General features: G+C 71.4%; 50 protein-coding genes, 9 tRNA genes, 1 pseudogene and 1 riboswitch (2 of these 61 cut by a window edge). Of the genes and pseudogenes, 34 read left to right on the forward strand and 26 right to left on the reverse strand.

Annotation, left to right across the window (positions count from 1 at the left end; all coding sequences use genetic code 11):
• From C4J65_RS17390 to C4J65_RS17400, 3 genes are all read left to right on the forward strand, one after another.
• Window positions 1-750, forward strand: partial view of a hypothetical protein gene (locus C4J65_RS17390; protein WP_115743231.1) — the 3' portion only. It extends 1,194 nt beyond the left edge of the window; only the last 750 of its 1,944 coding nucleotides appear in the window; its start codon lies off the left edge, out of view; the stop codon is at window positions 748-750.
• 164 nt (window positions 751-914) lie between these two features.
• On the forward strand, window positions 915-2,372 hold the full coding sequence (locus C4J65_RS17395) for a N,N-dimethylformamidase beta subunit family domain-containing protein (RefSeq protein WP_115743232.1): 1,458 nt from the start codon (window positions 915-917) through the stop codon (window positions 2,370-2,372).
• A 109-nt stretch (window positions 2,373-2,481) separates the two neighbouring features.
• Window positions 2,482-3,381, forward strand: a complete 900-nt coding sequence (locus C4J65_RS17400) for a phosphoribosylaminoimidazolesuccinocarboxamide synthase (protein WP_115743233.1) — start codon at window positions 2,482-2,484, stop codon at window positions 3,379-3,381.
• A gap of 54 nt (window positions 3,382-3,435) precedes the next feature.
• Here the strand turns inward: C4J65_RS17400 and C4J65_RS17405 are convergent.
• The 8 genes from C4J65_RS17405 to C4J65_RS17440 form a co-directional block, all read right to left on the reverse strand.
• Window positions 3,436-3,511, reverse strand: a tRNA-Gly gene (locus C4J65_RS17405).
• A 37-nt stretch (window positions 3,512-3,548) separates the two neighbouring features.
• Window positions 3,549-4,163, reverse strand: coding sequence for a response regulator transcription factor (locus C4J65_RS17410; protein ID WP_162833221.1), 615 nt, complete (start codon window positions 4,161-4,163; stop codon window positions 3,549-3,551).
• Window positions 4,160-5,407 carry a histidine kinase gene (locus C4J65_RS17415; RefSeq protein WP_115743234.1) on the reverse strand — a complete coding sequence of 416 codons (1,248 nt, stop codon included), beginning with the start codon at window positions 5,405-5,407 and terminating at the stop codon, window positions 4,160-4,162. Before C4J65_RS17415 ends, C4J65_RS17410 begins: the two co-directional genes overlap by 4 nt.
• A gap of 47 nt (window positions 5,408-5,454) precedes the next feature.
• Window positions 5,455-6,270, reverse strand: a complete 816-nt coding sequence (locus C4J65_RS17420) for an ABC transporter permease (protein ID WP_115743235.1) — start codon at window positions 6,268-6,270, stop codon at window positions 5,455-5,457.
• The gene (locus tag C4J65_RS17425; protein WP_115743236.1) at window positions 6,267-7,247 is read right to left on the reverse strand and encodes an ABC transporter ATP-binding protein; all 981 of its coding nucleotides are present in this window, start codon (window positions 7,245-7,247) and stop codon (window positions 6,267-6,269) included. The genes C4J65_RS17420 and C4J65_RS17425 overlap by 4 nt, the downstream gene beginning before the upstream one ends.
• A 156-nt stretch (window positions 7,248-7,403) precedes the next feature.
• Window positions 7,404-7,476, reverse strand: a tRNA-Gly gene (locus C4J65_RS17430).
• Window positions 7,477-7,556: 80 nt separating this feature from the next.
• Window positions 7,557-7,628: transfer RNA gene (locus tag C4J65_RS17435), tRNA-Gly, on the reverse strand.
• 152 nt (window positions 7,629-7,780) lie between these two features.
• A complete protein-coding gene (locus tag C4J65_RS17440; protein WP_115743237.1) occupies window positions 7,781-8,098 on the reverse strand; it encodes an Lsr2 family protein in 318 nt (105 codons plus the stop codon).
• Window positions 8,099-8,448: 350 nt separating this feature from the next.
• Here C4J65_RS17440 and purS point away from each other — a divergent pair, with 350 nt between their 5' ends.
• The 10 genes from purS (at window position 8,449) to purM (ending at window position 18,097) form a co-directional block, all read left to right on the forward strand.
• A complete protein-coding gene (gene purS / locus C4J65_RS17445) occupies window positions 8,449-8,721 on the forward strand; it encodes a phosphoribosylformylglycinamidine synthase subunit PurS (protein ID WP_003974895.1) in 273 nt (90 codons plus the stop codon).
• Window positions 8,718-9,398 carry a phosphoribosylformylglycinamidine synthase subunit PurQ gene (purQ, locus tag C4J65_RS17450; RefSeq protein ID WP_115743238.1) on the forward strand — a complete coding sequence of 227 codons (681 nt, stop codon included), beginning with the start codon at window positions 8,718-8,720 and terminating at the stop codon, window positions 9,396-9,398. The genes purS and purQ overlap by 4 nt, the downstream gene beginning before the upstream one ends.
• Entirely contained in the window at window positions 9,395-11,653 is a 2,259-nt protein-coding gene (gene purL / locus C4J65_RS17455) for a phosphoribosylformylglycinamidine synthase subunit PurL (RefSeq protein WP_115743239.1), read from the forward strand. Before purQ ends, purL begins: the two co-directional genes overlap by 4 nt.
• Before the next feature lie 220 nt (window positions 11,654-11,873).
• A complete protein-coding gene (locus C4J65_RS17460; RefSeq protein ID WP_115743240.1) occupies window positions 11,874-12,356 on the forward strand; it encodes a helix-turn-helix domain-containing protein in 483 nt (160 codons plus the stop codon).
• 62 nt (window positions 12,357-12,418) lie between these two features.
• Entirely contained in the window at window positions 12,419-13,270 is an 852-nt protein-coding gene (locus tag C4J65_RS17465) for a M23 family metallopeptidase (RefSeq protein ID WP_115743241.1), read from the forward strand.
• Window positions 13,271-13,341: 71 nt separating this feature from the next.
• The gene (locus tag C4J65_RS17470; protein WP_115743242.1) at window positions 13,342-13,650 is read left to right on the forward strand and encodes a hypothetical protein; all 309 of its coding nucleotides are present in this window, start codon (window positions 13,342-13,344) and stop codon (window positions 13,648-13,650) included.
• A gap of 35 nt (window positions 13,651-13,685) precedes the next feature.
• Entirely contained in the window at window positions 13,686-14,483 is a 798-nt protein-coding gene (locus tag C4J65_RS17475) for a maleylpyruvate isomerase family mycothiol-dependent enzyme (protein ID WP_115743243.1), read from the forward strand.
• A gap of 71 nt (window positions 14,484-14,554) precedes the next feature.
• Window positions 14,555-15,376 carry an META domain-containing protein gene (locus C4J65_RS17480; protein WP_115743244.1) on the forward strand — a complete coding sequence of 274 codons (822 nt, stop codon included), beginning with the start codon at window positions 14,555-14,557 and terminating at the stop codon, window positions 15,374-15,376.
• Between the two features lie 62 nt (window positions 15,377-15,438).
• Complete coding sequence (gene purF, locus C4J65_RS17485; protein ID WP_115743245.1) at window positions 15,439-16,965, forward strand: amidophosphoribosyltransferase; 1,527 nt, start codon at window positions 15,439-15,441, stop codon at window positions 16,963-16,965.
• A gap of 64 nt (window positions 16,966-17,029) precedes the next feature.
• Window positions 17,030-18,097: a phosphoribosylformylglycinamidine cyclo-ligase gene (purM, locus tag C4J65_RS17490; protein ID WP_115743246.1), complete on the forward strand. Its 1,068-nt coding sequence runs from the start codon at window positions 17,030-17,032 to the stop codon at window positions 18,095-18,097.
• Window positions 18,098-18,175: 78 nt separating this feature from the next.
• Here the strand turns inward: purM and C4J65_RS17495 are convergent, their stop codons facing one another.
• Window positions 18,176-18,430, reverse strand: coding sequence for a DUF3073 domain-containing protein (locus C4J65_RS17495; protein WP_115743247.1), 255 nt, complete (start codon window positions 18,428-18,430; stop codon window positions 18,176-18,178).
• Between the two features lie 321 nt (window positions 18,431-18,751).
• Complete coding sequence (locus tag C4J65_RS17500; RefSeq protein ID WP_115743248.1) at window positions 18,752-19,846, reverse strand: Glu/Leu/Phe/Val dehydrogenase dimerization domain-containing protein; 1,095 nt, start codon at window positions 19,844-19,846, stop codon at window positions 18,752-18,754.
• A gap of 239 nt (window positions 19,847-20,085) precedes the next feature.
• On the opposite strand from C4J65_RS17500, the gene C4J65_RS17505 reads away from it, so the two are divergent.
• The gene (locus tag C4J65_RS17505; RefSeq protein WP_115743249.1) at window positions 20,086-20,934 is read left to right on the forward strand and encodes a hypothetical protein; all 849 of its coding nucleotides are present in this window, start codon (window positions 20,086-20,088) and stop codon (window positions 20,932-20,934) included.
• Between the two features lie 533 nt (window positions 20,935-21,467).
• Window positions 21,468-21,674: a developmental transcriptional regulator BldC gene (gene bldC / locus C4J65_RS17510; RefSeq protein ID WP_003949541.1), complete on the forward strand. Its 207-nt coding sequence runs from the start codon at window positions 21,468-21,470 to the stop codon at window positions 21,672-21,674.
• 440 nt (window positions 21,675-22,114) lie between these two features.
• Here the strand turns inward: bldC and C4J65_RS36685 are convergent, their stop codons facing one another.
• The 7 genes from C4J65_RS36685 to C4J65_RS17550 form a co-directional block, all read right to left on the reverse strand.
• Window positions 22,115-22,309 carry a DUF6274 family protein gene (locus C4J65_RS36685; RefSeq protein ID WP_102930089.1) on the reverse strand — a complete coding sequence of 65 codons (195 nt, stop codon included), beginning with the start codon at window positions 22,307-22,309 and terminating at the stop codon, window positions 22,115-22,117.
• Window positions 22,310-22,571: 262 nt separating this feature from the next.
• Window positions 22,572-22,646 (reverse strand) — tRNA-Asp (locus C4J65_RS17520).
• 104 nt (window positions 22,647-22,750) lie between these two features.
• Window positions 22,751-26,710, reverse strand: coding sequence for an ATP-dependent RNA helicase HrpA (gene hrpA, locus C4J65_RS17525; RefSeq protein WP_115743250.1), 3,960 nt, complete (start codon window positions 26,708-26,710; stop codon window positions 22,751-22,753).
• Window positions 26,711-26,828: 118 nt separating this feature from the next.
• A tRNA-Phe gene (locus C4J65_RS17530) sits at window positions 26,829-26,902 on the reverse strand.
• Window positions 26,903-26,926: 24 nt separating this feature from the next.
• A tRNA-Asp gene (locus C4J65_RS17535) sits at window positions 26,927-27,001 on the reverse strand.
• A gap of 34 nt (window positions 27,002-27,035) precedes the next feature.
• Window positions 27,036-27,108 (reverse strand) — tRNA-Glu (locus C4J65_RS17540).
• Entirely contained in the window at window positions 27,086-28,873 is a 1,788-nt protein-coding gene (locus C4J65_RS17550) for a metallophosphoesterase (RefSeq protein ID WP_240330448.1), read from the reverse strand. The genes C4J65_RS17540 and C4J65_RS17550 overlap by 23 nt, the downstream gene beginning before the upstream one ends.
• Before the next feature lie 71 nt (window positions 28,874-28,944).
• Between C4J65_RS17550 and C4J65_RS17555 the strand changes: the two genes are divergently transcribed.
• From C4J65_RS17555 to C4J65_RS17575, 5 genes are all read left to right on the forward strand, one after another.
• A complete protein-coding gene (locus C4J65_RS17555) occupies window positions 28,945-29,295 on the forward strand; it encodes a metallopeptidase family protein (protein ID WP_011029427.1) in 351 nt (116 codons plus the stop codon).
• 137 nt (window positions 29,296-29,432) lie between these two features.
• Window positions 29,433-29,990 (forward strand): hypothetical protein, encoded by a 558-nt coding sequence (locus tag C4J65_RS17560; protein WP_115743251.1) that lies wholly within the window; start codon window positions 29,433-29,435, stop codon window positions 29,988-29,990.
• A gap of 259 nt (window positions 29,991-30,249) precedes the next feature.
• Window positions 30,250-32,442, forward strand: a complete 2,193-nt coding sequence (locus tag C4J65_RS17565) for a DEAD/DEAH box helicase (RefSeq protein WP_162833222.1) — start codon at window positions 30,250-30,252, stop codon at window positions 32,440-32,442.
• Window positions 32,443-32,571: 129 nt separating this feature from the next.
• A complete protein-coding gene (locus tag C4J65_RS17570) occupies window positions 32,572-34,107 on the forward strand; it encodes an amino acid permease (RefSeq protein ID WP_115743253.1) in 1,536 nt (511 codons plus the stop codon).
• 119 nt (window positions 34,108-34,226) lie between these two features.
• Window positions 34,227-34,299: transfer RNA gene (locus C4J65_RS17575), tRNA-Lys, on the forward strand.
• A gap of 154 nt (window positions 34,300-34,453) precedes the next feature.
• On the opposite strand, the gene C4J65_RS17580 is transcribed toward C4J65_RS17575, so the two are convergent.
• From C4J65_RS17580 to C4J65_RS17590, 3 genes are all read right to left on the reverse strand, one after another.
• A complete protein-coding gene (locus tag C4J65_RS17580; protein ID WP_162833223.1) occupies window positions 34,454-34,621 on the reverse strand; it encodes a hypothetical protein in 168 nt (55 codons plus the stop codon).
• Between the two features lie 317 nt (window positions 34,622-34,938).
• Window positions 34,939-35,595: a hypothetical protein gene (locus C4J65_RS17585; protein WP_240330449.1), complete on the reverse strand. Its 657-nt coding sequence runs from the start codon at window positions 35,593-35,595 to the stop codon at window positions 34,939-34,941.
• Window positions 35,596-35,697: 102 nt separating this feature from the next.
• Window positions 35,698-35,994: a hypothetical protein gene (locus tag C4J65_RS17590; protein ID WP_115743256.1), complete on the reverse strand. Its 297-nt coding sequence runs from the start codon at window positions 35,992-35,994 to the stop codon at window positions 35,698-35,700.
• A 928-nt stretch (window positions 35,995-36,922) separates the two neighbouring features.
• On the opposite strand from C4J65_RS17590, the gene C4J65_RS17595 reads away from it, so the two are divergent.
• From C4J65_RS17595 to C4J65_RS17620, 4 genes and pseudogenes are all read left to right on the forward strand, one after another.
• On the forward strand, window positions 36,923-37,342 hold the full coding sequence (locus tag C4J65_RS17595; RefSeq protein ID WP_115743257.1) for a hypothetical protein: 420 nt from the start codon (window positions 36,923-36,925) through the stop codon (window positions 37,340-37,342).
• Complete coding sequence (locus C4J65_RS17600) at window positions 37,339-39,186, forward strand: PQQ-binding-like beta-propeller repeat protein (RefSeq protein ID WP_115743258.1); 1,848 nt, start codon at window positions 37,339-37,341, stop codon at window positions 39,184-39,186. The genes C4J65_RS17595 and C4J65_RS17600 overlap by 4 nt, the downstream gene beginning before the upstream one ends.
• Window positions 39,187-39,447: 261 nt before the next feature.
• Window positions 39,448-39,876: pseudogene (locus C4J65_RS17610) on the forward strand (TetR-like C-terminal domain-containing protein); the annotation flags it as partial.
• 468 nt (window positions 39,877-40,344) lie between these two features.
• On the forward strand, window positions 40,345-40,728 hold the full coding sequence (locus C4J65_RS17620) for a hypothetical protein (protein WP_115743259.1): 384 nt from the start codon (window positions 40,345-40,347) through the stop codon (window positions 40,726-40,728).
• On the opposite strand, the gene C4J65_RS37055 is transcribed toward C4J65_RS17620, so the two are convergent.
• The gene (locus C4J65_RS37055; protein ID WP_115743260.1) at window positions 40,709-41,668 is read right to left on the reverse strand and encodes a MerR family transcriptional regulator; all 960 of its coding nucleotides are present in this window, start codon (window positions 41,666-41,668) and stop codon (window positions 40,709-40,711) included. The two genes, C4J65_RS17620 and C4J65_RS37055, sit on opposite strands and share 20 nt — an antisense overlap.
• A 46-nt stretch (window positions 41,669-41,714) precedes the next feature.
• A complete protein-coding gene (locus C4J65_RS17630; protein ID WP_115743261.1) occupies window positions 41,715-41,969 on the reverse strand; it encodes a GntR family transcriptional regulator in 255 nt (84 codons plus the stop codon).
• A gap of 202 nt (window positions 41,970-42,171) precedes the next feature.
• Between C4J65_RS17630 and C4J65_RS17635 the strand changes: the two genes are divergently transcribed.
• The 7 genes from C4J65_RS17635 (at window position 42,172) to C4J65_RS17665 (ending at window position 48,068) form a co-directional block, all read left to right on the forward strand.
• A complete protein-coding gene (locus tag C4J65_RS17635) occupies window positions 42,172-42,498 on the forward strand; it encodes a hypothetical protein (RefSeq protein ID WP_115743262.1) in 327 nt (108 codons plus the stop codon).
• On the forward strand, window positions 42,498-42,797 hold the full coding sequence (locus C4J65_RS17640) for a hypothetical protein (protein WP_115743263.1): 300 nt from the start codon (window positions 42,498-42,500) through the stop codon (window positions 42,795-42,797). Before C4J65_RS17635 ends, C4J65_RS17640 begins: the two co-directional genes overlap by 1 nt.
• Window positions 42,798-42,865: 68 nt before the next feature.
• Window positions 42,866-43,996 (forward strand): dihydrofolate reductase family protein, encoded by a 1,131-nt coding sequence (locus C4J65_RS17645; protein WP_115743264.1) that lies wholly within the window; start codon window positions 42,866-42,868, stop codon window positions 43,994-43,996.
• A gap of 70 nt (window positions 43,997-44,066) precedes the next feature.
• A tRNA-Met gene (locus C4J65_RS17650) sits at window positions 44,067-44,140 on the forward strand.
• Between the two features lie 185 nt (window positions 44,141-44,325).
• Complete coding sequence (locus C4J65_RS17655; protein ID WP_162833224.1) at window positions 44,326-45,552, forward strand: PP2C family protein-serine/threonine phosphatase; 1,227 nt, start codon at window positions 44,326-44,328, stop codon at window positions 45,550-45,552.
• 224 nt (window positions 45,553-45,776) lie between these two features.
• Window positions 45,777-45,932, forward strand: a riboswitch (cyclic di-AMP (ydaO/yuaA leader).
• 11 nt (window positions 45,933-45,943) lie between these two features.
• Window positions 45,944-46,987 (forward strand): M23 family metallopeptidase, encoded by a 1,044-nt coding sequence (locus C4J65_RS17660; protein ID WP_115743266.1) that lies wholly within the window; start codon window positions 45,944-45,946, stop codon window positions 46,985-46,987.
• Window positions 46,988-47,123: 136 nt separating this feature from the next.
• Window positions 47,124-48,068, forward strand: coding sequence for an aldo/keto reductase (locus tag C4J65_RS17665; protein ID WP_115743267.1), 945 nt, complete (start codon window positions 47,124-47,126; stop codon window positions 48,066-48,068).
• Between the two features lie 24 nt (window positions 48,069-48,092).
• On the opposite strand, the gene C4J65_RS17670 is transcribed toward C4J65_RS17665, so the two are convergent.
• Window positions 48,093-49,523 (reverse strand): PrsW family intramembrane metalloprotease, encoded by a 1,431-nt coding sequence (locus tag C4J65_RS17670; protein WP_115743268.1) that lies wholly within the window; start codon window positions 49,521-49,523, stop codon window positions 48,093-48,095.
• Window positions 49,524-49,532: 9 nt separating this feature from the next.
• Window positions 49,533-50,348 (reverse strand): tRNA (guanosine(46)-N7)-methyltransferase TrmB, encoded by an 816-nt coding sequence (gene trmB, locus C4J65_RS17675; protein WP_115743269.1) that lies wholly within the window; start codon window positions 50,346-50,348, stop codon window positions 49,533-49,535.
• Window positions 50,349-50,460: 112 nt separating this feature from the next.
• Here trmB and C4J65_RS17680 point away from each other — a divergent pair, with 112 nt between their 5' ends.
• Complete coding sequence (locus C4J65_RS17680; protein WP_115743270.1) at window positions 50,461-50,871, forward strand: Dabb family protein; 411 nt, start codon at window positions 50,461-50,463, stop codon at window positions 50,869-50,871.
• On the opposite strand, the gene lhgO is transcribed toward C4J65_RS17680, so the two are convergent.
• Together lhgO and C4J65_RS17690 are read right to left on the reverse strand one after the other, a co-directional pair.
• Complete coding sequence (lhgO, locus tag C4J65_RS17685) at window positions 50,868-52,136, reverse strand: L-2-hydroxyglutarate oxidase (protein WP_162833225.1); 1,269 nt, start codon at window positions 52,134-52,136, stop codon at window positions 50,868-50,870. The genes C4J65_RS17680 and lhgO overlap by 4 nt on opposite strands.
• 82 nt (window positions 52,137-52,218) lie before the next feature.
• The gene (locus C4J65_RS17690) at window positions 52,219-53,640 is read right to left on the reverse strand and encodes an MFS transporter (RefSeq protein WP_115743272.1); all 1,422 of its coding nucleotides are present in this window, start codon (window positions 53,638-53,640) and stop codon (window positions 52,219-52,221) included.
• A gap of 711 nt (window positions 53,641-54,351) precedes the next feature.
• Between C4J65_RS17690 and C4J65_RS17695 the strand changes: the two genes are divergently transcribed.
• Together C4J65_RS17695 and C4J65_RS17700 are read left to right on the forward strand one after the other, a co-directional pair.
• Window positions 54,352-56,478 carry an asparagine synthase-related protein gene (locus tag C4J65_RS17695; RefSeq protein ID WP_115743273.1) on the forward strand — a complete coding sequence of 709 codons (2,127 nt, stop codon included), beginning with the start codon at window positions 54,352-54,354 and terminating at the stop codon, window positions 56,476-56,478.
• Between the two features lie 41 nt (window positions 56,479-56,519).
• On the forward strand, window positions 56,520-56,993 hold the beginning of the coding sequence (locus C4J65_RS17700; RefSeq protein WP_162833226.1) for a BTAD domain-containing putative transcriptional regulator. It continues 2,820 nt past the right edge of the window; only the first 474 of its 3,294 coding nucleotides appear in the window; it begins with the start codon at window positions 56,520-56,522; its stop codon lies beyond the right edge, outside the window.

Below are 56,993 nucleotides of genomic sequence, written 5' to 3' on the forward strand. Positions count from 1 at the left end.
GTGCTGGACGCCCTGGGCGTCCGCCGCGCCGCCGAGGGCGTCGCACCGGGCACGGACGGCCCGACCCTCGCCCGCGTCCTGGACCACCTCACGACCCCGGACGACGCGGTCACCGCCACCCCTGCCGACGCCGACGCGGTCACCGCCACCCCTGCCGACGCCGACGCGGCCGCCGACGCCGATGCCGACGCGGCCGCCGAGGCGGAGACGGAGGCATCGGCCGGGGGCGGCGCGGACGCCCCCGTCGGCACCCCGCACGCACACCTGCCGAACGGCGACCACGCCGCCGGCGACGAGGAAGACGAGGACGATCTCGCCGGCACCACCGCCCGCGGCGCCGCCCTGGCCGCCGGGCTCAGTGCGCAGCTGGCCCGGGAGGAGGCGGAGGCGCCTCCCGCCGCGGCCGGGGCCCCCTCGCCGAGCCCGCAGCCGGGAGCCGGAGCCGGTCCCGACGCGGCCCTCTGGGACGACCGCGCGCTCCCCCTCCTCCCGCTGCAGCCCCCGCGCACCGGGCGCGAGATCCTCACCGCGCACATCACGGCGATGGTGTGCTGCGCGGCGATGGACACCGCCGGGGCGGCCCCCGGCCTCGACTGGCTCGACGGGCCCTCGCTCCTGTTCGACGGCGCCCGCACCGCGGACCTGGCGCCCAGCGTGCTCAGCCTCGTCGAGACGGGCGACCCGGGCCCGCTGCGCGCCTGGATGACCGACCGCGGCATACGTCCCGAGAAGCCGGTGCGCCTGGTCTGACCCTGGGCTCCGACGAATCGGACCCTCCCATTCCACTTTCGGCCGGTTCGCGACGAACAGTGACAGCCCGCGTGCGAAATGTGATGTGCTGGGACCGATCGCGCACATGGCAAAGGCGTTCGTCATACGCACGACCACGGGGGCACGAGGGAGGGGACTGTCCCATGGGCTCCGAGCAGATCCGCCGTTGGGAGTCGGGAGCACTCGCGCACGCCGTGACGGACCCCTTCGGGCAGGGGCCGGTCCCCTGGCTGCGCGGCGGCGAGACGTACTTCGGCGACACCGGCCAGGTGGTCGCCTGGTACGCGGACCAGGACCGCACCGGGACCGAGACCGGTCCCCGCGCCGCGGACGACGTCCGCCGCCAGATCAAGGGCTTCACCGCGACGGGTGCCGCCGCCCCCGGCGAGGCCATCGACTTCCACGTCACCGTCGACCCGCCGCAGCAGTTCAGCGTCGACGTCTACCGGATCGGGCACTACGGCGGCGACGGCGCCGCCAAGATCACCACCAGCCCCCGCCTGTCCGGCATCGTCCAGCCCCCGCCGCTCGCCGCCGACCGCACGGTCTCCTGCCACCACTGGTGGCTGTCGTGGCGCCTGCAGATCCCCACGTACTGGAACATCGGCGCGTACGTGGCCGTGCTCACCACCGCCGACGGCCACCGCTCGCACGTCCCCTTCACGGTCCGCGACGACCACCCGGCCGACCTGCTCCTCCTCCTGCCGGACGTCACCTGGCAGGCGTACAACCTCTACCCCGAGGACGGCCGCACCGGTGCCAGCCTCTACCACGCCTGGGACGAGGAGGGCCGGCTCCTCGGCGAGGCGGACGCCGCGACGACCGTCTCCTTCGACCGCCCGTACGCCGGGGCGGGTCTCCCCCTCCACGTGGGCCACGCCTACGACTTCATCCGCTTCGCCGAGCGCTACGGCTACGACCTCGCCTACGCCGACGCCCGCGACCTGCACTCCGGCCGGATCGACCCGGCCCGTTACCGGGGCCTGGTCTTCCCCGGCCACGACGAGTACTGGTCCACCGCCATGCGCCGCACCGCGGAACTGGCCCGCGACCGGGGCACGTCCCTGGTCTTCCTCTCCGCCAACACCATGTACTGGCAGGTGGAGCTGGCCCCCTCCCCCTCCGGCGTCGCCGGCCGCCTGCTGACCTGCCGCAAACGCAAGGGGCCCGGCCGGCCCGCGCTGTGGCGGGAGATCGACCGCCCCGAGCAGCAGCTGCTCGGCATCCAGTACGCCGGCCGGGTCCCCGAGCCCCACCCGATGGTCGTCCGCAACGCCGGTCACTGGCTCTGGGAGGCCACCGGAGCGCACGAGGGCGACGAGATCGAGGACCTGGTGGCGGGCGAGGCCGACCGCTACTTCCCGCGCACCGCGCTCCCCGGGCACGACGAGCGCGTCCTGCTCGCCCACTCCCCGTACACCGACGTGGACGGCGTCCGGCGCCACCAGGAGACGTCGCTGTACCGGGCTCCGTCGGGCGCCTGGGTCTTCGCGTCCGGCACCTTCGCCTGGTCTCCGGCCCTGGACCGCCCCGGCCACGTCGACCCGCGGGTCCAGCGCGCCACCGCCAACCTCCTGGACCGCATCTGCAAACGCGACTGAGCCGCGCACCCCGCCACCCCGCCGCCCCGCCGGTCGCCCTCCCCGCCGGTCGCCCTCCCCGCGACGTACGGGACAATCGACGTACTGTTCAGAACCACGGGGAGGAACCGTGTCCGGATTCGTTGAAAAGCCCGAGCCGATCCAGGTTCCGGGTCTGGTGCATCTGCACACCGGCAAGGTGCGCGAGCTGTACCGGAACGAGGCGGGCGACCTCGTGATGGTCGCCAGCGACCGCATCTCCGCGTACGACTGGGTGCTGCCGACCGAGATCCCCGACAAGGGCCGGGTCCTCACCCAGCTCTCCCTGTGGTGGTTCGACCAGCTCGCCGACCTGGCCCCGAACCACGTCCTGAGCACCGAGCTGCCCCCCGGCGCCCCCGCCGACTGGGAGGGCCGCGCCCTGGTCTGCAAGTCGCTGCGGATGGTCCCCGTGGAGTGCGTGGCCCGCGGCTACCTCACCGGCTCGGGCCTGGCGGAGTACGACGAGACCCGCACCGTCTGCGGCCTCGCCCTCCCCGAGGGCCTCGTCGACGGTTCCGAGCTGCCCGCCCCGATCTTCACCCCGGCCACCAAGGCCGAGGTCGGCGAGCACGACGAGAACGTCTCCTACGAGGAGGTCGCCCGCCAGGTCGGCGCGGACACCGCGGCCGCCCTGCGCCAGGCCACCCTCGCCGTCTACTCCCGGGCCCGGGACATCGCCCGCGAGCGCGGCATCGTCCTCGCCGACACCAAGTTCGAGTTCGGCTTCGACGGGGACGACCTGGTCCTGGCCGACGAGGTCCTCACCCCGGACTCCTCCCGCTTCTGGCCGGCCGACCGGTGGCAGCCGGGCCGCGCGCAGCCGTCGTACGACAAGCAGTTCGTGCGGGACTGGCTGACGTCGGCGGAGTCCGGCTGGGACCGCAGGAGCGAGCAGCCCCCGCCGCCGCTGCCGCAGCAGGTCGTGGACGCCACCCGCGCCAAGTACGTGGAGGCCTACGAGCTGCTGACCGGCCAGAGCTGGTCGTAGCGGCGGAAGGCCGCACACGAAGAAGCCCCCGGCCGGAACCGGGGGCTTCTCTTCTGGAGCGAACGACGAGGTTCGAACTCGCGACCTCAACCTTGGCAAGGTTGCGCTCTACCAACTGAGCTACGTTCGCACTGCGTGCCGTGGATCTCTCCGTGGCGCGACAGCCACTATACCCAACCGCGCTCCCTCGCGAGCCGCACCGCCGCGTGCCGGTTCTCCGCACCGAGCTTGCTCGCGGCCGACGACAGGTAGTTCCGTACGGTGCCCTCGGCGAGCGCGGCCCGCTCGGCGATCTCCGAGACGGGCGCCCCGTCGGCGGCGTGCTCCAGCACCTCGGCCTCGCGCGCGGTCAGCGGCGAGTCCCCGGCGGAGATCGCGTCGGCGGCCAACTCGGGGTCGACGTAACGGTTTCCGGCGTGCACCGTGCGGATCAGCTCGGCGAGCCGCTGGGCGCTGACCGTCTTGGGGACGAACCCGCGCACACCCGCCGCGAGCGCCCGCTTCAGATGCCCCGGACGCCCGTGACTGGTCACGATCAGCACCTTGCAGGCGGGCAGCTCGGCCCGCAGCGATGTGGCGACCTTCACACCGTCGGCGCCGGGCATCTGGAGGTCCAGCACGGCGACGTCCGGCGCGTGTGCCCGCGCCATCGCGAGTGCTTCGGGACCGGTGGCCGCCTCGGCGACGACGACGAGGTCGTCCTCCAGGGACAGCAGGGCCGCCAGGGCCCCGCGGATGAGGTGCTCGTCGTCGGCGAGCAGGACGCGCACGGCCGTCGTCACGACGCGACCTCCAGCGCGGCCCCCGCCGCGGTGTCCGGCAGCGGCACCTCGGCCGTCAGCCGGAACACGCCCTTGCCGACGGGCCCCGCCTCCAGCGTCCCGTCCACCGCGGAGAGCCGCTCCCGCAGCCCCGCGAGCCCGGAGCCGCCCGAGCCCGCCGGGGGTCCCTCTCCCGTCGCCTCGGCCACCCCGTCGTTCTCCACCGTCAGCACCGCACGTCCTTCCGACATCCGCACCGTCACAGCGACCTTCTTGGCGTCCCCGTGCCGCAGCACGTTCGTGGTCGCCTCCCGCACCACCCAGCCGAGCGCCGACTGCACCTCGGGGGGCAGGCCGGACGTGTCCCCGGTGACCTTCGCGGCGATGCCCGCCGCCGAGAGCACTCCCCGGGCGCCGGCCAGTTCGACCTCCAGGGCGGCCTCCCGGTAGCCGCGCACGACGTCCCGGACCTCGCGCTGCGACTCCTGGGCGATGCGCTGCACCTCGATCATCTGCTCCACCGCCTCGGGCCGCCCGCGCCGGGACAGCTGGACGGCCAGCTCGCTCTTGAGCGCGATCACCGCCAGGTTCCGGCCCATCACGTCGTGCAGGTCCCGGCCGAACCGCAGCCGCTCCTCGGCGACCGCGAGCCTGACCCGGGTCTCCTTGGCGTCGTCGAGCGCGTAGACCGCGTTGAGCAGCCAGAGGGAGAAGATCGAGGTGACGGCGAGGAACCCGCCGGTCACCATCACCAGGCCGGCCAGCACGACCGACGCGAGCAGGGGCATCTCCAGCGGGAACGTCAGGAGCCCGGCGCCCACCGCGAAGGCCCCGACGACGGCGACCCTGCGCCGCCACCCCCGCAACCCGAGCGTGATGACACCGGCGGCGTAGCACAGGACCCCGCCGTAGACCGAGCCCGCCGCGGTCTCCACCTCACCGGACGGTCCGCGCTCCGCGATCACGACCGCGGTGACCGAGACGACGGCGGAGACGACGACGAGCGCCCACATCTGCCGCACGGGCTGCGGGCGCCGCCCGCGCGTCCAGTCCAGCGCCCGGGACGAGACCAGCATGCAGACCGCTGCGTGCGCGGTGACCAGCAGGCACAGCACGGTGGCGAGCCCCGCGCCGGTCCGGCCGTAGGCGGACACCCCCAGCGCCAGGATCTCGATGACCCCGAAGAAGTGGAACGACCACCGCGTGTACGTCTCCACCTTCTCCGGCGTGCTCTTGACCCGCCACCATCCGCCCGGCCTGCGCATCCGTCCGCCACTCCCGCTCGACTCGCACCTCAGTCACGTCAGTCACGTCAGTGCCGCGGCTCCCACCGGAACCGCCGCCGTACAGCAAACACCGCCAGGACGGTCCAGGCCACCGCCGTCGCCGCGGCGCCCAGCGTCTCGGCCGCCGACAGGTCGCCGGTCCAGCCGCCGCGCACCAGGGTGACGACCGGGGTCAGCGGCAGCAGCTCGCAGACCGAGGCCACCCGGTCGGGCAGCAGCTCCAGCGGGAAGAACAGGCCGGAGGCGAGCATCGAGACGAACGTGAACGGCAGCGGCGTGACCTGCGCGCTCTCCCCGGTCCTGGTGAAGCTCGCGGTGACGGCCGCGAGCGCGGCGCACATCACCAGGCCCAGCAGCAGGCCGACGACGCTCAGCAGGGGTGCCGACGGCGCCGGCAGGTCGAGTAGGACCGCGCAGCCCACCGCGAGCAGCAGGGACTGCACGAGCCCGCTGAGCACGGCCGGCAGGGCGGAGCCGGCGAGGATCTCCGCGTCCCGCAGCTCGCCGGTGCGCAGCCGCTTGAGGACGAGTTCCTCGCGCCGGACGACGAAGACGCCGACGAGGGCCGAGTAGACGGCGAACAGCAGGGAGAAGCCGATCGCGGCGGGCAGCACGAGCGTGCCGATGGTCAGCCCCGCCTTGCCGAGGTCCATCTCCTCGGCTCCCGCCCGCACGCTGAACGGCATCACGAACGGGATGAACAGCGCGGCGAAGACGGTGCCCTTGTTCCGCCCGAGCAGGGTCAGCTCGGCGCGCGCGAGGGCGGTCATGCGGCTCCTCGGCGTGGTGACCGCCGTCCGGGCGGGACCCTTCGCGCGGGCCGGTGCGTCCGTGGCGCTCATGCCGCGTACTCCTTCTCCGTCGTGTCCTTCGTGGTGCCGTCCGACCTCGCCGACACCTTCTTGGCGATGCTGAGGAAGGCCTCCTCCAGGGACGCCGAGCGCACGTCCAGACGGCGCAGCTCCACCGCGGCCTGCGCGGCCCACACCAGCAGGCCGGTGGCCGCGCGCTGGAGTTCCCGGGTGCGCAGCTTCACCGTCCGGCCGTCGATCTCGTGGTCGCTCACGCCGAGTTCGCCGAGCGGCGGCAGGTCGCCCACGAAGTAGCCGTCGGGCAGTTCGAAGGAGATGTGGGACGGCTGAGCGGCGGTCACCTCGGCCGGAGTGCCGGTCGCGGCGATCCGGCCGTCGTGCATGATCGCGAGCCGGTCGGCGAGGTGCTCGGCCTCCTCCAGGTAGTGCGTGGTCAGCAGCACCGTCGCGCCCTGGTCGCGCAGGGCCCCGACCAACTCCCAGGTGTCCCGGCGGCCTTCGGCGTCCAGGCCGGTGCTGGGCTCGTCGAGGAAGAGCACCTCGGGGTCGCCGAGCAGCGCGAGCGCCAGGTCCAGGCGGCGCCGCTGGCCCCCGGACAGCTGCTTCACGCGGGTGTCGGTCTTCGACTCCAGACCGACCAGCGCCAGCACCTCGGCCGGCGGCCGGGCACCGCTCACGCACCCCGCCCACATCCGTGCCGTCTCGGCGACCGTCAGCTCGGAGGGGAAGCCGCCCTCCTGGAGCATGACCCCGGTGCGGGGGCGCACCGCGGCCCGCTCGGTGTACGGGTCGTGCCCGAGGACCCGTACCCGCCCGCCGGCCGGAGCGGCCAGCCCCTCCAGCAGCTCGACCGTCGACGTCTTGCCGGCGCCATTGGTGCCGAGCAGGGCGAAGACCTCACCGCGGCGCACGGAGAAGTCGATTCCGCGCACGGCCTCGAACCCGCCCCCGTACACACGCCGAAGGTCGGTGACCTCAATCACGTGTTCGTGCTCGTTCGTTTGCATGCTTCGAGCATTCCGGCGCGCGGGGCGGGACGACAGTGCGGCCCGTCATCACCCGGCATGACAAATGTCAGGCGCGGACCGCGGTGTGTGTGGGCGGGCCCGGGGACCGAACGCACGAAAAGACCCCGGTCCTGGAGGACCGGGGTCTGATTCCCGAGCGGACGACGAGGCTCGAACTCGCGACCTCAACCTTGGCAAGGTTGCGCTCTACCAACTGAGCTACGTCCGCATTGCCCCCGACCGGCCTTCACCGATCGGTGCGAGCATCAGCCTACCTGATCCAATCGAGTGGCCGGTACGGCGATGCAGAGCGGGTGACAGGAATTGCACACTGCGCCTTCCCCCTGGAAGGGGGATGTTCTACTACTGAACTACACCCGCATGTTCCGTGAGCTGGGCCTTTCGGCCTCGCCCCTCGGCGTGCTCCAGACTTTAGCTGATCACCCGGGGTGCCGCGCAAGTCGGTTGCCGCCAGGGGCGGCTGAGCGGCCGTCGGCCGCCCCCGCCGGACACCGGCTCACTGGACGCACGGCTCACCGCGCCTCGGCGAACGCCTCGTACACCTTCTTCGGGATCCGGCCCCGCGCGGGCACGTCCATCTTGTTCGCCTGGGCCCAGGCGCGGACCGCCGCCGGGTCGGGGGCGACCTCCGTCTGCCGGTAGGCCCTGCCGGACCGGGAGCGCTTGCGGCCGGCCGAGACGTACGGCTCGAGCGCCTTGCGCAGTTTCCGGGCATTGGCTTCGTTCAGGTCGATCTCGTACATCCGGCCGTCGACTCCGAAGGCGATCGTCTCCGCCGCTTCCGAGCCGTCGATGTCGTCAAAGAGAGTGACCACGACACGCTGCGCCACGAATATCGGTCCCTTCGTGCGGCATCTCCGCGATGACGTGCCCGAACGTGTCGAGACGTCGCGATGATGCCGACTGTTCGCCTGTAATTGGGCAAAGTATCGGCTAATGACATTTCATTTGTACAGTGCCCGGCATTGCAATGGGAAGACCGACTAAATCTGCCCGCGTGTCCGTTGGGCAATAGGTGTCCGCGCTCGATCCCGGATCTTTCCCGAAGCTTTTCGTGACCGCCCCCTCCCGATGCCGAATCGTGACTGGGCTCACGTAGTTTCCTCCAAGGCTACGCGCGTAGAAATTTTGTACGGGTAGTCTGAAGGAACCTGCTCAGCACCACACACCGGGAGTGCCAGTGGCACGCGTCGTAGTCGACGTCATGCTCAAGCCGGAGATCCTCGACCCCCAGGGCCAGGCGGTGCAGCGCGCACTGCCGCGACTGGGTTTCGAAGGGATCTCGGACGTCCGTCAGGGAAAGCGATTCGAACTGGAAGTGGACGGGCCGGTCGACGACGCCGCCCTCGCCCGCATCCATGATCTTGCGGAATCCTTCCTCGCCAACACCGTGATCGAGGACTTCACCGTCAAGGTCGAGTCCGAGGACGTGGTCGCGGGGGCCGCGAAGTGACCGCTCGTATTGGCGTCGTCACTTTCCCCGGCAGTCTCGACGACCGGGACACGCAGCGCGCGATCCGCGTCGCCGGCGCCGAACCCGTCGCTCTCTGGCACAAGGACAAGGACCTCAAGCAGGTCGACGCCGTGGTGCTGTGCGGCGGTTTCTCGTACGGCGATTATCTGCGCGCCGGTGCCATCGCGCGCTTCTCGCCGGTGATGGACACCGTCATCGACCAGGCGAAGGCCGGGCTGCCGGTGCTGGGCATCTGCAACGGCTTCCAGATCCTCACCGAGGCCCATCTGCTGCCGGGCGGCATGCTGGGCAACGACCACCTGCACTTCATCTGCCGCGACCAGAAGCTGCGGGTGGAGAACGCGGACACCTCCTGGACCAGCGACTACACCGCAGGCCAGGAGATCCACATCCCGCTGAAGAACATGGACGGCCGCTACGTCGCCGACCGGCGCACGCTGGACGAGCTGGAGGCCGAGGGGCGGGTGGCCTTCCGCTACCTGGACATGAACCCCAACGGCTCGCTCAACGACATCGCGGGCATCTCCAACGCCGCCGGGAACGTCGTCGGCCTCATGCCGCACCCCGAGCACGCCGTCGAGTCGCTGATCGGTACGGGCCGTACCGACGGCCTGCCGTTCTTCACCTCGATCCTCAAGAAGCTGGTCAACGCATGAGCCGGACGCCTCTGGACACGGTCGACAACGCGACCGCGACCCCCGACGTCGAGCTGCCCTGGGCCGAGCTGGGCCTGAAGAAGGACGAGTACGAGCGGGTCGTCGAGATCCTCGGCCGCCGCCCCACCGGGGCGGAGCTGGCCATGTACTCCGTCATGTGGTCCGAGCACTGCTCGTACAAGAGCAGCAAGGTGCACCTGCGCCAGTTCGGCGAGAAGGCCCCCGAGTCCGAGGCGATGCTCGTCGGCATCGGCGAGAACGCCGGTGTGGTCGACGTCGGCCAGGGCTACGCGGTCACCTTCAAGGTCGAGTCGCACAACCACCCGTCCTACGTCGAGCCCTACCAGGGCGCGGCCACCGGCGTCGGCGGCATCGTGCGCGACATCATCGCGATGGGCGCGCGGCCGGTGGCCGTGGTCGACCCCCTGCGCTTCGGCGCCGCGGACCACCCCGACACCAAGCGCGTCCTGCCGGGCGTCGTCGCCGGCATCGGCGGCTACGGCAACTGCCTGGGCCTGCCCAACATCGGCGGCGAGGTCGTCTTCGACGCCTGCTACCAGGGCAACCCGCTGGTCAACGCCGGTGCCATCGGCGTCATGCGGCACGAGGACATCCACCTCGCGAAGGCCTCCGGCGCGGGCAACAAGGTCATCCTGTACGGCGCCCGCACGGGCGGCGACGGCATCGGCGGCGCGTCGATCCTGGCCTCGGAGACCTTCGACGACGCGAAGCCGTCCAAGCGCCCCGCCGTCCAGGTCGGCGACCCGTTCCAGGAGAAGCTCCTCATCGAGTGCACCCTGGAGGCGTTCGCCGAGAAGCTGGTCGTCGGCATCCAGGACCTCGGCGCGGCCGGCCTGTCCTGCGCCACGTCCGAGCTGGCGTCGAACGGCTCCGGCGGCATGCGCGTCACCCTGGACGACGTCCCGCTGCGCGACTCGACCCTCTCGCCCGAGGAAATCCTCATGAGCGAGTCGCAGGAACGCATGTGCGCGGTGGTCGAGCCGGAGAAGGTCGACCGCTTCCTGGAGATCTGCGAGAAGTGGGACGTCATCGCCACCGTCATCGGTGAGGTCACCGACGGCGACCGGCTGGAGATCTTCTGGCACGGCGGCAAGATCGTCGACGTCGACCCGCGCACGGTCGCCCACGACGGCCCGGTCTACGAGCGCCCCTACGCCCGCCCCGACTGGCAGGACGCCCTCCAGGCCGACGACGCGAACAAGCTGCCCCGGCCGGGCACGTCCGACGAGCTGAAGGACCAGGTCCTCAAGCTGGTCGGCTCGCCCAACCAGGCGTCCAAGCAGTGGATCACCCAGCAGTACGACCACTTCGTGCAGGGCAACACCGTCCTCGCCCAGCCCGAGGACTCGGGCATGATCCGGGTGGACGAGGAGTCCGGCCTCGGCGTCGCCATCGCCACCGACGGCAACGGCCGCTACGCCAAGCTCGACCCGTACACGGGCGCGCAGCTGGCCCTGGCGGAGGCCTACCGCAACGTGGCCACGACCGGCGCGAAGCCCCTCGCGGTCTCCGACTGCCTGAACTTCGGCTCGCCGGAGGACCCGGCGGTCATGTGGCAGTTCGCGGAGGCCGTGCGCGGCCTGGCCGACGGCTGCCTCCAGCTCGGCACCCCGGTGACCGGCGGCAACGTCTCGCTGTACAACCAGACCGGCGAGGCGGCCATCCACCCCACTCCGGTGGTGGCGGTGCTGGGCGTCATCGACGACGTGGCCCGGCGCACGCCGGTCGCCTTCCAGGAGGACGGCCAGCTGCTGTACCTGCTGGGCGACACGCGTGAGGAGTTCGGCGGCTCGGCCTGGTCCCAGGTGATCCACGACCACCTCGGCGGCCTGCCCCCGAAGGTCGACCTGGAGCGCGAGCGCCTGCTCGGCGAGATCCTGATCTCCGCCTCCCGTGACGGCATGATCGACTCCGCGCACGACCTGTCCGACGGCGGTCTGGTCCAGGCGGTCGTCGAGTCGGCGCTGCTGGGCGGCAAGGGCGCGCGCCTGGTCGTACCGGACGGGCTCGACGCCTTCACCTTCCTGTTCTCGGAGTCGGCGGGCCGCGCGGTCGTCGCCGTCCCGCGCTCGGAGGAGGTCCGCTTCAACGACATGTGCGGCGCCCGCGGCCTGCCGGTCACCCGCATCGGTGTGGTCGACGGCGACGCGGTCGAGGTCCAGGGCGAGTTCACGCTGCCCCTGACCGAGCTGCGCGAGGCTCACGAGGGCACGATCCCGGGGCTGCTGGCGTAGTAGCCCGTCCCCGAGAGTCCGAGGTCCCGTCCGGTTGGTTCCGGGCGGGACCTCGTCGTTTCACCGGGCGTCCGTCGACGAACTCCAGGGTGACGGTCTCGGGGGCGCCGCGAGGGCCGGATCCCGGGCCGGCCGCGGGTACGGGTGATCCACGGCCCAGCAGTTGCACGTAATTACGTACTTCCGTAATCTCGTAGGGGTGGAGCAACTGGAACACCGCGTGGCCGACCTCGAACGGCGTCTCGCCGTGCTGGAAGCCGCCGACCGCCCCGCACCTCGCGTGCAGGAGGGCGACCTGTGGGCCCTGGAAGGGCTGGAGGCGCAGCTCACGGAGCTGGGGGCGGAAGCCGGAGGCGTCCTGTTCACCGGGTCCGTTCGCCTGCCGACCGGGGAGCGGTACGCCTGGCAGCACGGCGCGCTCACCGACGGCCTGCTGGACCTCGACTGGGCCGAGGCCGCCGAGGTGTTCGCCGCGCTCGGACACCCCGTGCGGCTGCGGCTGCTGCGCGAGGTGCTGGGCGGCCGGCGCACCGCCGCCGAGCTGGCCGAGCTGGCAGGGATGGGCACGACCGGCCAGGTCTACCACCACCTGCGCCAGCTCACCGGCGCCGGCTGGCTGCACACCACCTGCCGGGGCCGCCACGAGGTGCCGCCGGGGCGGGTCGTACCGCTGCTGGTGGTGCTGTCGACTGCGCGGAACTGACCGGGACGGTCAGGACCGTCAGGACCGTCAGGAACAACGTCACGAGCGAGGGGGAAGGACCGATGTCCGTACGCAAGCTCGCCATGATCACCTTCCGGGTGTTGCAGCTCGCCTTCCTGGCCCTGGTGGCCGTCGGCGTCCTCTTCGACCCCGGAATCCCCTGGTGGTGCGTCTTCCTGCCGCTGGTCCTCGCCTACGTCCTGATCGCCGTGGTCAACCGGTGGAACGGCGGCACCCCCGACGCGCCCGGCAGGTCCCGCGAGCCCGTCGAGGTCGCCCCGCCCGTCACCGGCCGCTGGTCCGCGCTGAACAGCCCGGCCGACCGCACCCCGAGCCACGGCGTCCACGCCTACGGACAGACCTTCGCCATCGACCTCGTCGCCGAACCGGAGCCCGGCGCCCGCCCCGGCTTCCGCGCCCTGTGGCCGCTCGCCCGGCGCCCCCGCGCCTTCCCGGCGTTCGGCGCCCCGCTCCTCGCGGTGGCCGACGGCACGGTCGTACGGGCCGACGACGGCCGGCGCGACCACCTGAGCCGCACCTCGCTGCCCGCACTGCTGTACCTGATGCTCGTCGAGGGCTCGGTGCGGGAGCTGGCGGGGGTCCGCCACATCGTCGGCAACCACCTCGTCCTCGACCTCGGCGAGGGCACCCACGCCCTCTACGCCCACGTCCAGCGAGGCTCCTTCGCCGTTCGCGAGGGCGACCGGGTCCGCGCCGGGCAGGTCCTCGCCCGGTGCGGCAACTCCGGCAACTCCACCGAGCCGCACGTCCACTTCCAGCTGATGGACGGACCCGACCCGGACGCCGCACGGGGCGTCCCCTTCACCTGGCGCGGCATCGGCGTCCCGCGCAACGGCGCGTTCCTCGACGTGGCGGAGGCCCCGCGGGCCGGGGTTGACCTCGAGCGCGGTTGAGCTTCTAGGCTCGGCAGCGTCGAAGTCGACGTACCGGAGACGTACCGAAGGCGTACGGGAGGGGAGCGGTCATGAGGACGCTGGTGCTGGGCAGGACCGGGCTCAGGGTGACGGCGGTGCTGGACACACTGCGCGCCGACGGGTTCGACGTGGAGGGGGTCACCACCGACGAGGAGGCCCGAAAGCTCCTGGAGTCGCGGGAGTTCGGCGTCATGGTCATCGGCGGGGGCGTGGGACCGGACTCCCGGGCCGCCCTCAAGGAGCTGGCGGCCGAGTGCGGGGTGCGGCGGGTGGTCGACGGCGCACTGACGGAGCCGTTCGACGTCTATGTGCGCCGGGTGTTCGAGCCGTTGATCCGGGAGACCGCGGCCGAGGGGTGAGGCACCCACTCGCGCGCTCGCCTAGGCTCACCGCCATGCCGCCCGCCGGAAAACGCCCCCGCGCCTACGACCCCGCCCGTACCCGCACCGCCGTCCTCGCCCAGTTCGGTCACGTACGGGCGGCCGTCCGCACCCTCACCCCCGAGCAGCTCGGCCTGCCGACCCGGCTCGGGGACTGGACCGTACGGGAGCTGGTCGCGCACGTCGGGATGGCGCTGACCGCCGTGGACCGGCTGCTGGACCAGCCCGAACCGGCACGGCAGGACGGCCGGCTGCTCGACTGGCCCTTCGCCATCGCCGCCGACGCGGACGCCATCGCGGACACCGCCCGCCGGCTGGCCGCCGGGCACCCCGACCTCGACGCCCACCTCGCCGAGGCCGAGCGGCGCTTCACCGAGCGGCTCGACACCCACCCCGGGAGCCGGCTGCTCCCCACCAGCGCGGGCGCCCTGCCGCTGGCCGACTACGTCGTCACCCGCACCGTGGAGCTGGTCGTGCACACCGACGACCTCACCGCCGCGGTGCCCGGCCTCGACATCCCCTACGACCGGCAGGCGCTGGCCGCCGCCACCCGGCTGCTGGCCGACGCGCTCGCCGTGAAGGCGCCCGGCGGCTCGACGGAGGTACGGATCCCGCCGTACGCCGTCGTGCAGTGCGTCGAGGGTCCCCGGCACACCCGGGGCACCCCGCCCAACGTCGTCGAGACCGACCCGCTGACCTGGATGCGGCTCGCCAGCGGGCGGCTGGCCTGGAAGGACGCCCTGGACGGGGCGAAGGTGAGCGCGAGCGGGGAGCGGGCCGACCTCGGGGCCCTGCTGCCGCTGCTGAGCTGAGCGAGGCCGGGGAGAAGCGGGGAACCGGAAGGACGACGGAACCGGACCTTCCCCGTCTCCGTCGAATCGGCATGTACAGGCAGAAGCAGCAGCGCAGCACGACCCTGACCGCGGCCGCCGTCGTCGCGCTCGTCCCGCTCGCCGCGGCCTGCGGCAGCGAGCAGGCCGACGGTACCGGCAGCGGTTCCGTCGGCGCGGGCGGCGAGCGCATCACCGGCGTGCGGTGGAGCATCGACAGCGTCACCGTCGACGGCACCACCCACCGGGCGCCGGACGCGGCACACGTACGGATCGACGACGGCGGCGAGGCCGCGGGCAGCACCGGCTGCAACGGCTTCAGCGCCCGCGCCGCCGTCGAAGACCGGGGCGAGGGCGACGGCCGACGCGTCCGGCTCGACGACGCCATGTTCACCGAGAAGGCCTGCGCCAAGACACCCGCCGACTTCGAGAAGTCCCTCGGCCGCGTCCTCACCACCGGCCCGCTCACCACGGAGAGCGAGGGCGGGCGGCTCACCCTCACCACCGCCGACGGCGACACCGTCCGGCTCAGCAGGTCCGAGGACGCGTCCCTGTACGGCACGAAGTGGGCCGTGGACGCCCCGGGCCGGAAGGACGGGAAGGGCCGCGCACACCTCACCTTCGACCAGGACGCGAAGTCCGTCTCCGGGCGGCTCCCCTGCAACCACGTCAACGCCGGGGCCACCGTCAGCGACGGGCTTATCACCCTCGGCGCCCCGTCCACCACCCGAATGATGTGCGAAGGCTCACTCATGGATGCCGAGAAGCGGCTGCTGGGCTTCTTCGACAGCAAGGTCGACTATCGGATCGATCATGAAACCCTCACGCTGACCAGCGAAGACGGTGCAACGGTCCGCGCCGTCGCCGACCAGTGATCCACTGGTGGGCCCGCATCCCCAATTCGGACCAGTGGTCGATCTCGCCTACACTCGAAGGCGTGCCACGTGGTGACGGTCGACTCAATCACGATCTGCTTCCCGGCGAGAAGGGCCCCCAGGACGCTTGCGGCGTCTTCGGTGTCTGGGCTCCGGGCGAAGAGGTCGCAAAGCTCACGTACTTCGGGCTGTACGCCCTCCAGCATCGGGGCCAGGAATCCGCGGGAATCGCGGTCAGCAACGGCTCCCAGATCCTCGTCTTCAAGGACATGGGCCTGGTGTCCCAGGTCTTCGACGAGACCTCGCTCGGTTCGCTCCAGGGTCACATCGCGGTCGGTCACGCCCGCTACTCGACCACCGGTGCCTCCGTGTGGGAGAACGCCCAGCCGACGTTCCGTGCCACCGCGCAGGGCTCCATCGCGCTCGGGCACAACGGCAACCTCGTCAACACCGCCCAGCTCGCCGAGCTGGTCGCCGACCTGCCCAAGCAGGACGGCCGCTCCACGCGGGTCGCGGCGACCAACGACACGGACCTGATCACGGCCCTGCTCGCGGGTCAGGTCGACGCGGACGGCAAGCCGCTGACCGTCGAGGAGGCGGCCGGCCAGGTGCTGCCCCAGGTGCGCGGCGCCTTCTCCCTCGTCTTCATGGACGAGCACACCCTCTATGCCGCCCGCGACCCGCAGGGCATCCGTCCGCTGGTCCTCGGCCGCCTCGAGCGCGGCTGGGTGGTCGCCTCCGAGTCCGCCGCCCTCGACATCTGCGGCGCCAGCTTCGTCCGGGAGATCGAGCCGGGCGAGTTCGTCGCCATCGACGAGAACGGCCTGCGAACGTCCCGATTCGCGGAAGCGAAGCCCAAGGGCTGTGTCTTCGAGTACGTGTACCTGGCCCGCCCGGACACCGACATCGCCGGCCGCAACGTCTACCTCTCGCGCGTCGAGATGGGCCGCAAGCTGGCGAAGGAGGCCCCCGCCGAGGCCGACCTGGTCATAGCGACCCCGGAATCCGGCACCCCCGCCGCGATCGGCTACGCCGAGGCCTCCGGCATCCCCTTCGGCAACGGTCTGGTGAAGAACGCCTACGTCGGCCGGACCTTCATCCAGCCCTCGCAGACCATCCGCCAGCTGGGCATCCGCCTCAAGCTGAACCCCTTGAAGGAAGTCATCAAGGGCAAGCGGCTGGTCGTCGTCGACGACTCCATCGTCCGCGGCAACACCCAGCGGGCCCTGGTCCGCATGCTCCGCGAGGCAGGCGCCGCCGAGATCCACATCCGGATCTCGTCCCCGCCCGTGAAGTGGCCCTGCTTCTTCGGCATCGACTTCGCCACCCGCGCCGAGCTCATCGCCAACGGCATGAGCGTCGAGGAGATCGGCACCTCGATGGGCGCCGACTCCCTGGCGTACATCTCCATCGACGGCATGATCGAGGCGACCACCATCGCCAAGCCGAACCTGTGCCGCGCCTGCTTCGACGGCGAGTACCCGATGGAGCTCCCCGACCCCGAGCTGCTCGGCAAGCAGCTCCTGGAGACCGAGCTGGCCGCCGGGCCCGCCGGTACGGCCGCCGCCGACGCCATCCGTCGCCCGTAGCCGTCCGTTTCCCGGTCCCCGGCTTCCTGGCCCCCCGCCGTACGACACGAAGGTTCTCATCGTCATGCCTGACACAACTGGTGCCAGCTACGCAGCCGCCGGCGTCGACATCGAGGCGGGCGACCGCGCCGTCGAGCTCATGAAGGAATGGGTCAAGAAGACGCGGCGCCCCGAGGTCCTCGGCGGCCTCGGCGGCTTCGCCGGTCTCTTCGACGCCTCCGCCCTCAAGAACTACGAGCGTCCGCTGCTCGCCTCCGCCACCGACGGCGTCGGCACCAAGGTCGACATCGCCCGGCAGCTCGGCGTCTACGACACGATCGGCCACGACCTGGTCGCGATGGTCATGGACGACATCGTGGTGTGCGGCGCCGAGCCGCTGTTCATGACCGACTACATCTGCGTCGGCAAGGTCCACCCCGAGCGCGTCGCCGCCATCGTCAAGGGCATCGCCGAGGGCTGTGTGCTGGCGGGATGCGCCCTGGTGGGCGGCGAGACGGCCGAGCACCCCGGCCTGCTGGGCGCGGACGACTTCGACGTCGCCGGCGCCGGTACGGGCGTCGTGGAGGCCGACCGCCTGCTCGGCCCGGATCGCATCCGTACGGGTGACGCGGTGATCGCCATGGCGTCCTCCGGGCTTCACTCGAACGGGTACTCGCTGGTCCGCCACGTCCTGCTGAACGAGGGCGGCCTGGCGCTCGACGCCCACCTGGACGGTCTCGGCCGTACCCTCGGCGAGGAGCTGCTGGAGCCGACCAAGATCTACTCCCTGGACTGCCTGGCCCTCATGCGCACCGCCGAGGTCCACGCCTTCAGCCACGTCACCGGCGGCGGGCTCGCGGCCAACCTGGCCCGCGTGATCCCCGACGGCCTGCACGCCGTGGTCGACCGTTCCACCTGGACCCCGGGCGCGATCTTCGACCTCGTCGGCCGGACCGGCAGGGTCGAGCGCCTGGAGCTGGAGAAGACCCTGAACATGGGCGTGGGCATGATCGCGATCGTGCCCGAGGAGTCGACGGACGTGGCCCTGACGGCCCTCGCCGACCGCGGCGTGGACGCCTGGGTGGCCGGCGAGATCACCGATCGCGCGGACCACCGGAGCGGCGCGGCACTGGTCGGCGACTACGCCGCCTGAGGTGCCCCGGATGCCGCGGGTAGCACAGAACCCGGTCGGTGACAGAGGTCACCGACCGGGAAGGTGTTCAGTGCAAGGTCAAGCGCCGCGTCGCTGTTGGGTCGGGGACTGGCCGTCCTCGTCCTCGTCGTCGTCCTCATAGAGGTCGGCGTACTTTGCGTACACGTCGTCGTCCTGCTCATCGTCCTCGAATTGCTCGCCATTCGGCGGTTGCGAATTCGACGGCGATGCGCCCAGCTCCTCGGCCAGGCGGGAGAGATCAGTCCCACCGCTGTTGTACTTCAGCTGGCGGGCGACCTTCGTCTGCTTGGCCTTGGCCCGGCCGCGCCCCATGGCTCGACCCCCTCAACGACGGGGCTCGACGGCCCCAGAGTCTTGACACGCGTTCATGGTCCGGAACGGGCTCTCCACAGAGAGACCGGTCCGTAGGGCTTCCACGGTACCTGAGCCCACGCCCATACGGTACGTCGCCCGCAGCACGTGGCCCTGCCCAGGACCCGCGAGGCGCCCTGTCCTCGCTGGTCAAAGGCGATTTTAACCACCTTTCGACAGTCGACCCGCCGGGATAAGTGAGAGTTCTCTCCAACTGCCCCCCGACGGGTACCGGTCAAACCCCGCGAAGACCCCGCCGGGCCACCGGCCGCGACCGCCGGATCACGGCCGGGGGCGGGCCTCCGCCATCCGCTGCTCGGCGATCCGGTCGGCCGCCGCGGCCGGCGGAATACCGTCCTCCTTCGCACGTGCGAATATGGCCAGCGTGGTGTCGTAGATCTTCGAGGCCTTGGCCTTGCACCGGTCGAAGTCGAACCCGTGCAGCTCGTCGGCGACCTGGATGACACCCCCGGCGTTCACCACGTAGTCCGGCGCGTAGAGGATTCCGCGGTCGGCGAGGTCCTTCTCCACGCCCGGGTGGGCGAGCTGGTTGTTGGCCGCGCCGCACACCACCTTGGCGGTCAGCACCGGCACGGTGTCGTCGTTCAGCGCGCCGCCGAGCGCGCAGGGCGCGTAGATGTCCAGGTTCTCCACCCGGATCAGCGCGTCGGTGTCGGCGACGGCGACCACCGACGGGTGCCGCTCCGTGATGCCGCGCACCACGTCCTTGCGGACGTCGGTGACGACGACGTGGGCGCCCTCGGCGAGCAGGTGCTCGACCAGGTGGTGGCCGACCTTGCCGACACCCGCGATGCCCACGGTGCGGTCGCGCAGCGTCGGGTCGCCCCACAGGTGCTGGGCGGCGGCCCGCATGCCCTGGTAGACGCCGAAGGAGGTGAGCACGGAGGAGTCGCCCGCGCCGCCGTTCTCCGGGGAGCGCCCGGTCGTCCAGCGGCACTCGCGGGCCACGACGTCCATGTCCGCGACGTAGGTGCCGACGTCGCACGCGGTGACGTAGCGGCCGCCCAGCGAGGCGACGAACCGGCCGTAGGCGAGGAGCAGTTCCTCGCTCTTGATCTGCTCCGGATCACCGATGATCACCGCCTTGCCGCCACCGTGGTCCAGACCGGCCATGGCGTTCTTGTACGACATCCCGCGGGCGAGGTTCAGCGCGTCGGCGACGGCCTCCGCCTCGCTCGCGTACGGGTAGAAGCGGGTACCGCCGAGCGCGGGGCCGAGGGCGGTGGAGTGGATGGCGATCACGGCCTTGAGGCCGCTGGCACGGTCCTGGCAGAGCACGACTTGCTCATGTCCCCCCTGATCCGAGTGGAACAGGGTGTGCAGTACATCAGCAGGTGCGCCGGTTACGTCGGTCACGGTGGTGACTCCTGTGTAGGTGCGGCGATGGGTGGCAGGCCCCGTGAAGGTGGCGGGGACTGTGGCACGAGATTAGAGCCTGGGGGTGTCGGCCCGCCGCACAGTGCTCAGGATCACCTCCGCACGGAGTACGGGCGTGCGACGATTTGCAGAGATTCCCGCGCGTTTGTGATCCGTTGCCTCCGGTTTCCGCAGGTTCTCGCAGGTTTTCGCGTCGGTGCGCGGGGGAGGGAGCAGGCGTGCCCAAGGTGTCCTCGGTGATCGTCCCCTACGCGGCGTACCTGCGCGTGTACGAGCCGCTGGCGGCCTTCCCCGACGAGGAACGCGCCCACTGGACCCGCTACGCCCGCCGCCCCGACCGGCCCTCCTACCAGGACGAGCTGCGCCGCTCCCTGGCCGACCTGCTGCCCACCCCGCCCGTGGCGGTACCGGTGCACGAGAGCGCGGACGCCTTCGTGACCGAGGTGGACGGCGTGGTCTGCGTCTGCCCCTGGCGGACCCGGCTGCGCGGCTGGCAGGCCTTGGGCGACCTGGCCGAGGACTTCCCGGAGCCGGTCCTGGACGCCCTGATCCCACCCGTCGTACGCCGCCAGAGCGCGCAGGACTACGAGCGCTGGCTGGAGCGCAACCCGGACGCCCGGCCCTGGATCCGCACGGCCACCTGGCAGGTACCGATCAACTGGTTCGTGCTGGTCTCCGACGCGGAGCGGGAGTACGACGGGGGCGACGGCGCGTCGGCGGCCGCACCGGTGCTGCGCTACCGCACGCCGATGGTGCAGGCCCGGCGGCGGGTGGCCCGGGGGCTGCGGGCCCTGCGGGAGGCCGTGGACGAGGGGCCGCTCATCGACGGCCTGGTGGACGTGGGGCGCTGGCTGGAGGAGTTCCATCCGCGGTCGCTGGTCGAGCTGGACTACGGCGGACTGGTGCACGCCCTGCCGGCGGGCGAGTTGGAGGCGGACCACTCCGCGGCCGACGTGGCCGAGGGGATCGAGGCGCTGCGCCACGGCGACGGGGTTGCCGCGGGGGCGGCGTACGGGCGGCTGGTGGAGCGCTGGCGGGCGGTCCGGGACCGGCGCTCGGCGAACTGACGTTTGACGTACCGCCCGATGTGGGGTTTCGTCTTCCGCTCCGACACTTGTGCGGGATGGGCTGATCTCTTGCCGACAAGGGACGTAGGTCCCGATCCGGGCGTTTGCGTCAAGCGTGACGGACCGCACGTACATCACTCTTGCGCCGCTTCCCCCTCCTCATGCCAAAATAGGACAAGGAGCCCGGGGAGGGCTCCTTCCGTCCTGCCGTGATGCACTGTGGGTGGAATCTCGGCATTGCACGCTTTGGGGGGTCTGGTGACTCCTGATCGCCCCTGTGACTGATCGTCACAGAGGCGTGACTGTCCGCTATGGCATGGTCCATCGGCTTCCGTCGCTGATGAACACCTGGGAGGGCAATTCCATCGGTTTGGCCGACGCGGCTGGACAGATGGTGTAGTTGTAGTGCCGAGGACAAGCCGTTCGTCCTATAACCGACTCGACTCGCGTCCGCCATTTCGGGCAACGCGGGTCAAGGTGCAGAATTTAGAGGAATGAACCGAGAAGGTTCGGTTCTCCCGAGGAGGCCGCTCATGACCGCTCGCACCCCTGATGCCGAGCCGCTGCTGACCCCGGCTGAGGTCGCCACCATGTTCCGCGTCGACCCGAAGACGGTCACGCGCTGGGCGAAGGCCGGCAAGCTCACGTCGATCCGCACGCTCGGCGGGCATCGCCGCTACCGCGAGGCCGAGGTCCGCGCTCTGCTCGCGGGCATTCCGCAGCAGCGCAGCGAGGCCTGAACAACTGAATAACCGGGCAGAACGGCAGGTCCCCCTACCTGTCGCGGCGCCTGGAACCACAGCTCCAAGCGACGCCGTCCCTGCCCCAACAGAGGTGCGTCGTTGATCGCGCTGGACTCCGCCGGGTCCAGCGCGATTTTTTTGTGCCCGGGCCCGGACGGGTGTCCGGGCGTGTGCCGGGGTCCGTGTCCCCTCCCGTGTCCGGGCTTGTCGGAGTCTGGGGAGGGGTGTCGGATCGGCTGTGCGAGCGCCGCGAAGGTGGTGCAATTGCACATATTAAATTGATCAGTTGTAGGGGAGTCGTAAGTGCCACGGTTCCAAAAACTCATGCGGTGACACCCGTCACACGTCCCGGCGGTTGTTGAATCCCACGCCTGTGCGCTAGTGGAGGCGTGGCCTCCAGGAGGACTGTGGGGCAAGGGTGTTGGGGTGACGCGGTTTCATGCCGTGGGCGCGCTCCCGTCCTCGACGCCCTCTTGACGGCCTGTCGGAGACTGTGGCGCCGGCGAGTCCAGTGCGAGCCGCAGAAGCCGGTGACAGATCGGACAGTGGCGCGTCACGTGACCGTACGACGACGCGGCCGACAGATGCGCGCGGAGCAGGGCCCGCGTCTCGTGCCTGACCGATGTCGCCATACGCCACCTCCAGGGGGCACACGGGGGTTGTGCCCTGTCTTTGGAGTACCGAGCGAAAGTGACGCCGTCAAGGCCGCGGGAGGGCGGCTCAGGGCCGCTGAGGGCTTCCGGTGGCTCCCGACGGGATGCCGCCGCGTCCCGATTGCGGCTGCGCCGCGTGCGCGGCATCCCTCTCGGCAGGGCGGCGAGCACGCGGCGGCCCGTGAGGGGCGGTGGCACGGACAAGGCCCCGCGTCGATTCCTCGACGCGGGGCCTTTGTTGCGGTCCTGACGGGATTTGAACCCGCGGCCTCCACCTTGACAGGGTGGCGAGCACTCCAAACTGCTCCACAGGACCAGGTTTCGCGGCGCTTCTTGTGCGTTGCGCTGCGAGAAGAGACTGTACAGGAGGGTGGGCCGCCGGTCGAACTCACCCTCCGTACCGGGTCCGTCACGGCCGTGTCAGGGTGCGAGGGCGTCGATGGCCTTCACGATCCGCTTGTCGGAGACCGGGTACGCCGTGCCCAGCGCGTGGGCGAAATAGCTGACCCGCAGCTCCTCGATCATCCAGCGGACGTCCAGGACCTGCCGCGGCACCGGCCGCCCCTGCGGCATCTGCTCGAGGAGCCACGCGTACTCGTCCCGCATCTCGTGGACCTTCTCCATGCGGGACGTGTCCCGCTGGACGCCGGTCGGCATCTGCTGCAGCCGGCGGTCCGCGGCGACCAGGTAGCGCATCAGGTCCGGCAGCCGCCCGATCCCCGCCTCCGTCACGAAGCCCGGCTTCACCAGCGCGTCCAGCTGCCCCCGCACGTCCTGGAGGTTCGCCAGCAGCGCCGGACTGCGCACGGCCTTCAGGCGGCGCTCACAGGCCTGCCAGGCCGCCAGCACCTGCTGTACCTGGCCCACCGTACGGACCGTCGTGTCGACGATCTCCGCGCGGACCTTGTCGTAGAGCTTGCGGTACGACTCCTCGTCCCACGCCGGGCCGCCGAAGTCCGCGATCAGCTTGTCCGCCGCCGCCATGGCGCAGTCGTCGAACAGCGCCTGGATCGAGCCGTGCGGATTCGCGGACAGGCCCAGCTTCTGCTGGTTGGTCAGCTTTTCGGACGCGAACTTCCCGGGATTGACCGGGATGTTGCGCAGGATCAGCCGCCGCGTGCCCCTCCACATCGACTGTGCCTGCTCGGCCTCGGTGTCGAAGAGGCGGACGGAGACGGTGTCCGCCTTCGGCCCGTCGTCCACCAGCGCCGGATACGCCTTCACCGGCTGACCCGCCCGGCGGGTCTCGAAGACCCGGGTCAGCGTGCCGATCGTCCAGTCCGTCAGCCCGGAGCGCTCCAGGGACTCGCCGCCGCTGCGCTCCGCGGTGGCCGCGGCGGCCTGCGAGAGCGCCTTGCGCGCCTTCGGGCGCAGCCGGAGCTTCAGCGCCTCCAGGTCCTTGTCCTCGGCCAGCTTGCGCCGCCGCTCGTCGACGATCCGGAACGTGATCTTCAGGTGGTCGGGGACCTTCGCCCAGTCGAAGTCCTCCGCGTCGAACGGCACCCCCACCATGCGCTTCAACTCCCGCGCCATGGTCACCGTCAGCGGCTCCTGGAGCGGCACGGCACGGTCCAGGAACGCCTGGGCGTAGTTCGGCGCGGGCACGTAGTTGCGGCGGACCGGCTTGGGCAGGGAGCGGATCAGCTCCGTGACGACCTGCTCGCGCAGACCGGGGATCTGCCAGTCGAAGCCCTCGTCCGTGACCTGGTTGAGCACCTGGAGCGGCACGTGCACGGTCACGCCGTCGGCGTCCGCACCCGGCTCGAACTGGTACGTCACCCGGAACTTCAGCGGCCCCTGCCGCCAGGAGTCCGGGTAGTCGTCCTTGGTGACCGCCCCCGCCCGCTCGTTGATGAGCATCTCGCGCTCGAAGTCGAGGAAGTCGGGCTGCTCGTGCCGCTTGTGCTTCCACCACGAGTCGAAGTGCGCACCCGAGACGACGTGTTCCGGCACCCGCTGGTCGTAGAAGTCGTACAGCGTCTCGTCGTCGACCAGGATGTCCCGGCGCCGGGCCCGGTGCTCCAGCTCCTCGACCTCGGTCAGCAGCTTGCGGTTGTCCGCGAAGAACTTGTGGTGCGTGCGCCAGTCGCCCTCCACCAGGGCGTTGCGGATGAACAGCTCGCGGCTGATCTCCGGATCGATCCGCCCGTAGTTCACCTTGCGCTGCGCCACGATCGGTACGCCGTACAGCGTGACCTTCTCGTACGCCATCACCGCCGCCTGGTCCTTCTCCCAGTGCGGTTCGCTGTAGGTGCGCTTGAGGAGGTGCCCGGCGAGCGGCTCCACCCACTCCGGCTCGATCTTCGCGTTGACGCGGGCCCAGAGCCGGGAGGTCTCCACCAGCTCCGCCGACATCACGAACCGCGGCGGCTTCTTGAACAGGGCCGAGCCGGGGAAGATCGCGAACTTGGCGTTCCGGGCGCCCACGTACTCGTTCTTCGCGCCCTCCTTGACGTCCTTCATGCCGACATGGGAGAGCAGCCCGGCCAGCAGCGACACGTGTACGCGGTCGTCGGGTGCGGCGTGCTCCTCGTCGTTGAGGTGGATGCCCATCTGTCTGGCGACCGTGCGCAGCTGCGTGTAGATGTCCTGCCACTCGCGGATGCGCAGGAAGTTCAGGTACTCCTGCTTGCACATCCGGCGGAAGGACGACGAGCCGCGCTCCTTCTGCTGCTCGCGCACGTACCGCCACAGGTTCAGGAAGGCGAGGAAGTCGCTGGTCTCGTCCTTGAACCGGGCGTGCTGCTGGTCCGCCTGGGCCTGCTTCTCCGCGGGGCGCTCCCGCGGGTCCTGGATGGACAGCGCGGCGGCTATGACCATGACCTCGCGGACACAGCCGTTCTTGTCCGCCTCCAGCACCATCCGGGCCAGCCGCGGGTCGACGGGCAGCTGGGCGAGCTTGCGGCCGGTGTCGGTGAGCCGCTTGCGTACGTCCTTCTGCGCCGGGTCGAGCGCGCCCAGCTCCTGGAGCAGCTGCACGCCGTCGCGGATGTTGCGGTGGTCCGGGGGGTCGATGAACGGGAACTTCTCGATGTCACCGAGGCCGGCGGCGGTCATCTGGAGGATGACGGAGGCGAGGTTGGTGCGGAGGATCTCCGCGTCCGTGAACTCCGGGCGCGCGGTGAAGTCGTCCTCGGAGTACAGCCGGATGCAGATGCCGTCGGACGTACGGCCGCAGCGGCCCTTGCGCTGGTTGGCGCTGGCCTGCGAGACCGGCTCGATGGGCAGCCGCTGGACCTTGGTGCGGTGGCTGTAGCGGGAGATGCGGGCGAAGCCGGGGTCGATGACGTACTTGATGCCCGGCACGGTGAGGGAGGTCTCGGCGACGTTGGTCGCGAGGACGATCCGGCGCCCGGTGTGCTGCTGGAAGACACGGTGCTGCTCGGCGTGCGAGAGCCGCGCGTACAGCGGCAGCACTTCGGTGAACTTGTATCTCTTCTTCTCCAGCGCGTCCGCCGTGTCCCGGATCTCCCGCTCGCCGGAGAGGAAGACGAGGATGTCGCCCTTGCCCTCGCCCATCAGCTCCTCGACCGCGTCGGTGATCGCCGTGATCTGGTCCCGGTCGGCGTCGTCGCCGTCCTCCTCGAGAAGCGGCCGGTAGCGCACCTCCACGGGATACGTCCGCCCGCTGACCTCGACGATCGGTGCGTCGCCGAAGTGGCGCGAGAAGCGCTCCGGGTCGATGGTCGCCGAGGTGATGACGACCTTCAGGTCCGGCCGCTTGGGCAGCAGCTGGGCGAGGTAGCCCATCAGGAAGTCGATGTTGAGGGACCGCTCGTGGGCCTCGTCGATGATGATCGTGTCGTAGGCGCGCAGTTCGCGGTCGGTCTGGATCTCGGCGAGCAGGATGCCGTCCGTCATCAGCTTGATGAAGGTGGACTCCGGGTTCACCTGGTCGGTGAAGCGCACCTTCCAGCCGACGGTCTCCCCGAGCGGGGTGTCCAGTTCGTCCGCGACCCGCTCCGCGACGGTGCGCGCGGCGATCCGGCGGGGCTGGGTGTGCCCGATCATGCCGCGGACACCACGGCCCAGCTCGACGCAGATCTTCGGGATCTGCGTGGTCTTGCCGGACCCGGTCTCACCGGCGACGATCACCACCTGGTGATCACGGATGGCCGCCGCGATCTCGTCCTTCTTCTGGCTGACCGGGAGCTGCTCGGGGTAGCCGACGGCCGGTACGCGTGTCCGGCGTTCACCGATGCGCTGCTCGGCCTTGGCCACCTCCGTCTCGATCTCGGCGAGGACGGCGGCGCGAGCCTCCGGTTTGCGGATCTTCCGCGCACCCTCCAGCCTGCGGCCGAGCCGGTGCGCGTCGCGCAGCGACAGCTCGGTCAGCCGGGGGGCGAGGGTGCCGAGGGCGGGGGCAGGATGCGTAGACATACGGGTTCCAGGATCTCATCCTCGGGAAAAACCTGGCGAACGCTTTTGCCGCGGCGTCCGCACAGGCAACGCAGGCAACTACAACAAGGCCCCGATCCGAAGATCGGGGCCTTTGCTGTGGCTGGGGCCGGGGTCGAACCGGCGACCTATCGCTTTTCAGGCGATCGCTCGTACCAACTGAGCTACCCAGCCGCGAGGTTTCACGTGAAACCTCAGCGGTCCTGACGGGATTTGAACCCGCGGCCTCCACCTTGACAGGGTGGCGAGCACTCCAAACTGCTCCACAGGACCAAGCTTCGTACGACAGTGTCGCACATGTACTGCGTGCCCCCAACGGGATTCGAACCCGTGCTACCGCCTTGAAAGGGCGGCGTCCTAGGCCGCTAGACGATGAGGGCTATCGGCCCGCCTGGGCGCTTCGCAGCGCGTCGGGGACGTGAGAAGCATATGGGATGGCGGGAGGTATCGCCAAAACGGTTTACGGGGTGCCGGGGGCGGGGCTGCCCGGGGTGGCGGGAGAGCGGACGCCGGCAGAGGGGGAGGAGCTGGGGGCGGAGGGGACGGGCCGGTGGGGGAGGGTGACGGGCCCGTGGGGGAGGGTGACGGAGTCGCGCCCGGCTGGTTCTCCTTCGGCAGGTGGCGGCTGACCTCGGCCGTCGTCAGGCCCAGGCCGCCCAGCTCGATCTCGTCCCAGGCCTGGAGGCGCCGGGAGTCCCGGTCGAAGTAGAGGATGGACGCCTGGATGGGGTCGGGGTACTTGCCCTCGACCGCGCGCAGGCCGCTGCCGCCGGTGGAGCCTTCGACGCGCAGCCGGGTGCCGTACTTCATGACCTCCATGTCCTCGTGGTGGAGGTGCCCCGCGAGGACGAGGGGAACATCGCCGTCGACCTCGCGGGCGGCCGACGGTTCGTGGGCGATGGCGATGTCCACGGGGGTGCCGGCCGCGCTCTGGTCGCGCAGGGCGGAGGCGAGGCGGGCGCCGGCCAGTTCCTGGGAGGCCTCGGCGCCGTCCGCCTTGGAGCGGTCGGGGGTGTACTGCGGGTCGCCCATGCCGGCGAAGCGCAGACCCGCGACGGTCCGGGCGTGGCCGTCGTCCAGGACGTGCACGTTCTTCAGGTGCTTCAGGTACTCCTGGGTGCCGCGCGAGTCGTGGTTGCCGCGGACCCAGACGTAGGGCGCGCCGAGGTCCTCGATGGGGTCGAGGAAGCCGTTCTCCGCGGCCGTGCCGTGGTCCATCGTGTCGCCCGAGTCGACGATCACGTTCACCTTGTACTGCTCCACCAGCGAGCCGATGATCTTCCAGCTCGCCGGGTTCAGGTGGATGTCCGACACGTGCAGTACGCGGATCGTGGTCGGGTCGGGCTGGTAGGCGGGGAGCGTCGAGGTGACGTCGTAGAGCTTGGTCACGTTGGTGACCAGGCGTGCCAGTTCCTTCTGGTAGACGTCGAACTCGGTCACGATGCTGCGCGCGTTGCCGACCAGGGAGGGCGCGGAGGAGAGCAGGCCGGAGAACTTCGGCTCCAGGACCGAGTCGGGGTTCCAGGTCGCGTACGCGGTGCCGCCGGAGGCGACCAGGAGGGTGAGGGCGAGGCCGCCGGCGGCGAGGGCGCGCCGGGGGCGGCGGTAGACGAGGAGGCCGAGGGCCGTGGCGCCGGTGACGACGGCCACGCAGGAGCGGACGGCGAGGTCGAGGGTCCCGTGCTCGACGTCCTGGGCGACCTCGTCCTGGAGCCCGGAGAGGCGTTCGGGGTGGTCGACGAGGGCCTGGGCGCGGGCGGGGTCGAGCTGGTCGACGTTGACGTCGAGGCGGACCGGGGCGACGTGGCTGTCGAGCTGGAGGGCGCCCAGCGGCGAGACGTTGATCTTCGTGCCGCCGGCCAGCGACGGGCGCAGGGTCATCGTCGTGTTCATGGGGCCGACCGGGGCCCGGACGTCGCCGACGACCAGCAGCCCCAGCCAGGCACCGAGCAGGACGACGGCGACCAGACCGGCGGCCCGGGTCCAGGGGTGTGAGCGGGCGGCGAGTTCGGGGGTGGCGGACGTGGGCCGGCCGGGGCGTGCGCGCCGGTCGCGGTAGCGGCGGGTGAGGGTGCGCGGGACGTTGCGGATGGGGTTCATCACCTCGGCCAGGGCGTGCGGGGCTGCGGCGGGGACGCGGGCCATTGGTCCCGTATGCCCGTGGCCCGGGACGGATATGCGGGTCGTACTCCACGGTCGTACCCGACAATGGGCCTGTGCTGGAGATGACGCGCGAGGAGTTCGAGGAACTGGTCGCCGAGGCCCTGGACCGGATCCCGCCGGAGCTGACGCGGCTGATGGACAATGTCGCGGTGTTCGTCGAGGACGAACCGCCGGCGGACGATCCCGAGCTGCTCGGGCTGTACGAGGGGACGCCGCTGACGGAGCGCGGGGAGTGGTACGCGGGCGTGCTGCCGGACCGGATCACCATCTACCGGGGGCCGACGCTGCGGTTCTGCGCGACGCGTGAAGACGTGGTCGCCGAGACCGAGGTGACGGTCGTTCACGAGATCGCCCACCACTTCGGGATCGACGACGCCCGGCTGCACTCCCTCGGGTACGGGTGACCCGCGCGCGGGTGCGGACGGGGGGCCACGGGTACGGGTGACGCGCTCGGGTCAAGTCCGCCTCGCCGGGCGCGTGTCCTCTTGTGGGTGACGGGAGTTGGGCACGTCGACTCCTTGACCCCCGGAGGTGGCCGCCCGTGCGCCCCTTGTACGTACCTGTCCGTATGGCCGCCACCGCCCTGGCCGTGGTCGCCGCCGCCGGCTGCATGAGCGTCGGCGACGACGAGTCCGGCGGGGGCGCCCGGCCGTCCCACTCCGCCGGGGAGCGGGGCGGCGAGGTACCGGAGGGCGGCCCCGCGGTCTCCGGGGGGAACGCCGGGTACGACGCGGCGGCGGCCGACGAGGGGCACGGCAAGGGGAGGAAGGCCGCGGGCGGGGACGGGGCCGGGGGCGACGGCAAGGGGAAGAGCGGGGAGGGCGGCAAGGGAAAGGGCGCGTCCGCCCCGGCTCCCCCCGCCGCGCACCCGACGGGTGCCCCGCCGCCGAACGGCGGGAACGACGGGCCCGAGCCCACCCGGACGCCGCCCGCGGAGCCCACCCGGACGGCGGAGCCGGAGCCGACGCCGACCGACGAGCCGCCCGCCTCCCCGACGCCGGACCCGACGGTGGCCGAGCCGTCCTCGTCGGCGCACGAACCGCCCGGCACCCAGCTGGAGCAGCGGGAGCCGGCACCGGCTGCCGGGATGCCGGCGTAGGACGGACCGCTCGCCGAGCCGGACCGACGACGGGCCGCTGAGCTGGGCATGTGCTGCCGGTTTGCCTTCAGGGGTGGGGGGTGCGTATGGTGGTAGATCGTTTGATCCCATTTGCCCGGCGCCACCGCAGAGCGCGCCGTGTGGCGCGTACTCTCCCCTTGCCGTGGTGGACCGCATCGAGGCGGTCGTATTGCGAATCGCGATTCACGGAGTTGACGGGCGCGTGCCGACGAGAGACTCCGGAAGGTTTCGCATTCGCATGTCCATGACCAGTACTGACCACGTCGTCGTGCCCGGAAACGCCGAAGGCGTTGAGGGCGCGCCGGAGGCCGTCGAGGCCGTAGACGCCTCCGCGACCACCGAGTCCCCGGAGGCCGTCGAGGCTCCCGAGACCGCTCCCGAGCCGACGTTCGCCGACCTCGGTCTGCCCGAGGGTGTCGTGCGCAAGCTCGCGCAGAACGGCGTGACCACCCCCTTCCCCATCCAGGCCGCGACCATCCCGGACGCGCTGGCGGGCAAGGACATCCTTGGCCGGGGCCGCACCGGCTCCGGCAAGACCCTCTCCTTCGGTCTGCCGACCCTGGCCACGCTGGCCGGCGGCCGCACCGAGAAGCACAAGCCCCGCGCCGTCATCCTCACCCCGACCCGCGAGCTGGCCATGCAGGTCGCCGACGCGCTCCAGCCGTACGGCGACGTCCTCGGCCTGAAGATGAAGGTCGTCTGCGGCGGTACCTCGATGGGCAACCAGATCTACGCCCTCGAGCGCGGCGTCGACGTCCTGGTCGCCACCCCGGGCCGGCTGCGCGACATCATCAACCGCGGCGCCTGCTCCCTGGAGAACGTGCAGATCGCGGTCCTCGACGAGGCCGACCAGATGTCCGACCTGGGCTTCCTGCCCGAGGTCACCGAGCTGCTCGACCAGGTCCCGGCCGGCGGCCAGCGGATGCTGTTCTCCGCCACCATGGAGAACGAGATCAAGACCCTGGTCGACCGGTACCTGAAGGACCCGGCGCTCCACGAGGTCGACGCCGCCCAGGGTGCGGTGACGACCATGTCGCACCACATCCTGGTCGTGAAGCCCAAGGACAAGGCGCCGGTCACCGCGGCCATCGCCTCCCGCAAGGGCCGCACCATCATCTTCGTCCGCACCCAGCTGGGCGCCGACCGCGTCGCCGAGCAGCTGCGCGACGCCGGTGCCAAGGCGGACGCGTTGCACGGCGGCATGACCCAGGGCGCCCGCACCCGCACGCTGGCCGACTTCAAGGACGGCTACGTCAACGTCCTGGTCGCCACCGACGTCGCCGCCCGCGGCATCCACGTCGACGGCATCGACCTGGTCCTGAACGTGGACCCGGCCGGCGACCACAAGGACTACCTGCACCGCGCGGGCCGTACGGCGCGCGCCGGCCGCACCGGCACCGTCGTCTCCCTCTCCCTGCCGCACCAGCGTCGCCAGATCTTCCGGCTGATGGAGGACGCGGGCGTCGACGCCACGCGTCACATCATCCAGGGCGGCGCCGCCTTCGACCCCGAGGTCGCCGAGATCACCGGCGCCCGGTCGATGACCGAGGTCCAGGCCGAGTCCGCGGGCAACGCGGCGCAGCAGGCCGAGCGCGAGGTCACCCAGCTCACCAAGGAGCTGGAGCGGGCCCAGCGCCGCGCCACCGAGCTGCGCGAGGAGGCCGACCGCCTGGTCGCCAGGTCCGCGCGGGAGCGTGGCGAGGACCCGGAGACGGTCCTGGCCGAGGTGGCCGCGACCGTGGCCGAGCCGGAGGTCTCGCTGCCGGAGCAGTCCGGCGCCCGGGACGTGGAGAAGGCGGAGCGCGGCGGCAACGACCGCGAGCGCTCGTACGAGCGCCGCGACTACCGTCGTGACGACCGCGGTGACCGCGGTGACCGCGGTGGGCGCCCCTTCGAGCGTCGTGACGACCGTCGGGACGACCGTGGTGGGCGTTCGTTCGAGCGTCGTGACGACCGTGGTGGTTTCCGTCGTGATGACCGTCGGGACGACCGTGGCGGCCGTTCCTTCGAGCGTCGGGACGACCGGGGTGACCGTGGTGGGCGTTCGTTCGAGCGTCGTGACGACCGTGGTGGTTTCCGTCGTGATGACCGTCGGGACGACCGTGGCGGCCGTTCCTTCGAGCGTCGGGACGACCGGGGTGACCGTGGTGGCCGCTCGTTCGAGCGTCGTGACGACCGTGGTGGTTTCCGTCGGGACGACCGTCGGGACGACCGTGGCGGCCGTTCCTTCGAGCGCCGGGACGACCGGGGCGAGCGCGGTGGCCACCGTGGCAGCGACCGTCCGTTCAACCGCGACCGCCAGGGCGACCGCCCCGGCTTCCGTTCCGGTGGTCACGACCGCCCGTACGGTCGCCGTGACGACCACCGCGGTGACCGTGGTCCGTCCTTCGGCCGCCGTGACGACAAGCCGCGCTGGAAGCGCAACGGCTGACGCCTGAACACCTGAGACGCGCCGTGGCCTCCGCCCTGACGGGTGGAGGCCACGGCGCGTCGCGTTGCGGTCCGGTTTCGGCCACCATGTGACGCATGTCACGCCCATCGCGAGGGAATTGCTGGGGGCATGACAGATGACGCCAAGGCGAGTGGGCTGTCGGACGAGGAACGGCTGGCCCAGCTCGGCTACACCCAGGTTCTGGCCCGCCGCATGTCGGCGTTCTCCAACTACGCGGTCTCCTTCACGATCATCTCGGTCCTGTCGGGCTGCCTGACCCTCTACCTCTTCGGCATGAACACGGGCGGCCCCGCCGTCATCACGTGGGGCTGGGTGGCCGTCGGCCTGATGACGCTCTTCGTCGGCCTGGCTATGGCCGAGATCTGCTCGGCGTACCCGACCTCGGCGGGCCTGTACTTCTGGGCGCACCGCCTGGCACCCCCGCGCACGGCGGCGGCCTGGGCCTGGTTCACCGGCTGGTTCAACGTGCTGGGCCAGGTCGCGGTCACCGCCGGCATCGACTTCGGCGCCGCGTCCTTCCTGGGCGCCTACCTGAACCTCCAGTTCGACTTCGAGGTGACGCCGGGCCGCACGATCCTGCTCTTCGCCGCGATCCTGATCCTGCACGGCCTGCTGAACACCTTCGGCGTCCGCATCGTCGGCCTGCTGAACAGCGTGAGCGTGTGGTGGCACGTCCTGGGCGTCGCGGTCATCGTCGGCGCGCTGACCTTCGCGCCCGACCACCACCAGTCGGCGTCCTTCGTCTTCGGCGAGTTCGTGAACAACACGGGCTGGAGCAGCGGGGCGTACGTCGTCCTCATCGGTCTTCTGATGGCCCAGTACACCTTCACCGGCTACGACGCCTCCGCCCACATGACCGAGGAGACGCACGACGCGTCCACGGCGGGCCCGAAGGGCATCGTCCGCTCCATCTGGACCTCCTGGATCGCGGGCTTCGTCCTCCTCCTCGGCTTCACCTTCGCGATCCAGTCCTACGACGGCGCCCTGACGTCCCCGACCGGCGCCCCGCCCGCGCAGATCCTCCTGGACGCGCTGGGCGCGACGGCGGGCAAACTCCTCCTCCTCGTCGTGATCGGCGCCCAGCTCTTCTGCGGCATGGCGTCGGTGACGGCCAACAGCCGCATGATCTACGCCTTCTCCCGGGACGGCGCGCTGCCGTACTCCCACATCTGGCACTCGGTGAACCCGCGCACCCGCACCCCGGTCGCGGCGGTCTGGCTGGCCGCGCTGGCCGCCCTGGTCCTGGGCCTGCCCTACCTGATCAACGTCACGGCGTACGCCGCGGTGACGTCGATCGCGGTCATCGGCCTCTACATCGCGTACGTCATCCCGACGCTGCTCCGCGTCCGCAGGGGCGCCGCCTTCGAACGCGGGCCCTGGCACCTGGGCCGCTGGTCGCAGCCGGTGGGTGTGATCGCGGTGACGTGGGTCGGCGTCATCACGGTGCTGTTCATGCTGCCCCAGGTCTCCCCGGTCACCTGGGAGACCTTCAACTACGCGCCGATCGCCGTCCTGGTCGTGCTGGGCTTCGCCGCCACCTGGTGGCTGGTCTCGGCCCGGCACTGGTTCCTCAACCCCGACCACGAACGCACCCGCACCCGCGCGGCCGCCCACGCGAACGCCCCCGAGCCGGTGGACCCGTAGCCCCCGGGCTCCCACTCCCCTCCGACGCGGCCGTGACCCCGATACCCGATCGGCGTCCCGGCCGCGTCGGGCTATGCTCGGTGTGGCAACATCACGCAGCACCGCGCGACACACCGCCTGGGCCCTTAGCTCAATTGGCAGAGCAGTGGACTTTTAATCCATTGGTTGTGGGTTCGAGTCCCACAGGGCCTACCGAGGCCAGGGCCGTTCTGTGGCTCTGATCAGCGGTTTCGTGGCCCCGACCAGTCCTCCTGGCCGGGGTCACGCCACGCGTGAGTCCGTCTGCGTGAGCGGGTGAGTCAACGGGCAGTGTGACCTGTTCAGCTGCCACGTCCTTTCTTAGGGTTCACCGCCCAGGCTTGGTCCCCTTTGTGGCATCGAAGGCGTTGGTGAGTCCGTCGAGGCGGTCGGCAAGCTCCCCGAGCCGATCCGCCTGTGCCGTGAGGGACTCCGACAGGCGGCGCAGATCGTCGGAACTGTGCGGATGCCAGTCGCCATCCATCTCGACGTTCATGAAGGGGACGTGACCGGGTGGGCGCTCGGTGAAGGGGCGCTGTTCGAAGCACGCACGCAGAACCACCGGCGTGCCACGGCTCGTTGGGACTGTGAATTCGTAGACAGGGCTCGCGTGCGTGATGTCGACGCGGTAGCCGCCGGGCTGATGCTCTGTCTTGCTTCCGGTACACCAGCCGGGCTCCCAGACGGTGACGGGCCCGTGGTCGCACGTGGGGACAGTTACTGTCCGGGACGAGTTGTCAGGATTCGGCATGAGCGCGTTCCTTGGTTCCGTGGTCATCGGCCCAGGCCGGCATTTGGGGGGAGGACTCCGGCTCAGTCTTCGTTCAGGAGTTCAGCCGCGGCCTTTGGGTCCATGAGGGTCGACCAGGCTTGCTCGGCGGGAAGAAGGGGGCGGCTGGGGAGGGCGTACTCGGGGTACCAGGCGGTGGGGTCGCAGCCGGGGACATGGCGCAGGATGACCGCGATGAGGTCGTCGGGTACGGAGCCGGTGATGCGCACCGCAGCATAGGTCTCATGGCCGTCGTCGGCGCGTACGAGGATGCCGAGGCGGAAAGCGGGAAAGTCGGCGGCGTGTTCATGCCCGTCGTGCAGCGATCCACGAGCCAGCTCCCGGACAGCCGCAGCGAGATCGCGGACGAGCCGGGCACCGGCCTCGAGTTGGTAGCGATCACGGTCGTTCTGGTCAGGGAGGAGACGCCCGACGTACGTCGTGGTGCTCAGAGGCTGGCGGCTGTTGGCGTTGTAGTGGGCTCGTGCGGCCCTCGCGGTCGTCTCCAGGGCTGAGTAGAAGTCGTCCGGTGAACCGTCCTCGCGTTGCCCGGCAGCGATTAGCCAGGGCAGATCCTCGTCGGTCCAGACCGCTCCGCGCCAGCGTTGGACCTTGACCTTGAAGAGGACCTCATCATCGATCGAGCGGATGCGCTCATGGCCGGCCCCGTCGTCGGCGAAGTGTTCCCGGGCCTTGGACAAGATCGGATGATCCAGTTCGTCGAGCGGTTCCCGGGCTGACGGTAGCGGTAGTTTCAAGTCCTCGCGGAGCGCGCGGAGGGTAGGTCGAGCGGGCCGCACGGATCAGTCGTCCTCGCCTACTCCGCCGAGTTCCTTGATCCGCTCCGGTGACAGTCCGGTGAGCAGCGAGACGCTCGATTCCACGGATCCGTCCAGCTTGCGCATCTTCTCCAACATGCTGGCCCGAACCTCCTCACGGCGGATCTCCAAGTAGGTTCGGACGGCTTCGGCGACCAGGTCCTTCTTAGTCATCCCCAGAAAATGCGCGCCGTCCGCGATCAGCTCGTCTATGGCTGCATCGACCTTCAACGGAGCGGTCGTACGGGTTGTCCGACCGCGGGCTTCCTCTGTGATTCTCATGCTCACACCCTCTCTGGTACCAGAAGGTTCTGGTACCAGAAGGTACTCCTATTCTTCTCTACTTTCTAATGATAGGTGGACAGCGAAGCGCCTGCTCGACCTGCTTGTCGGTCTCGATAGACACTGCGCTCGTCCCGTCGGCGGACCACCTCGCGTCGGTGCGGGCCTCGGGCCGCTGAACTGGGCGAGGCCACTCTCGTGGTCGAGCCCGAAGTGCGACTGCGGGTTGGTGGGGTCGCGTCAGTGCTCGCAGGTGCGCTTCTGCCGCCCAGCGAGTGCACGATGGACTGCGTCGTCCGGATGGCCGCCTGCGCGTCCCACTCTGGCCGCCGCGCCATCCGGGTGGCGCCGAGACACCAGGTCATGCGGCCTCCGCGCATGAGAAAGGCCCCAGCCGTGCGGCGGGGGGAGAGAGAGGCGGGGCAGCCGCTACGCGGTGGGTCTGATCCGTTCCACGTGGGAGTAGGTGCGGGTCGCGGTGGTCACCTGGAAGTCCGGGGAGACCTCGAGGAGGCCGAGGGACTTCTGGACGATGCCGGCCATGTCGTCCGTGCCCGGGGGTGTCGGTGGACACCGCCACATCGAAGGGGACCGTGTCGTCGCTGGCCGGGCCGTACTGTTCGCGGTGACCTTCCCCTGGCTCTGTGCCGGGCCTGCGGGGTGCCGAAGGCATGCCAGTGCTCCTGTTCTCGTTGATCCAGGTTGAGGTGACGCGGATGGTGATCCCGTTGGTGATGCTGTCCGTGGCGGTGCGGAGCGTGACGGCACTAGCCGTGCCGTCGAGGTCCTCAGCTCAACAACGGCCAAGACGGTAGGCGGCCAGCGCGAAGCCACGCGTAGAGGGGCGATTCTCTGGAGAACCCACCGCTGCACGGTCACTGCCAGTAAGGTGCTCTGGACACAAGGCAGAGATCGCGGGACGTGGGGAATGAGTAAGACCGTACGGCTGGAGTTGATGGGGCTTTCAGACACCGACGACGACGAACTCCTCAGCTTGGGCAGCCAACTGCGCCGCTCTCTCCTCGAACTCGATGTGACAGACGTACAGTTGGCGCGTTCCCGCGGTGATGTCCCGGCAGGGGCGAAGAGTGGTGAAGTGATCGCTGCCGGAGCGGTTGCTGTCACCGCCGCCCCTTTGGTCCTACGGCAGGTGCTCAAGTTTGCCGAGATTTGGTTGCAGAACCGTCCAGTTCGCGGCATCAAGGTGGAACTGGACGGCCGCACGATCGAGTTGAGTGACTCTTCGGATGTTGAGCGGGAACGGCTGATCGACGCCTTCCTGGCCCATGGCGGGGCACCCGACGAAGATGAGACTGGCACTGTGCAGCCGCAGCCCTCGGCCTCATGACCGCCCAGGCATTGGGCGATGGCCACCGTAGGGCTCTGCTCATCGGCACGGGAACATACGACCACCCGGAACTCTCCAAGCTGCTGTCTCCGGAGGCGGACTGCGCTGGATTGACCGAGGTTCTGCGTGATCCAGAGATTGGCCAGTTCGAGGTCCAACAACTGGTCGACGCCGATCGGTCCATGCTGGAGCGAGCGATCGAGGAGTTCTTCCTCACCGCGCGACGGGATGACGTCTGTCTGCTGTACTTCTCGTGCCACGGGGTCAGAAACCGCAGCGACAAGCTCTACTTTGCCGTTCGGAACACCGATCCGGAGCGCCCCGCGCACTCGGCGATCTCCGCGAGCTTCGTCCACGACATGATGGATGAGTGCCGTGCCCGCAGCGTTGTCGTGGTGGTGGACTGCTGCTACAGCGGATTGTTCATTCCTGGCGCCAAGGGGAGTGAATCGGCAGGCTTCGAAGAGGTACTGGCTGGCCATGGCCGTGTCATCGTCACTGCTGGCACCCGGATGCAGCGAGCCTGGGAAGGGGATCACTCCGCCGCGGAGACGCCTGCACTCTCGCGCTTCACCTCAGCGATCGTCGAAGGCTTGCGCAGTGGTGACGCCGACCTCAATGGCGATGGTCTTGTCACCCTTCAGGAGTTGTTCAAGTACACCTCTGAGCGGCTCCACCTGGAGGGGGTCAAACAGACGCCGCGGATGGGTGGCGAGATGCAGTACGACATACCGCTGGCCAGGGTGAAGAAAAAGCGTCGGCAGCGGTCTTCGCGTACCAGCAAGAAGACGCCGAGCCGTCGGACTGCCGGCCCGTCCCCCACCCGTCGAGCTGTAGTGCCCTGGCGGGTTTCGGCCGCTTCGGGCTCCGCTCGTCAGCCTGTCCTGTCCGACGACACCTTGGTAGTGCACGAAAAGTACAGCCTGCACGTGTTCGACGCCGAGTCCCGCCGCCGGTACCCGCTGATTCAGACGAACTATCCTGGCAGCGCCGTCTTCCACAGTGGCACTGCCTACTTCCCAGGCCCGGGTAGCTTGCTGCGAAGCGTCGATCTGCGAACGGGGAAACCCCGTCGGTCTGCCCGGCTGCAAGTCTGTGACGGTCTTCTAAGCATCTCCGCAGATACTCTGTACGCACCGAGCCCGGACGGCTCCCTGCACTCGATCGATGTCCGGTCCGATGGCGTTCGCTGGTCACAAGGGTTGGGGCAACCAGCTGTCTGCTGCCCTCCTGAAGTGGCTGCAGGCAGTGTGATTGTCATGACTGAGGAGCCCCGGCCTCTGGGTGACACTACGGTCTCCGTGGAGAAGGGCGTCCAGGCGGTCCTGGAAGCCACAGGCCAACCAAACTGGTCTTACCGGCCCGATAGGCCGCTTTCCGGAGAATGGGCCGTCACCGACTCCGGCATCTACTTGGTCCAAGAGGTCGATCTCTCTCGCCAGAGGATTGTCGCCGTCGACCCGACGAACGGTGAACCGCTGTGGCGGTTCGATGCAGCCGCCAACCTCGCTGTCGCTCCGGCTGCGGTGAGGGGATTGGTGGTGTTCGGTGATGTGGACAACCGGCTTGTCGCCCTCGATGCAAAGAGCGGTGCCCGGCTATGGGAACGGAAGACCAAAGGGCGTGTTCTCACCCGGCCGTTTGCGGTAGGCGACACTCTCTTCACTGCTGACCGTGCGGCGACGTTGACAGCTTGGAGACTCCCCGTCGGCCGAAAGCTCCGCTCTTACGACGTGCTTCTGAGTGCTGACCGCCAAGGGGCCCCAGCCTGTACCAATGACTGGCTATACCTGACAGACTCCCACGGGGATATGCGCGCCTTGCCTACGAAGCTTCGCGCGTGAGCGATGCGTGAGCGGATGGAGTGGCACGGGCTGGTTCGGCGCGAACCCGAGTATCACGTGAGCGTGCTCTGGCCTTGATGGTTCTGGACTCCGAAGCGGCTCTCGGACTCGCCCCTATATCTCGGCCAGGACTTTTAATCCATTGGTTGTGGGTTCGAGTCCCACAGGGCCTACTCGTCGGACCCCGGCTCACAGCAGGACTGAGCTGGGGTCCTGTTCGTCCGTGCGGCGGCCTCTTCCAGTTGCGTGACGGTGCCCGACATGATCGTCCGGCCGTGTTCGGTGATCTGGGGGGTTCACCGCACCACGGTCTACCGGCGTCGGCGCGACGTGGGCGGGCTGCTCGTCGACGTCATCGACGCGGCCGGCGAGATGGACGGGCAGCCGCCGGACACCGAGGAATCGCTCGTCGTACGGCCGTCCTTCGCCGTCGCCCTGATGGCCGAGTCGTTCCACTCAGAGCAGGCCGCGCGGGCCCAGACGTGACTGTGGGTGGACCGGTACGCCCAGTGCGAGATCCTCGTCGAGCGCGCCGTCGAGCGGGGCGAACTCCCCGCACCGGCCGCACCAGCCGTGCGAGCCGCAACGGATCTGGACGCCCGCAGCCTGCTGATCGCCGCTACGGCGCCGCTGTACCACCAGCTGGTACTCCTGCGCGCCGATCCCGACCCGCGGCTTCCGGAGCGGGCGCCTTCTCCGTCCCCCGGGGAAAGGGCGCGGGACCGGGGGCCCTTCGGACCGACGGGTAGAGTCCTCGGCATGGGCACAACTCCCCTCGATGGCAGCTTGGTTGACCTGCGGCCCCGCCGAGTCACCCCGCGCCGTCTCGGCGCCGCCGCCGTGGTCTACGGCGTGTTCGTCGCGGGCTGGTACCTGGGGCAGCCCGTGACCCCCGAGTGCCACGTCGACCGGGCCGCCCTCGACCGGGCAGCCGAGCGGTACCGCCCCGGTCCGTCTCCCACGCCCGCGCCCGCGTACAGCCCGATTCCGCCGCCGTCGGCGTATCCGGGTCGCAGCTCGCTCGCAGACGCCCACACGGTGCAGACCCCTGAAGTCATGTCCCTGACCTTCACCTCCTACGCCGTCGCCTGCACCAACGACATGGGCGAACGCCCTCGTCTCCGAGCCTGGTTCGACGGCGGCTGGGAGTAGAGCGGGATGCCCGCCTGGATGACCCTGCGCCGCCTCGGCGTCGTCACCACCCTGTACGCCGTGTTCCTGGCCGGGTGGTGGCTGGGCCAGCCGGTGCGGTCCGACGGCTGCGTCGAGGACCGGCCCGCCGCCGGGGCGGACGGCCGTCCCGCGCCGGTGGAACCGGCCGACCCCGGCCGGTACTTCGACAACCTCGACATCGACTTCGGCCTCCTCGACTGGGCCGACGACCTGGACGGCTACCGGGACGGCGAGTACGGCCCCAGCGACTACGGGTACGACCTTCAGGGCGGCCCGCAGACGTACGACACGGCCGGTGCCGACTACGCCCCCTGCTCCTACAAGAAGCGCGCCCGCCTGCTCGCGTGGGTCAACGGCGACTGGGGCTGACCCGGCCGGGCCGGCGGAGGGCCTGGACCATCCAGGGCTGGAAGGGCAGGTGGCCGGGGACGACCTGCCAGTCGTTGAGGGTCCAGACCAGGCGCCAGTACCGCTCGACCAGCGGGTCGTGCCCCGCCGCGAACCGCCCGGCCAGCCACTCCCGCAGCTCCGGGCCGTCCGGGCGGTCGAGTACGGCGGCGATGCGCGCCACGACGGCGTCGACGACCGGGGCGGCCTCGTCGCCCTCCGGGTCGATGCCCGCCGCCCTGGCCTCGGCGACGGTCTGCCGCACGAAGGGGATGAGGTCCGCCACCGCCTCGGGGGCCACCCCCGGCAACAGGTCCTCGTCGGCGGGCGGGAGGGCCGCACGGGCCATGCGCTCGCGGAAGTCGTCGTCGGCGACGAGTTCGGCCAGCTCCACCCAGGCGGAGAGCTGGGCGTCGGAGGGCTCGTCGGGGAGTTCGGGCAGGGCGGTGCGCAGGGCGGCGGCGGCGTCGCGGGCGTGGGGCGTGCCGGCCTCCAGGGCGGCGATGAAGTCGCCGATCAGGCGCCGTCGTTCGTCGGAGGTGAGGCGGGCGATCCGGTGCATGAGAACTGTCTCCTCGGGGCTGGCGTCGCGCCGGGCAACGAGCCGCAGCACGCTGTGCCGCAGCCGCAGTGCGCGGATCTGGAGGGCGGTGGCGTCGGCGTGCGCGGCGGCGACCTCGGCGATGGTCAGGCCACCGTCCAGGACGCGGCGGACCGTGCTCAGATCGACGTCCAGCTCCCGCAGGACGCAGATGAGGTGGAGCCGGTCCAGCGCCGCCTCGCCGTAACGGCGGTAGCCGGCCGGGGTGCGGTCGGTGGGAGGCAGCAGTCCGGTGTCCGAGTAGAACCGGATCGTCCGTACGGACACGCCGGTACGGGCCGACAGTTCACCGATCGAGTGCGGGGGCGTCGCGCCGTTCATGAGCCCACCCTGCGGTCTCCAGCCACTGGAGAGTCAAGGCGGGGCGTCAGCCGGAGGGCTGGTCCTCGTCGTCGGCGGCGGGCGGCCGCTCCACGACGAACGACCCCTTGCCGCGCACGGTGACGATGAGCCCCCGTTCGCGGAGCTCCTGCGCGGCCCGGCGCGCGGTGAGTCGCGCCACGCCGTACTCGTCGGCGAGATGGTTCTCCGACGGGATGGGCCTGTCCGGCGCCAGCGCTCCCGACTCGATCTTCTTCGTGATGACGTCGGCGAGTTGCACGTAGAGCGGCCGCGCGCTCATCGGGTCCAGGGAGGTCGAGGGCTCGGGTTCTGTATCGCTCACATGTCCAACGTATGCATCCGCCGACCTACACGTACGAGTGGATTCCTCTGCACTTGTATGCAGAGGGCTATGCCCCGCCCGTACGTTGATCCACACAAGACCCCGGCGAGGTGGCTAGACCTCCCGGGGCACGGCCAACGCTTACGCAAGGAGCGTCGACATGCCCGACCTTATCCACCGCATCGCCCATTGGCTGACCCTTCTCCTCGGTCCCGGCACCGGAACGCACCGCGCGGGCGCCCCGCGCCACCGAGCCCGGACCACCCCTCGCCCCACCGTCCCCGCGAGCCTCCCCCTTCACCACTCCCCGTACTGCCGTCACCTCCCCCTCGACGGCGCCGCCTCCCGCCTCGTCCGCCCCTACCTCGCCGCCCACGACCAGGAACGAGACCGCCAACGGCACCGCCGCCTCGCCCTCGTGCTCGCCGCCGACTTCGGCATCGACCTGGACCAGCACGTCGTCGGCGCGCGGAAGGCGGCCGCGTGATGACACCGCACACCGCGCTACGGCTGCTGCCCTGGCTGTCGGCCGAGGGCAAGCCCTGCTTCCTCGCACCCGGCGACGGCAGCGGGTACGTGTCCCGGCTCGCCGACGAGACGGAGGTCCGGCAGCTCGCCGAGGGGCTGGACGTCCTCCGCACGGCGCGCGGTGTCCTGGACGACCCGGTGTCCCCGAACGCGGAGGTCCGCTACACCGCGATCCGTCTGACCGAGTGCCTCGCGGACGCGCTGCGGGTGGCGGAGTCGAGGGGGCGGCGCCTGTCCACGGACCACGGTGAACCGTAGGAACGGGCGCGGCGCCTAGTGTGTGCCCGCCGGAACCCGCCGCCCGTCTGCCTCCCGGAGTGCCACCCATGCCCCTCCCCCACGTCCTCCTCTCCGCCGCCGTCTCCCTCGACGGATACCTGGACGACACCGGCCCCGAACGGCTGCTGCTCTCCAGCCCCGCCGACTTCGACCGGGTCGACGAGGTGCGGGCCTCCGTGGACGCGATCCTGGTCGGGGCCGGGACGATCCGGGCCGACAATCCGCGGCTGCTGGTGAACTCGGCCGAGCGGCGGGCGGCCCGGGTCGCGGACGGCAGGGCGGAGTACCCGATCAAGGTCACCGTCAGCGGCGGCGGCGAGCTGGACCCGGCGGCGCGGTTCTGGCACACGGGCGGGGACAAGGTGCTGCTGACCACGGACGACGGTGCCCGGCGGGCCCGCGCGCTCGGGATCGGTGCCGACGTGGTGTCCCTGGGGCCGGACCTCGACTGGCGGGCGGCGTTGGAGTACCTGCACGACCGGCGGGGCGTGCGGCGGCTCATGGTGGAAGGGGGCGGGACCGTCCACACCCAGTTGCTCCAGCAGGAACTCGCCGACGAGCTGCAGCTCGTTCTCGCGCCGCTGCTGGTCGGGGACCCGGCCGCACCCCGGCTGTTCGGGCCCGGTGCCTACCAGGGCGGGCGGCTGCGGCTGATCGGGACGCGGCGGATCGAGGACGTGGTGCTGATGCGGTACCTGCCGACCGCACCCGGCACCGGTGACCGCGTCGCCGCCGCCGACCGGCACTGGCTGCGGCTCGCCTGCGAGCTGGCCGAGCTGTGTCCGCCGTCGGACACCGCGTTCAGCGTGGGGGCGGTCGTCGTCGCCGCCGACGGGAGCGAGCTGGCACGGGGATACTCGCGGGAGGGCGGTGATCCGGTCGTGCACGCCGAGGAGGCCGCGCTCGCCAAGGTGGACCCGGAAGACCCGCGGCTCGCCCGCGCCACCGTCTACAGCAGCCTGGAGCCCTGTGCCCGCCGGGCCTCCCGGCCCGCCCCGTGCGCCCGGCTGATCCTCGACGCGGGGGTGCGCCGGGTCGTCACGGCCTGGCGGGAGCCGGACACCTTCGTGGCGGGAGCGGACGGCAGCGGGGTGCTCACCGCCGCGGGTGCCGCCGTCGTCGTACTGGCCGAGTACGCGCAGCGGGCGAAGGCACCCAACCGTCACCTGGAGGGGTAGGGAGAGCGGGGCGCGGAGATACCGATGTGCATTCCGCCCCCGGGATGACGTACAGTGGTGAACACAACGACGCGGGGTGGAGCAGCTCGGTAGCTCGCTGGGCTCATAACCCAGAGGTCGCAGGTTCAAATCCTGTCCCCGCTACTGAAGGCCGAGGGCCGGAATCCGAAAGGGTTCCGGCCCTCGGTGCGTTTCCGCAGGTGCCCCGTGTCATCCGGTCGGCCCCTCACCGCTCGCCGCCCGTCCCCGCCCCCGGAACCCTGGAGTGCGGGACGGCAAGCGGCGCGGACGCGCGGGGCGGCGGGAGACGAGTGGTGCGGCCAGGTGACGTGGACGACGAGGGAGCGGCCGCCAGAGCCGGTGGCCGGCTCCCCGGCGATCCCGTACCCGACCCGGGTCTCGGGCTCGGCGACGAGGCGCTGCCCGTGCCGCCCTCCGGGCCACCGCCAGCCCGGCGGACCGGGTACGGGCGGGCCTTCGTGCACGCGCTCCCCGTGCTGCTGATCGTCGTCGCCATCCTGTACGACATCTTCACCCCGAGATACTTCACCGCCGGGCCCCTCTACACGGCCGCGCCCCTGATCGCCGCCCCGCTCTACTCGCGGCGCGGCACGGCGCTCACCGGCGTCGCCGTGGTCGCCGCGGTCATCGGGCTGCAGCTCGGCAAGGGCGTCATCCACTACGTCGACTCCCTCACCGAGCTGATCACCATCGCCACGGTCGCCGTACTCGCCGTCCTCGTGAACGGCATGGTCCGCCGCAGCAGCGAGCGCCTCGTCTCCGTCCGTGAGATCGCCGAGGCCGCCCAGCGCGCCGTCCTGCCCGAACCCGCCGAGCGGATCGCGGGCTTCGAGATCGCCGTCTGCTACGAGGCCGCGCAGGCCGACGCCTTCATCGGCGGCGACCTGTACGCGGTGCAGGACAGCGCCCGCGGCGTCCGGCTCATCGTCGGGGACGTGCGCGGCAAGGGCATGGGTGCGGTGGCCGCCGTCGCCGTCGTGATCGGCGCGTTCCGGGAGGCGGCCGAGCAGGAGGCGACGCTGGAGGCGGTGGCACAGCGCCTGGAGCGGGCGCTGGCGCGCGAGGGCACCCGACGCGACGGACTGGACGCCTTCGAGGGCTTCACCACCGCCGTCCTCGCCGAACTCCCGCACGGCGGCGGCACCGTCCGCATCGTCAACCGCGGCCATCCGCCGCCCCTGCTGCTCTACGGCGACGGCACCCTCGGCCCGCTGCCCGCCCACGAGTCGGCGCTGCCGCTCGGCATGGGCGAGCTGGGAGTGTGGCCCGACCGGGCGGAGGAGGCCCCCTTCCCCGGCGGGGCCACACTGCTGCTCTACACCGACGGGCTGACCGAAGCCCGGGACGCGAAGGGCGAGTTCTACGATCCGCAGGCGCGGCTGACCGGCCGCGTCTTCCCGCATCCGGCGACCCTGCTCGCCACCCTCGCCGAGGACGTGCGCCGGCACTCCGGGGGCGGCATGGCGGACGACATGGCACTGCTCGCCGTCCGGCGCCCCCGGCGCGGTGATCATGATCATTGTCACGAGCCGTGACAGCGCGACCCCCCTCCGCATAACAACTGATACACCGTCAGAAGAAACTGGCGCGAGAGGGAATACCGAGGCCGGGTCAACTCGCCCGGTTTTCACCGGTCGTGAGGCGTACGTCCCGGCCGTATTCGGTAATGATCAAGAGGAACGGCTTGGAATCGGAGCCTCGCGTCTATTAACGTTCGATAACGCAGCGCGGTCGTCCCAGCCGTCACAGAAGGCGGCTCCGTGCGCACGCGCCGAATCCCGCAAGGGAACCGGGGAACCACCACATTGGGGTGAATCGGGCGTATGCCGCCGTGGAAAACGGTCGGCAGACACCCGTAGGAGACCTTCCTGCTCCGAACCCGTCAGCTAACCCGGTAGGCGAAAGGAAGGAAAGGAGTACGCCCACGTGGCGTCCAACCGGCCTGCCCCCGAGGCCCCGTCCGCGCCCAGTGGGCACGGCACCGACACCTTCGGCTACGACGGCTACCGCACCGAAGAGGGCCCCTGGGAGGAGTGGAATCCCACCGCGGAATCCATCCGCCCCGTACGCGGCCGGCACCGCGTGGCCAAGCAGCGCGGCGGACTCGCCCGCAGCTCCACCGTCCTCGGCGTCGGTGTCATAGCCGCCGTCGGAGCGGGCGGCATGGCCAGCGCGCAGACCGGCAAGCCGCCGGTGTCCATCTCCATGCCGGACCTGCCGAACGTCGGCTCGCTCCTCCCCGGCGACGACGAGAAGTCGGAGCCCGAGGGTTCCGCCACCCCGCTCAGCGGCATCACCCAGGCCGTCGCCGCCGACAGCGCGGAGAAGACCGGCACCACCGGCGCTGGTGAGTCGCTGCGGGCCCGGATCATGGCGCAGGCCGAGCAGCAGCAGGCGCAGGTCGAGACCAAGGCCGCCGCCGAAGCCGCCGCCGCGGCCGAGAAGAAGGCCGCGGAAGCCGCCGCCAAGGCGGAGAAGGAGGCCGAGGAGAAGGCCGCCGCCGCCAAGAAGAAGGCGGAGGAGGAGGCCGCGAAGAAGGCCGAGGCCGAGCGGCTCGCGAAGCTGGCCAAGCAGTTCACGCTGCCGACCTCCTCGTACACGATCTCCTCCACGTTCAACCAGGCCGGCTCCCTCTGGTCCTCCGGCCACCACACCGGCCTCGACTTCGCCGCCCCCACGGGCACGCTGCTCAAGGCGGTGCACAGCGGCACCATCACGTCGGCCGGCTGGGACGGGTCGTACGGCTACAAGACGGTGCTCACCCTCGACGACGGCACCGAGCTCTGGTACGCGCACCAGTCCTCCATCAACGTCAGCGTCGGCCAGCAGGTCACCACCGGCGACGTCATCGGCCGTGTCGGCGCCACCGGCAACGTCACCGGCGCCCACCTCCACCTCGAGGTGCACACCGACGGCGGCACCGGCATCGATCCGATGGCCTGGCTGCAGAGCAAGGGCCTCACCCCCTGAGCCACCCCGCCCACGACGCGCCCCGCCGATCCCCGGCGGTCCTGACGGCGACCCCCCGACGTCAGGGCTGCCGGTTTGCGGGGATTTTGCGTGCCTGCCGGAATCGCCCGCTCCGGCGCGGTCGTTGAGTCCCTACATGACTTCTCTGCGCAAGCTCGGCTCCTCCGACCTCGAGGTCTTCCCCCTGGCCCTGGGCGGCAACGTCTTCGGCTGGACCGCCGACCGAGACCGGTCCTTCGCCGTCCTGGACGCCTACACGGCGGCCGGCGGCAACTTCGTCGACACCGCCGACTCCTACTCGGCGTGGGTCGACGGCAACAGCGGCGGTGAGTCCGAGACCGTCCTGGGCGAGTGGTTCGCGGCCCGCGGCAACCGTGACGACGTCGTCCTCGCCACCAAGGTCAGCCAGCACCCCGAGTACCCGGGCCTGTCCGCCGCGAACATCAGGGCCGCGGCCGACGCCTCGCTGCGCCGCCTGGGCACCGACCACATCGACCTGTACTACACCCACTTCGACAAGCCCGAGGTGCCGGTCGAGGAGATCGTCGGCGCGCTCGACGAACTGGTGAAGGCCGGCAAGGTGCGGCACATCGCCGCCTCCAACATCTCCGCCGAGCGGCTCGCCGCGTCCCTGGAGTTCTCCGACCGCGAGGGCCTCGCCCGGTACGTCGCCCTCCAGCCGCACTACAACCTGGTCTCCCGCGACACGTACGAGGGCGAGCTGCGCGACCTCGCCGAGCGGGCGGGGCTCGCCGCCGTGCCGTACTACGCCCTCGCGGCCGGCTTCCTCACCGGCAAGTACCGGCCCGGCACGGAGGTGGACAGCCCGCGGGCGGGCGGTGCGGCCAAGCACCTTAAGACCGAGCGGGGCCGCCGGGTGCTGGCCGCCCTGGACGAGATCGCCGAGGCCCACGACGCCCCCGTCGCCACGGTCGCCCTCGCCTGGCTGGCCGCCCGGCCGACGGTGGCGGCGCCGATCGCGTCCGCGCGCACGGTGGAGCAGCTGCCGGCGCTGCTGGGCGTGGCCGAGCTGAGCCTGACGGAGGACGAGGTCGGCCGGCTGACCCGGGCGTCCGCCTGAGCGGACGGTCCTCGCGTCGCGGACCTACGGGCGGTGGGGGCCGGGTGGCGCGTACGGGGTGTACGGCGGCGCATACGGGGTGTGTGGCGGCGCGTACGGGTTGTGCGGGGCCTGCGGTCCGAGCGGCCCGTAGAGGGCGTGGGGGGCGTACGGGGCCTGCGGGGCGTAGGGAGTGGGCGCGGTCCGGAGGCCGTACGCGCCGTGCGTCCCGCCGTACGGATACGCCCACGGCGGCACCGGCTGCGGCACGGGCGGCGGCGGTGCCGTGGCCCGGGCCGCGTGGTCCAGGGCCGGGCGGGCGAGGTCCCGCAGGTGCCACAGGGCGTCCAGCAGTGCCCGCTCCCGTACGGCGAAGTCGGCGCCCGCCCGGCCCCGGCGGCCCCGCTGCCGCAGGAACGCCACCGAGGTCGCGCAGGCCTCGTACCGCGCCACCGCCCGCGCCCCTTCCTTCCCGGCGTGCCGGCGGGCGTACTGCCGGGCGATGCGGCGGGCCCGCATCGAGCCGAGCGCGTACGGCTCCGCGGGCGTGAGCCAGCCGGCCACGACGTACGCGGGCAGCTCGGCCCGCACGGTGCCCAGTTCGCGCTGCCGGGTCCAGATCACCAGCCAGGTCAGCAGGCCGAAGGACGGCACCATGAACGCCGCGTACACGGCGAAGAAGCCGTACTCGCCGAACGCGGCCGAGCCGTTCCACAGTGCGTGCATGCCCATCGCGAGCAGCAGTCCGGCCAGGGGGAGCAGGGCCCGGCGCAGGTGGTGCCGGCCCGTCGAGAGCGCGGCGACGCCGAAGCCGATGCCGGTGAGCACGGTGAACAGCGGGTGCGCGAACGGCGACATCACGACCCGCACGAAGAAGGTCGCCGCGGTGACGGAGGCGATGCCGCTGTCGCCGGTGAGCTGGTCGGTGCCGAAGGCGGTACCCAGGTAGAGGATGTTCTCGGTGAAGGCGAAACCGGTGGCGGTGACCCCGGCGACGACCACGCCGTCGACGATGCCGGTGAAGTCCCGCCTGCGGAAGAGGAAGACGAGGAGGACGGCGGCCGCTTTGGCGGACTCCTCGACGACCGGGGCTATGACCGTGGCGCCCAGGGTGTCCGCGCTCGCCGGGTCGGCGGTCGCGGTGGCTATCCAGCGGGTCGCGAAGCTGTTGGCGACGATCGCTATCAGCGCCGCCGCGCAGGCCCCCCAGGCGAAGCAGAAGAGCAGGTTCCGCCAGGGGCCGGGGTCCACCCGGTCCAGCCAGCGGAACGCGGCTATGAGCAGCGGCACCGGCAGCACCGCCAGGCCCAGCCCCACCAGGAACCCCTGCGTGCCCGTCTGTTCCCGCACCAGGGCCAGGATCACCAGGCCGGAGAGCGCGAGCAGGGTGATCAGCGCGCCGTAACGGACCCAGGTCCGCTGCCACCAGTGCGTATGCCGGTGCGCACGGGTCGGATACGGGGGACAGGTGGCCACGGCAGGACCCTAACCGGTGGGGGGCAGCTCCTTGTGCGGTACGCGGCGGAAGAGCAGGTCGTTCACCACATGTCCCTTGTCCAGTCCCTGGCCCTCGAAACGGGTCAGGGGCCGGTGCTCGGGGCGTGGCGCGAATCCGCCGTCGGGCACGGTGTTCTCGAAGCCGGGGTGCGCGGTCAGCACGTCGAGCATCTCCTCGGCGTACGGCTCCCAGTCGGTGGCGCAGTGCAGCACGGCCCCCGGAGCGAGCCGGGCCGCGGCCAGGGTCAGGAACTCCGGCTGGATCAGCCGGCGCTTGTGGTGCCGCTTCTTCGGCCACGGGTCGGGGAAGTAGACGCGCAGCCCGGCGAGCGAGTCGGGGGCGAGCATCTCGCGCAGCAGGATGATCGCGTCGCCGTTGGCCACCCGGATGTTGGACAGCTCCTGCCGCTCCGCCAGGCCGAGCAGGTTGCCCTGGCCGGGGGTGTGGACGTCGGCGGCGAGGATGTTGGTGTCCGGGTCGGCGGCGGCCATCCGGGCGGTGGCCTCGCCCATGCCGAAGCCGACCTCCAGGACGACGGGCCGGGCGTTGCCGAAGAGTTCGGCGAGGTCGACGATCCGCTGACCGTCGATGTCCAGTCCCCACCGGGGCCACAGCCGCTGCAGCGCGTCCGCCTGCCCGGCGGTCACCCGGCTCCGCCGGGGCTGGAAGCTGCGGATCCGCCGCTCGAAGTGCGACCCGGCGGGATCGGCCTTGGGCCCGTCGGGGAAGCGGGGCTCGCCCTTGGCACGGACGTGCCGCAGGGAAGCGGGTGCGGCATCGGAGGTGTGGTGGGAGTCAGACACAATGCGTCGATTTTAGACCGCGCCCGTGGTTGCGACTGCCTGTCGAAGTAGTTAGAGTCTATAACGTAAGCGATTGACTGAAACGGCAGTTGTATCCGTGGGGAGAGACTCTGTGATTCACCACCAGATCCGCCTGGCCATGCGCCCCGACGCCCCCCAGGACAAGGTCGAGGAGGCGCTCGAGATGCTCCGCAGGATGGGGCGCGAGATCGATGCCGTCGCGTACTGGACGGTCGGGCGCGACGTGGGCGGCGACTTCGACTACGGAGCGATGTTCGCCGTCGAGGACATCGAGGGCTACCGGGCGTACATGCACGCGCCGCTGCACCGGCGGGTCGACGAGATCGGGCTGCCGCTGGTGCGGCACATGGTCTCCCACGACCTGACCGACGACGAGGATCCGGCCACGGGTGACCGCATCCGGCGGATCCACGCCGAGCGCTTCGCGGGGGACCCGGCCCTCGTCGCCCTGATCGAGGGCCTCGGTTCGTACGAGGGCAGCAGCGCGCCCGGGCGCGGCTAGCCGGGCCGCCGGGTGGCCGGGCGGCCGGGTGGTCCCTGGTCCGCCAGCATCGCCAGCGCCCTGCGGGCCACCTCCCGGCCGATGGGCAGGGACGCGGTCGCCGCGGGCGACGGCGCGTTCAGGACGTGCACCGCGTGGGCGCCCTCCTTGATCAGGAAGTCGTCCACCAGCGTGCCGTCCGCGAGCACCGCCTGCGCCCGGACCCCGGCGGGCGCCGCGACCAGGTCGTCCTCCGTCACCGCCGGCAGCAGTCTGCGGACCGCGGCCGTGAAGGCGCTCCTGGACAGCGACCGCCGCAGCTCGCCCGCCCCGTATCTCCAGTGCCGCCGGGCCATGTGCCACGAACCCGGCCAGGCAAGGGTTCCGCCCAGCTCGCGGGGGCGCACCACGCCCCAGCCGTATCCCTCGCGGGCCAGCGCCGGAACCGCGTTCGGTCCGACGTGCACGCCGCCGTCGATCCCCCGGGTCAGATGCACGCCGAGGAACGGGAACGCAGGGTCCGGCACCGGATACACCAGTCCCCGCACCAGCTCCGGCCGCGCCAGCTCGTAGTACTCGCCCCGGAACGGGACGATCCGCATGCCCGGGTCGTCCCCGGTCAGCCGCGCGATCTCGTCGCAGTGCAGCCCGCCGCAGTTGACCAGGGCCCGGGCCCGGAGCACGTCCCCGGTGCGGGTGCGGACGGCGACGCCCAGGCCGGGGCGCCGGTCGACGCGGTGCACCTCGGCGCCGTAGCGGATCTCCGCCCCGGACGCCCGGGCGAGCTGCCGGGCCACGGCGCCGTAGTCGCAGATTCCGGTGGTGCCGACGTGTATGGCGGCGAGGCCGCGCACCTCGGGCTCGTACTCCTGGATCTGGGCGCCGCTCAGCTCGCGCACCGGTATGCCGTTCTCCCGGCCGCGCTGCACGAGGGCGTGCAGGCGGGGCAGCTCGGCGCGGTCGGTGGCGACGATCAGCTTGCCGGTGACGGCGTGGGCGATGCCGTACTCGGCGCAGAACTTGACCATCTCGGCGGCGCCCCGGACCGCGTAGCGCGCCTTGAGGGAGCCGGGGCGGTAGTAGACACCGCTGTGGATCACGCCGCTGTTGCGGCCCGTCTGGTGGCGGGCGGGGCCCGGCTCCTTCTCCAGGACCGTGACCCGGGTGCCCGGGGCGGCGCGGGTGATCGCGTACGCCGTGGACAGGCCGACGATCCCGCCGCCGATCACCAGCACGTCGCAGTCGTACGCGATGCTCCGAACGAGCCCGGTCCGCACTTCTTCCATTTCCCGGCCCACCTCCCGCTTCGATAGTGCACTGCGCCACTGACAATGCCCTCAAACCCGGGAGGGGCGGACGATCGGGCGATCAGGCCGGAGTCACCAGCAGCGGGCGGGCGCGCTCGCGCAGCTCCACCACGCGCGGCTCGTCGCCGTACGGCTCCAGACGGTGCAGGAGGTCCTTCACGTACTCGGTGGTACGGGCCGAGGAGATGCGCCCGGCCACCTCCACCGCCCGCACGCCCTGCTCGCAGGCGGCGTCCAGATTGCCGGACTCCAGCTCGGCCACCGCCGAGACGACGAGTCTGAGACCGTGCGAGCGTACGAACTCCTCCGTCGGTTGCGACAGCGCCTGCTCGGTGAACCGGCGGACCTGGCGTGGTGCCTTCAGGTCGCGGTAGCACTCGGCCGCGTCGGCGGCGAACCGGTCGTAGGAGTAGAAACCCAGCCACGTCGGATCGCTGTCGCCGGGACGGGCGCGCTCCAGCCAGCTCTCGGCGGCCTTCAGGGCGGCGCCGGCCGCCACCGCGTCGCCCGCGCGCGCGTGGGCGCGGGCCTCGACCAGGCGGAAGAAGCTCATGGTGCGGGCCGTGGCCAGGCCGCGGTTGCGCTCCAGGGCGGCCTGGGCGAGGTCCACGCCCTCGTCGCCGAAGCCGCGGTAGGTCGCCTGGAGGGACATCGAGGCGAGGACGTAACCGCCGAGCGGGACGTCCGCCGCCGCGCGGGCCAGGCGCAGGGCCTGGATGTAGTAGCGCTGGGCCGCCTCCTGCTGGCCGGTGTCGAAGGCCATCCAGCCGGCCAGCCGGGTCAGTTCGGCCGAGGCGCCGAACAGGGCGCGGCCGACCTCGTCGGAGTAGGAGCCGAGGAGGAGCGGGGCCGCCTCGACGCGTAAGCACTCGGGGACCATCGAGGAACGCCAGTCGCCGCCGCCGTACTTGGAGTCCCAGCGGCGGGCGTCCTCGGCGGCCTCGCGCAGCTTCTGCACATCACTGTGGCCGACTTTGAGCGGTGCGCCGGAGCCCTCGGCCGGGCTCACCTCGCGCGCCACCGAGCTGTCGGCCGGGGTTATCAGCCACCGGGAGGCGGGCGTCGCGTACGCGCTCACCGCGAACGAACCGGCGAGCGACTGCCAGATGCCGCCGCCGGTGCGGCGGCCGGCGAGGTCGAGACGGTACAGCTCGGTGGCGGACCTGACCGCCTGGCCGACGTCCCGCGGGAAGGCGAGGCCCACCTCGGGGGCGGGATCCGCGTCCGCCAGGCCGATCTCGTGGAGCGGCACCGGTCGGCCGAGCTTCTGGCCTATGGCGGCGGCGATGAGGTGCGGCGCCGCACCCTGCGGCACCATGCCCTTCGACACCCAGCGCGCCACCGACGTCTTGTCGTAGCGAAGTGTCAACCCGCGTTGGGCGCCGAGGTCGTTGACGCGCCGGGCGAGTCCTGCGTTGCTGATTCCCGCGAGGGCGAGAACGGCGCCGAGCTTTTCGTTCGGCCCGCGTTGCTCCCTGGACATGCGCCACCCCTCGACACAGACGGCTGCCGCGCTGGCATAACCACGCGGCATTCGTAAACCCAGCGTAGTTCGCCGCATCCCAGGCGTTAAGAGGCATTGTTCCGGATGGCGGGATTGTGGTCCGTACTCAAGTGCGGTGTATGTACGGTCTGTTGCCGCGTGCTCCCGATGTGTGGCCGTGCGCCCGTGCGTGCGCTCTTCTCCGGCCACGGCGGGAGCGATTCCATGGCGGTGCGTGGGTCGGCCCGCTGTACTGGATCCAGTGGGCTGGGGGACGCCGCCGCCTACATCCCCGCGGGCGGCGGACCGGTCCGGGGGGCGAGTCCCGTCCCCCGGACTGCGCGCCGCCGGTGCGCTGACGGGCGGTGCGCAGAGTTTGTACGGAGCGTGTTCGAGTGTGGCCGCGTGGCGCCGATTTGGCTGAAAATCACCGTTGGTGATTTCGGGGTACAACCGCCCTCACCATGGGAGTTGAGGGCGCGTTGGGGAGCCAAAGGGCGCGTTGCGGGGGCGCATTCGCGTCGTCTTCGCCGTGGGGGAACGGGAGTTGACGGTCCCGCGGCGATGTCCCGGCGTTCTCGCGTGAGTCTCCGCGGGGCGCACTCGCGGAGCACACGCGGCTCCGCCGACGCTCTGTGGCGCGCCCTTCATGGCAGCATGGGGAACCAGTTCGTACCGTGCACTGGTTGTCCCCAGCCTGTGGAGGCGTCGATGCGGTGGTTGGTGGGGTGGAGCAGCGCCGCCGTGGGAGTGGGAGCAGCAGCGGGGATCGCCGGAGCGGGCGGCTCCGCCGGGGCCACCGGCTACGACGGTGAGACCGTGCAGCCCGTGGGCGCCCAGCCGTTGTGGGGCGACCCCGATCCGCTGTGGGCGGTCGGCGACTGGCGGCCCGACGAGGTGCGCGTCGTCGCCGCCGACGCGCAGACCCGGATCGCCGTGCTCGGCATCTGCGGGGCGAGCGACGAGCAGCTGCGGGTCGCGCTGTTCGCCGCGCGCGGGGGCGCGCTTCGGCATCTGACGGCGTGGCCCGGCAGCTACACGGCCGTCGTCCAGGTGGGGCGGCGGATCACCGTCTGCGGCGACCTCGCGGGCGCGCGGCCGGTTTTCCACACCCCTTGGGCCTCCGGCACCGCCTACGCGACCGCCGCGCTGCCGCTGGCCGACCTCGTCGAGGCCAACCTCGACTTCGGCCACCTCGCCGCGCTGCTCGCCACGCCCGACGTGCCGGCCGCGCTGGACGACTCCACCCCGTACGACGGCGTGAAGCGTGTTCCGCCGGGGCACGCGCTGATTCTGCGTGCCGGGGCGCGGGAGATCGCCGGGTACGAACCGGTGGCCTCGCTCGCCGTCGCGGCGCCCTCGGCCGACCCCGACCGTGCGGTGGACGGCGTGCGGGACGCCCTGGTGGACGCGGTGCGCACCCGGCTCGCCGCGCCGCGGCACGTCCCCGGGGACGGCATCGACCCCGGGCCCGTCCCGGGCATGGGGCCCGCGGAGCGGCGGGCGGCCCGCGGGATGCCGGTGCCGGGCATCGGGGCCGACCTGTCCGGCGGGCCGGCCTCGGGCACGCTGGCGCTGCTGGCGGCCGGGCTGCCGGGGATGCCGGGGACCGTGCTCGGACACGGGACCGGAGCGGGGGAGCGGCTGCTGGCCGTCACCTTCAACGACCTCGCCGTCGGCGGGCAGGAGCCCGAGCTGGCGCGGGCGGGGGCGCTCGCGGCCAACCCGCGGCTGCACCACGTGGTCGTCACCGGGGGCGAGGACATGCTGCCGTACGCCGCGCTGGACGGGCCGCTGACCGACGAACCGGCCTCTTCCCTGGTCTCCGCCGCACGGCACCGGGCGCGGCTGGCGGCGGGCAGTGCGGACCACTTCACCGGGTACGGGGCGCGGCAGGTGCTCGACGCGCATCCGGCGCGCCTCGCCGACCTGCTCATGGACCGCAAGCGGCGCCATCTGGTCCGGCCGGTCGCCGCACTGGCCAAGGCCGACGGGTCGGTGCTGGTCCCCGCGCGCGTGTACGGCGCGGCGCGGCGGCTGGCGCGCACGCCGTACCGGAGTGGGCTGGAGGTGCTCGCCGAGCGGTTGCTGCGCAGACGGTTCGACACGCCGGGCGACGGGGCGATGGACGCCTCCCTGGCCGCGCTGACCTGGGCCGGGCCGGGGCCGGCGGCGCGGTGGCTGACCGGAGAGGCGCTGGCTGAAGTATCGGTTCGCCTGCAGACGTCCTCGCAGCGGTCGGGGGTGGGTCCCGGGCAGCGTCCGGGGGACTTCCGGGCGCGGGCGGCGCTGGCGCGGCAGGCGGCCGAGGTGCGGGTGCTGGAGCAGGCCGCGGAGATCCGCTTCCAGCGGCTGCACACGCCGTTCCTGGACAACCAGGTCGTACGGGCCTGCCGGGCTCTGCCGGAGGCGCTGCGGGTGCAGCCGGGGGCGCGGGCGGCGATCCTGCGGACGGTGCTGGAGGGGGCGGGGGTGAGCGAGCTGCCGAGCGGGTGGGGGGCGCCCACGCAGGCGCTGGCGGCCTCCACGGCGCGGACGGGGCTGCGGGTCGCCGCGGACTCCCTGCTCGGGCTCTTCGACCGGCCGCTGCTCGCGGAGGCCGGTCTGGTGGAGGCGCGGGTCGTGCGCAAGGCGGTGCGGGCGGCGGCCGCGGGTGAACCGCTGCCGCTGGACGGGCTGGCCGACCTCGTCTCCCTGGAGCTGTGGCTCGGCCGCCTCCTGGCCCGCCGCGGCACCTGCTGGACCGGCACCCCGGCCCGCCAACGCGCGGTACCCGCGGGCATCGCGCCGCAGCGGGGGGCGCTGGGCGGGGCCGGGGCGGTCGTGCGGCGGGTCTGAGGTGGGTGCCCGCACCACACCGGTGCGGCGACAATGACTCCGTGCGGTACAGAATCCTGGGCGTCACCCAGACGGAGGACCACGGCACCGTCGTAAACCCCGGCGGTCCCCGCCTACGCGCGCTGCTCACCGCCCTCGCCCTGCGCCCCGGCGACGTCGTCACGCCCACCACGCTGATCGACGAGGTCTGGGCGGAGGACGACCCCCCGCAGGACGCCCCCGCCGCCCTCCAGGCGCTGGTCGGCCGCCTCCGCCGTACCGTCGGCAAAGAGGCCGTCGCCTCCGCCCCCGGCGGATACCGGCTCGTGGCGACCCGCGACGACGTGGACCTGTTCGTCTTCGAGCGCCTCGTACGGCAGGGCACCACCGCCCTCGAACACGGCGATGCCGCGACCGCCGCCCGGCACCTGGACGAGGCGCTCGCCCTCTGGCGCGGCCCCGCCCTGGCCGATCTCCCCGGTCACGCCGCCGGCCCCGACGCCCTGCGCCTGGAGGCGACCCGCGCCCGTATCGAG

Source organism: Streptomyces sp. CB09001 (assembly GCF_003369795.1).
Taxonomy (GTDB): domain Bacteria; phylum Actinomycetota; class Actinomycetes; order Streptomycetales; family Streptomycetaceae; genus Streptomyces.

Bases quoted from the DNA above. Each gene is read 5' to 3' on its own strand.
- C4J65_RS17565 (WP_162833222.1), top strand. From the start codon at position 30,250: ATGTCCATGACCAGTACTGACCACGTCGTCGTGCCCGGAAACGCCGAA.
- C4J65_RS17480 (WP_115743244.1), top strand. From the start codon at position 14,555: ATGTACAGGCAGAAGCAGCAGCGCAGCACGACCCTGACCGCGGCCGCC.
- C4J65_RS17470 (WP_115743242.1), top strand. From the start codon at position 13,342: ATGAGGACGCTGGTGCTGGGCAGGACCGGGCTCAGGGTGACGGCGGTG.
- purM (WP_115743246.1), top strand. From the start codon at position 17,030: ATGCCTGACACAACTGGTGCCAGCTACGCAGCCGCCGGCGTCGACATC.
- C4J65_RS17395 (WP_115743232.1), top strand. From the start codon at position 915: ATGGGCTCCGAGCAGATCCGCCGTTGGGAGTCGGGAGCACTCGCGCAC.
- C4J65_RS17420 (WP_115743235.1), bottom strand. From the start codon at position 6,270: ATGAGCGCCACGGACGCACCGGCCCGCGCGAAGGGTCCCGCCCGGACG.
- C4J65_RS17640 (WP_115743263.1), top strand. From the start codon at position 42,498: ATGACACCGCACACCGCGCTACGGCTGCTGCCCTGGCTGTCGGCCGAG.
- C4J65_RS17600 (WP_115743258.1), top strand. From the start codon at position 37,339: ATGACCGCCCAGGCATTGGGCGATGGCCACCGTAGGGCTCTGCTCATC.
- C4J65_RS17475 (WP_115743243.1), top strand. From the start codon at position 13,686: ATGCCGCCCGCCGGAAAACGCCCCCGCGCCTACGACCCCGCCCGTACC.
- C4J65_RS17695 (WP_115743273.1), top strand. From the start codon at position 54,352: ATGCGGTGGTTGGTGGGGTGGAGCAGCGCCGCCGTGGGAGTGGGAGCA.
- C4J65_RS17690 (WP_115743272.1), bottom strand. From the start codon at position 53,640: ATGTCCAGGGAGCAACGCGGGCCGAACGAAAAGCTCGGCGCCGTTCTC.
- bldC (WP_003949541.1), top strand. From the start codon at position 21,468: ATGACCGCTCGCACCCCTGATGCCGAGCCGCTGCTGACCCCGGCTGAG.
- C4J65_RS17550 (WP_240330448.1), bottom strand. From the start codon at position 28,873: ATGGCCCGCGTCCCCGCCGCAGCCCCGCACGCCCTGGCCGAGGTGATG.
- hrpA (WP_115743250.1), bottom strand. From the start codon at position 26,710: ATGTCTACGCATCCTGCCCCCGCCCTCGGCACCCTCGCCCCCCGGCTG.
- C4J65_RS17645 (WP_115743264.1), top strand. From the start codon at position 42,866: ATGCCCCTCCCCCACGTCCTCCTCTCCGCCGCCGTCTCCCTCGACGGA.
- C4J65_RS17595 (WP_115743257.1), top strand. From the start codon at position 36,923: ATGAGTAAGACCGTACGGCTGGAGTTGATGGGGCTTTCAGACACCGAC.
- C4J65_RS37055 (WP_115743260.1), bottom strand. From the start codon at position 41,668: ATGAACGGCGCGACGCCCCCGCACTCGATCGGTGAACTGTCGGCCCGT.
- C4J65_RS17635 (WP_115743262.1), top strand. From the start codon at position 42,172: ATGCCCGACCTTATCCACCGCATCGCCCATTGGCTGACCCTTCTCCTC.
- C4J65_RS17415 (WP_115743234.1), bottom strand. From the start codon at position 5,407: ATGCGCAGGCCGGGCGGATGGTGGCGGGTCAAGAGCACGCCGGAGAAG.
- C4J65_RS17620 (WP_115743259.1), top strand. From the start codon at position 40,345: ATGCCCGCCTGGATGACCCTGCGCCGCCTCGGCGTCGTCACCACCCTG.
- C4J65_RS17590 (WP_115743256.1), bottom strand. From the start codon at position 35,994: ATGAGAATCACAGAGGAAGCCCGCGGTCGGACAACCCGTACGACCGCT.
- C4J65_RS17630 (WP_115743261.1), bottom strand. From the start codon at position 41,969: ATGAGCGCGCGGCCGCTCTACGTGCAACTCGCCGACGTCATCACGAAG.
- C4J65_RS36685 (WP_102930089.1), bottom strand. From the start codon at position 22,309: ATGGCGACATCGGTCAGGCACGAGACGCGGGCCCTGCTCCGCGCGCAT.
- C4J65_RS17580 (WP_162833223.1), bottom strand. From the start codon at position 34,621: ATGAACGTCGAGATGGATGGCGACTGGCATCCGCACAGTTCCGACGAT.
- lhgO (WP_162833225.1), bottom strand. From the start codon at position 52,136: ATGGAAGAAGTGCGGACCGGGCTCGTTCGGAGCATCGCGTACGACTGC.
- C4J65_RS17570 (WP_115743253.1), top strand. From the start codon at position 32,572: ATGACAGATGACGCCAAGGCGAGTGGGCTGTCGGACGAGGAACGGCTG.
- purL (WP_115743239.1), top strand. From the start codon at position 9,395: ATGAGCCGGACGCCTCTGGACACGGTCGACAACGCGACCGCGACCCCC.
- C4J65_RS17425 (WP_115743236.1), bottom strand. From the start codon at position 7,247: ATGCAAACGAACGAGCACGAACACGTGATTGAGGTCACCGACCTTCGG.
- C4J65_RS17495 (WP_115743247.1), bottom strand. From the start codon at position 18,430: ATGGGGCGCGGCCGGGCCAAGGCCAAGCAGACGAAGGTCGCCCGCCAG.
- C4J65_RS17465 (WP_115743241.1), top strand. From the start codon at position 12,419: ATGTCCGTACGCAAGCTCGCCATGATCACCTTCCGGGTGTTGCAGCTC.
- C4J65_RS17665 (WP_115743267.1), top strand. From the start codon at position 47,124: ATGACTTCTCTGCGCAAGCTCGGCTCCTCCGACCTCGAGGTCTTCCCC.